Here is a 45,584-nt window from a genome sequence, read left to right as displayed (position 1 = left end):
ACATCGTCCGCGGCTACTTCAGCGGCCCACACGTCCGCTACGTCCTGGACGAGAACCCCATGAGTTTCTGATCAATACGGTCCTGGCCGTGATCACCTTCGCGTTTCTTTCCGGTGTGGTTCCGGCATGGATTCGACTCCGGGTGCGCCGATCTCGCGAGCACCGCCCTCGTCTCCGTGAGCAGCGGCCACCAGCCGATGGGCACGCCGCCGCAGCGTCTGATTGGCAACAGCGATCCCCGACCGGACCGCAGCGACGTCGGGCGATTGACTCGGCCTCTGATGGTCGCCCGTCCACCGCTCCCCTTCGATCCGCGGAGAGCGCGCATACACCCGCGGAGCCTCCCAGCCCGGCGACGGTGCCATTGCGCTGGGCCGGCATGGATGCCGACGGGTTCGAGCGGTTGTTGTTCGACCCGCTTCGCAGCTCCCCCGAGTACCGGAACGTGCAGTGGCTCATGCACACACAGGCTGCTGACCGCGGACGTGACCTTTCGATGGATCGAGTACTCCATGACAGCGCTGGCGGCACTCACAGTGAACGGGTCATCGTCCAAGCGAAGCACTGGCTGAAGAAGCCTGTGGACATGCCAACCATCGCGGCGACAGTGGCAGCCGTGAAGTTGTGGGGACCGCCGGTGATCAGGACCCTGATCATTGCAACGAGCGGCCACTTCTCTGCAGATGCCGTCCGGTGGGCGGAGCAGCACAATGACAGCGGCACCGCACCGTTCGTCGAACTCTGGCCAGCGAGCAAGCTCGAAGCACTCCTGGCCGCAAAGCCGGGCCTCGCCGCAGCCCACGGCCTCCGCCCTCGCTGAGGAGGAGCACACGGCCGCGTTCACCAACTCGACATCGTGATCACGACCGCGCTCTGGTCTCAGTTCTGGTCTCATTCGCCTGCGTACAACCCCGTCCGGACAGGTCCACCCTGAACGCTCCATCGCAGGTCAGGACGCCTACGACCCCCTCCGGACTCCCATACGAACATTTGGAAAGCGTGTTGGGGGCAACCCCTAACGAGTTCGAATCTCGTATCCTCCGCAGCCGCCCGAGAGGGCGAGACGAGGGCCCCACCGGTGACCGGTGGGGCCCTCGTCGTTGTTCTCGCCGTCTCCAGTCGCCCCGTCCTCTATGACTTGAGCCACTCCAGGATGTCGCGGTTGAGGACGTCGGGGTGGGTCGAGAGCATGCCGTGCGGGTAGCCCTCGTAGGTCTTCAGCGTCCCGTTCTTCAGGAGCTTCACGGACAGGGGGGCCGAGTCCTCGTAGGGCACGATCTGGTCGTCCGTGCCGTGCATCACCAGCACCGGCACCTCGATCTGCTTCAGGTCCTCGGTGAAGTCGGTCTCCGAGAAGGCCTTGATGCACTCGTAGTGGGCGTTGGCGGCGCCCATCATTCCCTGCCGCCACCAGTTGTCGACCAGCCCCTGGGAGACCTCCGCGCCGGGCCGGTTGAAACCGTAGAACGGCCCGGAGGCCACCTCCTTGTAGAGCTGGGAGCGGTTGGCGGCGAGGGAGGCGCGGAAGCCGTCGAAGACCTCGATCGGCGTGCCCTGGGGGTTGCTCTCCGACTTGACCATGATGGGCGGCACCGCGCCCACCAGCACGGCCTTCGCGACGCGCCCCGGCTTGGCCCGCGCCACATACCGGGCCACCTCTCCGCCGCCGGTGGAGTGCCCGATGTGCACGGCGTCGCGCAGGTCCAGGGCGTCGGTCAGCGCCGCGACGTCGGCGGCGTAGGTGTCCATCTCGTGACCGCCGGCGGTCTGTTCGGAGCGCCCGTGACCGCGCCGGTCATGGGCGATCACCCGGTAGCCCTGCTGTAGGAAGAACAGCATCTGGGCGTCCCAGTCGTCGGCACTGAGCGGCCAGCCGTGATGGAACACCACGGGCTGCGCATCCCGCGGCCCCCAGTCCTTGTAGAAGATGGCCGCCCCGTCGGACGTCGTGACCGTGCCCATGAGTACTCCTCCGTGTGATGGCTCGAGATGGCAGCACCGGTCCGCCCCGGGCGCACGGCAGCGCGTGCGGCGATTTCGGGCGCCCGAAGGCAGTGCGCTCAGGACGCAGGACTCATAACCCGACGCACGTGACTGAACGCACGGCAAACACCCTACGCCTGGGTGATGAATCACTCATTTCGGAATGCTTCGCACCTGTGAACGGCCGGTCAATCGAGCACCTCTGCGTCGGGGCACAGGCGAGCGCGATTTCCATCTGAAGGTTCCATTCCTCAGCCACCTGGGATCGAAAGGTTATGAAGGCGCAATCACCGCAGAAATGGCGGAAAAATCCAGGCGGAACAGTGGCCTCCACCACAGCCCCGGGCATCGGCGTCTGTTTCAGTGATCTTGACCACGCGGACGCTCCACGCCTCTCGGTGTCTTCTTCTCCACGACACGGCGGGGATCGCGACCGCAACCAGCAGGCACGTTCACGGGGAACAGATGTCTTTCGGGACGACCGACCGAACTCTCTTCACGCGCGGTACCGCTGTGCTCGTCTCGGCACTCACCGCGGGCGCCGTCCTCGCCACCACCACCGGTGCGCACGCGGCCGAGGCCGCACACCGCACCACCGCTCCGGTCTCCGCTCCGGTCTCCGCCCCGGCCGAGGACACCGCCGATGACGCCCAGTGGGAAGCTCTGATCAACACCATGATGTCCATACCTGAGGACGTCCTGGAACAGGGGGATGAAGCGACCATCGCCTACCTGAAGCAGAAGGAGCGGAACGCAAACCTCTCGGGACAGGCTCAGCTCCGCTTCGGCTGGCCCAGCTTCGGCTGCATGGGCGCGGTGGCGGTGGCCATCGGCACCAATCTGCTGCCCGCCGCCAAGATGGTGAAGATCGTCAAGGTCGCGAAGCGCGTCGGCGTGAAGCGGATCGTGAGCGCGAGCAGCGAACATAGTCCTCGCCTGCGAAACCCTGCTGGTCGTGGCAGGCATCATCTGGATGCTCGCCGTCGTCCGTACCAGGGCGCGGGTTGCCGGGGCAGACCGGCCTCGCCTGGGGCTCATCCAGCCGACGGGAGAAATGATCACCGCCGCGGCCCTCAGCCTGGGGGCTGGGTGGGCCATCACCCGCCACTCCGTGCCGAATCTGCTGGTCCTCGCGATCCTCGGCATCGTCCTTCCCGCCATGGCGGGAATGGCCCTGGCGCTGATGGTCCGGCAGGAGGAATCGCCCATGCGGAGCGTGCGGGGGTGGCTGGTGCTGCTCGTTCCGGTCATCGGGGGCGGAACGGCCGGACTGGCACCGCACATGCTCTGACCGGCGGACGAACCAGGCGAGGGGGCCGGGGATTCCCTCGGCCCCCTGCCGGTGATCGGGAATCCGCATGAGCAGCCGTCGGCGCAGGCACTGGCCGGGGCCATGTCCTGCCGACGGCTGCACGCTCAGCGGGCCGCGAGGAGTTCCAGGGTGTCGATGACGCGGTGGGAGAAGCCCCACTCGTTGTCGTACCAGGCGACGACCTTGATGTGGCGGCCGTCGACGCGGGTGAGGGCCGAGTCGAAGATCGAGGAAGCGGGGTTGCCCGTGATGTCGGAGGAGACCAGCGGGTCCTCCGAGTACTCGAGGATGCCGGCGAGCGGGCCCTCGGCGGCCGTGCGGTAGGCGGCGAGGGTGAAGGCGCCGGTGGAGATGGCCGCGAGCCGGGTGCCCCGCTCGTGGGCGGCGAGCAGCGCCTCGACGACGGCGGGCCGCGGGTCGTCGCGGTCGGGGTTGCGGTGGCCGGGGATGAAGACGATGTCGGCCCAGGCGAGCGCGTCCAGGCCCTCGGCGACCGAGTACGACAGCCCGTCGGCGCCGGCCACGAGCCCGGGCGCCGCCCCGCACACCCGCACCTCGTAGGGCATGCTCGCGCGGGTCGTGAACACCTGCGCGGGGATCCCGACGTCGAGCGGCTTGGCACCCTCGAGCACGAGCACGGCGACCCGGCGCAGACGGCCGGAGGGGGGCGAGACGGGCACCGGGCCAGGGTACGAGGCCCCGGGCGGTGCAGCCCGCGCGGTGAGGCCAGGGCGCCGCGAGCGGGAGAACCCGGGTGCCGGGAGCGGAAGGCATGGGCGCCGCCGGCGGGGACGGGCGCCGTGAGCGGGAGCGTGGGTGTCTCGTGCGGAGAAGTGGCCGGAGGCCGGCGGCGTCGGCGTCAGCGGCCGTCACTGGGGCTGTAGGGCTCCAGGAGCTGGTCGACGGGGGCGTGGTCGTCGGTGAGGGGGCGGGCGCCGGCGATCCAGGAGGTGAGGGCCTTGCCGGTGGTGATCCGCCAGCCGGTTCCGCGGGCGTCGAGCGCTTCCTGCAGCGCGCGCGGGTCGAAGGGGCGGTCGGAGGCGAGGAGCAGCATGTTGCCGCCCTCGGGGCGGGTGCCGCCGACGGGTCCCGCGAGGGCGGTGTGCGCGAAGGTCCGGGCGAGAGTGGCAGCCTCGGCGCGGGCGAAGGCCAGGGCGCCGTGGTCGATGATGTTGGCGGCATAGAGGCCGTCCTCGTCGAGCACCCGCCGTACGTCGCTCATCGCCTCGGCGGTGGTGAGATGCCAGGGCACGCTGAAGCCCCCGAAGGCGTCGCCGACGACCAGGTCGCGGCTGCCGGTGTCCAGCCGGCGCAGTCCGAGCCGGCCGTCCTCGGTCCGTACCTCGACGCCGGGCACCGAGCCGAGGCCGAGCCGCTCGCGGTCGATCCGTACGACCCCGCTGTCGATCTCGGAGACGACGCTGCGCGTGCCGGGCCGGGTGGCGGCGAGGTAGCGGGGGAAGGTGAGCCCGCCGCCGCCCAGGTGGTAGGCGGCCAGCGGCTCGCCCTCGGGGCGGGTGGCGTCGACCACGGCGGCGAGGGCGCGTACGTAGGTGAACTCGAGGTGGGTGGGGTCGTCGAGGTCGACGTAGGAGTGGCAGACGCCGTCCAGGAGGAGGGTGCGGCCGCCGGGGCGGCCGGGGTCGGTGACGATCTGGGCGCAGTGGTACCGGGTCTCCAGGTCGCAGGCCCCGGGCGCGACCGTGGTGGCCAGGCCGCCGGCCACCACGGCCAGGGTGAGGGCGGGGGCGCCGCTCCAGCCGCGCGCCCGCCACTGCACCAGCGCCGAACCGGCCACCAGCAGCAGGCCGAGGCCGATCAGGATGCCGCTGACCGGTAACCGCGACACCAGGACGAAGCCGGTGAGGACGGTGCCGGCGATGGAGCCCGCGGTGCCCACGCCGGACAGCCGCCCGACCACCGTGCCGGTCTCGGCGAGGCTGGTCAGCCGCAGCTTGGTCACCATCGGTGTCACGGCGGACAGCAGGGCCCCCGGGACCAGGATGGTCAGCGCCGCAGTCAGCAGGAGCAGCGCGGGTGCCCGCTCGGCGGCGGTGCGCAGCACGGCGGGGGTGAGGGCGACGACGCGGCTCCGGACACCCCGAGGGCCGGGCCCAGGAGCCGGCGCGGGTCGATCTGGTCGGCGATGCGGCCGCCCGTCCAGGAGCCGACGGCGATCGCGGTGAGGGCGACGCCGATCACCATGGTGCTGGTCTCGAGGGTGAGTCCGAGGTAGGGGGCGAGCAGCCGCAGGGCGACGATCTCGACCACCAGCACCGCGGCCGAGGACGTGAACACCAGGGCGACGGCGGCGCGGGGGCCCAGGCCCCGGGGCGGACCGGCCGGCGGGCTCCCGGTGACGGGTGAGGAGGACCGAGGGGTCGTCACCTCGCCATCGTGGCACGGGCCCTGGGCGTGGACGGGGAGTTGACCGAAGTGCGCGTCAACACCGGTCGCGCCCTTCACCGGTCCGGTACGGGCGCTCCGGTGCCGGCAAGGGCGGCCCAGGTCCGGTACGGGGACGGGCCAGGACCTGGCAAGCGTCCGCTCCGGGCTTCACCGACGCCGCGTCAGCGCGGGGCGCGCCCCTCGGGTTCACCCTGGCTCGTCGCCTGCAGGTCCGCCAGGAGTTCCGCCTGGCCGGCCAGGACGCCGGAGAGGATGGTCCGGGCGACCCGCAGCAGCTCGGCGACATGGGGGCTGGTGAGGGAGTAGTGGACGGTGGAGCCCTCCTTGCGGGTCACCACCAGGTTGGCCCGGCGCAGCACGGCCAGCTGCTGGGAGAGGTGGGCCGGCTCGATGCCCACCTCGGGGAGCATCTCGGCGACCGCGTGCTCGCGTTCGCTGAGCAGTTCCAGGACCCGGATGCGGGCCGGGTGGCCGAGGGTTTTGAAGAACTCGGCCTTCAGCTGGTAGAGCGGCGTGCTCATCGTGCCGTCGCCTCCCCAGCGGTCCGGCCGCACGGTCCCGCCGGCCGCGCCCCGGCGCATCGCGTCCACACACTCGTCACCCACATGCGGCCCATCCTCGCCTGCGGCACGGGCCGCACCCAAGCGAGGCGGTGTGAAGTACGTCGCGTAAGGGCCCGGGGTCTACGTCGCGCAAGGGCCCGGGGTCCACTCCGCGTTGGCCGCGGGCTCAGCGCAGGGCGCCGTCCTCGGCGGTGCTCGGGGTGCTGGCGGGCGGGACGGTGAGGACGCCGGTGGTCTCCAGGTGGTCCCGGGCGGCGCGGATGGCCTCGGGGGTCGTCGCGAACTCCCGGCCCGTGGGCCGCAGCAGCTCCAGCGCGCCGACCGAGTCGAGGACCTGGCGCTGGCCGGGGCGTATGCCGGAGGCGAGGACGAGGATGCCGCGCCGGTTGAGCTTCTCCACCGCGTCCTTCAGGACCAGGGCGCCGGTGGCGTCCATCGTGGTCACCCGGGACATGCGCAGGATGACCACGCGGACGTCGGCCACCTCGGACAGCTCCAGCAGGAAGCGGTGGGCGGCGGCGAAGAACAGCGGGCCGTCGATGCGGTAGGCGACGATGTGCTCGGCGAGCAGCGCGTGCTCCTCGGCGCTGTGGTCGCCGCGGTCGAGGGGGACCTGGTCGAGGCGGGCCTGCTTGGCCACGGCCCGCAGGGCGAGGGCCCCGGCGACGAGCAGGCCGGTGATCACGGCGTAGACGAGGTCGAAGGCGAGGGTGGCGACCGCGGTCAGGACGAGGATCAGCGCGTCGGAGCGGGTGGCCTTCGCCATGGCCCGCAGGGAGCCGACCTCGACCATGCGGATCGCGGTGGCCAGCAGGACGCCGGCCAGCGCGGCGAGCGGGATCCTGGACACCAGGGGTGCCGCCGCGAAGACGATCACGGCGAGGACCGCGGCGTGGGTGAGGGAGGCGAGGCGGGAGCTCGCGCCGGTGCGGACGTTGACCGCGGTGCGCGCGATGGCGCCGGTCGCGGGGACGCCGCCGAAGAGGGGCGAGGCGATGTTGGCCAGGCCCTGGCCGAACAGTTCGCGGTCCGGGTCGTGCTTCTGGCCGACCGTCATGCCGTCGGCGACTGAGGCCGACAGCAGGGACTCCAGCGCGGCCAGGGCGGCGACCGCGACCGCGGGGGCGAGCAGCGTGCCCAGCTCGCCGGGGTCGAGGAAGGACAGCGAGGGCGCGGGGAGTCCGGAGGGGAGATCGCCGATGGGCTGTGCGTCGTCCAGGCCGGCGGCCTGGGCCACGACCGTCGCGGCGATGACCGCCACGATGGAGAAGGGCACGGCCGGGCGCAGCCGGGCGCCGATCAGCATGATCGCGGCCACCGAGACGGCGAGGGCGACGGCGGTCCAGTTCGGGGAGCGGAGGAATTCCTCGACCGCCCGCCAGGTGACGACGAGCACCCGCTCGCCCTCCGGCTTGGGCACGCCGAGGGCGTTGGGCACCTGCTGCAGGGCGATCACACAGGCGATACCGAGGGTGAAGCCCTCCACGACCGGTGCGGGCACGTACTGCATGTACTTGCCGGCCCGCAGCGCGGCGAGGGCGACCAGCATCAGCCCGGCCAGCAGGCCGACGGTGAGCACTCCGCCCGGGCCGTGCTGGGCGACGATCGGGACGAGCACCACCGTCATGGCGCCGGTGGGCCCCGACACCTGGAGGTTGGAGCCGCCGAACAGGGCGGCCAGGGCGCCCGCCACCACGGCGGTGGCCAGGCCCGCCTCCGCGCCGAGCCCGGAGGACACCCCGAAGCCCAGGGCGAGCGGCAGCGCCACGATCGCGACGGTCAGCCCGGCCAGCAGGTCCCGGCGGGGGTCGCGGCCCATCTCCTTCAGGTCGGCGCGGGCAGGCAGCAGCGAGACGATCCGGGCCCCGGCCCGGCGGATCCAGGAGCTCATCGCGCGGCGACCTCGCCGTCCCGCAGCTCGGCCAGCAGCTCGTTGCGGCCGGCCAGCATCTCGGTGAGGATCCGGCGCGCGGCCCGCATCAGGTCGGCCACGTCACCGCCGGCCAGCTCGTAGACGACGGTCGAGCCCTCGCGGGTGGCGGTGACGATCCCGGACCGCCGCAGCACCGCCAGCTGCTGGGAGAGGCTGGAGGGCTCCACCTCGATCTCGGTGAGCAGCTCGCGCACCGGCCGCGGCCCCTCCTGCAGCAGCTCCAGCACCCGGATCCGCACCGGGTGCCCGAGCATCCGGAAGAACTCGGCCTTGGCCTGGTACAGCGGAACGGACACGACTCCTCGGATTCCCCAGCTTGCGGACGGACTCCCGCGGGGCGCCCGGCGCCGGACGGCGGCGGGCAGCATCTGCGGGAATGACCAGCAAAGCATCTAATCAATTGCGAATTTTTGCAATTCGTCAATCCAGGGGGTAACCGGGCGGGCTCAGTGGCCCCGCCCGTCCTCCGGCTGGCACCGGGGGCACCACACCGTGCCCCGGCCCGCCAGCCGGGAGCGGCGCAGCGGGCCGCCGCAGCGGGGGCAGTGCGGGTCGGGGTCGTCGCGGTGCCCGGTGAGCCAGGTGTCGCGGGGCGGTACGCGGCCGGCGGCGACCGCGGAGCGCAGGGTGCGACGCATGACGGTGTACAGCCGCCGCCGTTCGGCCTGGGTGAGGTGGCTCGCGCGTCGGACGGGGGTGACTCCGGCCCGCCAGAGCACCTCGTCCGCCAGCAGGTTGCCCAGCCCGGCCAGGGCAGACTGGTCGGTGAGGACGGCCTTGGCCTGGGCGCGGCGCTCCGACAGCGCGGCCTCGAACTGCTCGCGGTCCACCGTCAGGGCGTCGGGCCCCTGGCCCTCCAGCAGCCGGTCCGCCGCGGCGTCGTCCTCCAGCAGCCACAGGCCCTTCAGCTCGCGCTGGTCGCGGTAGTGGAGCCGGTGCCCGCCGGTCAGGGTGAACAGCACCCGGTCGTGGGCGTGGACCGGGTCGTCGGGGCGGGCGCAGAGCAGGCTGCCGGTCATGCCGAAGTGCAGCGCCAGCACAGGACCGCCGGTGCGGGCCAGCAGCCACTTGCCGTGCCGCCGGGTCCCGGTGAACCGCCGCCCCTCGAGCGCCTCGCGCAGCCGCCGCGCACCCACTCCGTGCAGGACGCCCGGATCGCGTACGTCGACACGGCGGACGGTCCGGCCCAGCGCGCAGGACTCCAGCACCCCGCGGAACCCCTCGACATCCGGCAGCTCGGGCATGGGGAACCTCCTCTCCGCCCGTGTCCCCGGGGCCGGAACCGCGGGCACGTCACGGTTCCGGCCCCGGAGGGTTCCCGGGTGCCCCCGGAGAGCGGGGCTGTCCCGGGTGCCTGGGGGGAAGTGCGCTTCCCGGGTTCCCTGGAGCGAAAGGAAGGGCGCTTCCCGACCGCCCCGGAGGGGGCGGGGCTCGTCCCGGCCTGCCCTCCCGGCGACGGGGGCAGGCCGGAATGCTGCAGGCCAAGTGCCTACTGCTGCAGCCACACCGCCTGGTCCGTCGGCAGCAGGCCGTCCTTCAGAGGCCCGCTGGAGAGCAGCACGGAGGAGTGCGGCGGCAGCTCGCAGGGCTCCGGGGAGAGGTTGATGACGCAGACGAAGCCCGGGGAGCGGGTGAACGCGAGCACGCCCTCCGGGGCGTCCTGCCAGGTGAGGCTGCCGTCACCGAGCGCGGGATGCTCGCGGCGCAGCCTGAGGGCCGTGCGGTAGAGCTCCAGCATGGAGTCCGGGTCACCGGTCTGCGCGGCCACGCTGTAGCGCGCCCAGCCGGCCGGCTGCGGCAGCCAGGGGGACACGGTGGCGTCGTCGGGGCTGAAGCCGTAGGGGGCGCTGTCGCCGGACCACGGGATGGGCACGCGGCAGCCGTCGCGGCCGCGGTCGGTGTGACCGGAGCGCTCCCAGACCGGGTCCTGCAGCACGGACTCGGGGAGGTCCTCGACCTCGGGCAGGCCGAGCTCCTCGCCCTGGTAGATGTAGGCGCCGCCGGGCAGGGCGAGCATCAGCAGGGCCGCGGCGCGGGCCCGGCGGGTGCCCAGCTCCAGGTCGAGGGGGCCGTCGGGGACGTAGCGCTCGTTGGCCAGCCAGCGCCGGACGCGTTCGCGGCCGAAACGGCTGGGGTGGCGCATGACGTCGTGGTTGGACAGCACCCAGGTCGCGGGTGCGCCGACCGCGCCGAGCATGGCGAGGGAGTCGTCGATGACGTGGCGCAGGTCCTTGGCGTCCCAGCCCGACATCAGGAAGTTGAAGTTGAACGCCGTGTGCAGGCCGTCCGGGCGGACGTAGGCGGCGAGCCGCTCGGGGGTGTCGGCCCATGCCTCGGCGACGAAGCAGCGGTCGCCGGGGTACTCGTCGGCGATCTTGCGCCAGACCCGGTAGATGTCGTGGACCTCGTCGCGGTCCCAGTGCGGGTGGTCCTGGTGCGGGCGGGACGGCTCCGCACCGGGGTCGCGGCGGGGCGGCAGGTCGGGCAGGTCGGGGTGTTTGACCAGGCCGTGCGCCACGTCGATGCGGAAGCCGTCCACGCCACGGCTCAGCCAGAAGCGCAGGATCGACTCGAACTCCGCGAGCACGTCCGGGTGCTGCCAGTTGAGGTCGGGCTGTTCGGGGGCGAAGAGGTGCAGGTACCACTCGCCGTCGGGGACGCGGGTCCAGGCGGGGCCGCCGAAGCAGGAGACCCAGTCGTTGGGCGGCTCGGCACCGCCCGGCCCGCGGCCCTTGCGGAAGATGTAGCGCTCACGCTCCGGACTGCCCGGTCCCGCCTCCAGAGCGGCGCGGAACCAGGCGTGCTGGTCGGAGGTGTGGTTGGGCACGATGTCCGGGATGACGCGGATCCCCTGCTCATGCGCCTCCTCGATCAGCCGCTCCGCCTCGGCCGTGGAGCCGAACAGCGGGTCGATCTCCCGGAAGTCGGCCACGTCGTAACCGTGGTCCGCCATGGGCGACTTGTACCAGGGGTTGATCCAGATGGCGTCCACACCCAGCGACTTCAGATACGGCAGACGGGAGCGGATGCCGGCGATGTCACCGACGCCGTCGCCATTACCGTCGGCGAAGCTGCGGATGTAGACCTGGTAGATGACGGCGCTGCGCCACCAGGGTGCTGCGGTGCCGGACATAGGCGTCGAGTACTCCTGAGCAAGAGGGAACGGTCGAACGGACTTCGTTACGGGGTTACTTGGCTGCGCCGGCGGTGAGGCCGGCGACGATCCGGCGCTGGAACAGCAGCACCATGATCACCAGCGGGACCGTGACGACGACGCCGACGGCCATCTGGCTGCCGAAGGGGGGCTCCCACGTCGTGGCCCCGGTGAACTTGGAGATGGCGACCGGGGCGGTCTGCATCTCGGGGCGGTTGGTCATCGACAGGGCGATGAGGAACTCGTTCCAGGCCGCGATGAAGGTGATGATCGCGGTGGTGAAGATGCCCGGCGCGGCCAGCGGAATGATGATCTTGCGGAAGGCCTGGCCGCGGGTGCAGCCGTCCACCATGGCGGCGTGCTCCAGCTCGTCCGGCATCTGCCGGAAGAACGTGGTCAGGTTCCATACCGCCAGCGGCAGCGCGAAGGACATGCTCGGCACGATCATCGACTGGTAGGTGTTGATCCAGCCGATGCCGGTGAACAGCTTCAGCAGCGGCACCACGATCGACACCACCGGGAACATCGAGGTGGCGATGATCAGGGTGAGGATCAGCCGCTTGAAGCGGAACTCCAGCCGGGCCATGGCGTACGCGGTGAACGTCGCCAGCAGCAGCGCCGCCACGGTGGTGACCCCGGCGACGACCAGGCTGTTGAGCAGCGCCCGCCCGGACCCCTGGGCCGGGTCGAACACCCGCGTGTAGTTCTCGAAGGACACCGGCGAGGGCAGCAGCGAGGTCTCGAAGATGTCCGAGCTGCGGCGCAGGCTGGAGACCAGCATCCAGTAGAAGGGGGCGAGGCAGTAGATCACCACCCCCGCGACTCCCGCGTACAGCAGGCCGCCCTGCCAGCGCCGCCTCGCCGGCCGCCGCTTGATCGTGAGCGTGGGCGCGGTCATGCCGTCACCTCCGCGGACTTGCGGCGCCGGCCGAACCTCCGGCTCCGCGCCGGCGCGCCGGTGTCACCGACCAGGTCGGTGCCCAGCAGCCGGACGAATGCCAGCGCGATCAGGAAGACATAGATGAAGAGGATCACCGCGTAGGCGGAGGCCGGTCCGAAGCGGACGTTGGACGCCTCGTTCTGGGCGAGCATCGACAGCGTCTCCACCGAGTTCTTCTGCGCGCCGATCAGGATGTACGGCAGGTCGAACATCCTGAGCGCGTCCATGCAGCGGAAGAGCACCGCCACCAGCAGCGCGGGCTTCACCAGCGGCAGGGTGACGTGCCAGAAGCGGCGGGCCCGGCTGGCGCCGTCGATGCGGGCGGCCTCGTACACCTCCTTGGGGATCACCTGGAGGCCGGCGAGGACGAGCAGGCCGATGAACGGGGCCGTCTTCCACACCTCGGCGACGATCACCGCGATCTTGGCCTGGAATCCCTCGGAGGTCCACAGGATCTGCCGGCCGAGGAGGGTGTTGGCCACACCGTCGCTGTTGAAGATCCACCGCCACAGCAGACCGGAGATGGCCGTGGGCACGGCCCAGGGGATCAGGATGCCCGCCCGCACGAAGCCGCGGCCGCGGAACGCCTTGTGCATGATCAGGGCCATGGCGACCCCGATCACCGTCTCCAGGGTGACTGTGACGACGGTGAAGAACGTGGTGTTCCAGAAGGCGTTCCAGAACCGCTCACCGGCCTCGCCGAAGATGTCGGCGTAGTTCTGCAGGCCCACGAACGGCTCGGTCTCGCTGATGAACCCGGTCTCAGGATCGAGGCCCTTCGGCCCGAACAGCGACTCGTGCAGCGCCATCACCGTCGGGTAGAGCACCACGATGCTCAGCACCAGCAGCGTCGGGGACACCAGCAGGGCGGCCATGCGCGCGGTGCCGCTCGTGGCGCGGACGCTCGTGCGCTTGCGTCCGCGCGGGGCGGGACGTTCCGCGCGGCCCGGCATCGTCCGGGTGCCGGTCACGACGTCCGCGTCCGGGGGCGGCGGCGGGGGAACACGGGTGTGCGACATCGGCCCGCCTCCTCACCGCGTGACGGACTTCTGCAGGTCGGCCTGCAGCGTCTTCAGCGCGTCGGCGCTGCTCTTGGAGCCGGTCAGCGCGGCGTACGCCTCCCGCTGGATCGACGCGGTCACATCGCCGTAGGGCACCACCCGCGGTCGGGGCACGGCGCGCAGGATGGACTCCTTGAGCACCGGCAGGTACGGGTACTGGTCGATCAGCTCCTGGTTGTCGTACAGGGAGGCGTAGGGCGGGGCGAGCGAGGCCTCCCTCAGGAAGGTCTCCGTGCTCTGCTCGCTGGTCATGAACTTGATGAAGTCCAGCGCCGTCGCCTTGTTCTTGGCGAACGACGACACGGCCAGGTTGTGGCCGCCGAGGCTGGAGGAGCCGGGGCCGTTCAGGCCGGGCAGCGGGGCGACCCCGAACTTGCCCTTGATGTCGCTCTTCTGGGCGTGGGAGTAGACGTAGGGCCAGTTGCGCAGGAAGACCAGCTTGCCGTTCTGGAAGGACTGGCGGCCGTCCTCCTCGAGGTAGGTGACGGCCTTCTTGGGGATGGTGCCGTCCTTCAGCGAGTCGACCAGGAAGTCCAGGCCCTTCTTCGCCTCCGGGGTGTCGACGTCGGGCTTGCCGTCGGGGCCGGTGACCACGCCGCCCGCCGAGTGCACGGCCTCGGAGAAGTTCACGGTCAGGCCCTCGTACTTCTGGAACTGACCGGCGTAGCAGGCCACCCCCTTGCCTTCGGGCAGCTTCTGGACCTTGGCGCAGGCGTCCTTCATCTCCGCCCAGGTCTTCGGGGGAGCCTTGACGCCGGCCTTCTTCAGCAGGTCGGTGCGGTAGTAGAGCATGCCGCCGTCGGAGCTGTGCGGGACCATCCACACCCGCGACAAGCGGAGCACCGCCGAGGCGCTGGGCAACCTGCTGAGCCTGCGGGAGCCGCCGACCGCGGTCTTCGCCGAGCAGGACGAGGTCGCCGTGGCCGTGCTGTGCACGCTGCGCCGGACGCGGATCCCGGTGCCGGAGCGGATGTCCGTGCTGGGCTTCGACATCAGCCGCTGGCGGACTGGTTCGAGCTGTCGACGGTGGCCCAGTCGCCGGCTGACATCGGGCGCGAGGCCGGGGAACTGGCCCTGTCGCTGATCAACGAGCCGGATGCCGCGGACCGTTGCCGGCACATCGTGCTGCCCACGTACGTCATCCCGCGCTCCACCACCGCGCCGCCGCCCGCCGAGGAGGGCGAGGCCCGGGTCAGCGGCTGATGCGCACCCGCCGGGACTCGGTCACCTGGTCCACGTCCGAGGTCCTGACCGTCAGCCGCAGCGTCCACTCACCGGCCAGGGGCAGGGTCAGGTCGCTGGTGGCCCAGTAGCCGCCCCGGTCGGTGAGACTGGCGTCGATCGGCCCGACGCCCTCGGACTCCAGCGTGAAGGTCATCCGCACCTCCGGCACGGCGACCAGGCCGTCGTCGGCGCCGAAGACGACCGCCTGGACCCCGTTCTCGCCGACCCGGGCGGGGTCGAGCGTGACCTGCACCCACCCGGTGCCGCCCGGGGCGCCCGTGTCGAAGGGGACCTGGAACGTGGCCGCGCCGGGCAGCCCGGCGACGGGGGCCGCCGCGGTCTCGCCGGACGCCGCCTCCGCCTCGGCGCGGGCGGGGAGGGTGCTGGTCAGGACGGTCGTCACCAGCAGCACGACGGCGGCGACCAGCACCTCGGCGAGCACGGAGCGGCGCAGGGCCCGGCGGTGCGGATCGGCCTCGTCCGGCGCCGGGGACTGCGGCTCGTCCGCGTCCTCGGGCGCCGGGGACGAGCGGCCGGCGACGGCGGCGCCTGCCCGGCCGCGGTCGTGCCGGAGGCGGCGGACACCCCGACCAGCTCCGGCACCCGCTGCGGCACGGGCGGCTCCTCCGTCTGCGCGGCCAGGCGGGCCGTCCAGCGGCGGGACAGGCCCGCAACCAGCAGCAGCGCGGCCACCAGGGCCAGCTTCACCAGCAGGGTCCGCCCGTAGGACGTCCCGGTGAGCGCCGACCAGGAGCCGAGGCCGCGCCAGGACTGGTAGACGCCGGTCACCGCGAGCACGACCACGGAGACGAAGGCCAGTTGGGAGAAGCGGGCGACCGTGGCCGGCGAGACCGGCCGCCGGGCCCGGTGGAGGGTGACGAGCAGCGCGGTCAGGCCGCCCAGCCAGCAGGCCGTCGCCAGCAGATGCACCACCGAGGAGGTCATCGCCACCGGCACCTGGATCCCGGCGGAGGCGTGCTCGGCCGCCGCCCAGGTGAGGGCCAGACCGACGGCGAGTACGGCACCGGCCGCAAACTGGACAGGGTGCCTCCGGCCGGGCGAACGGCGCCGGGCCAGCAGCAGGGCCGCCCCCGTCACCAGGACCAGCGCCAGCCGGACCAGCAGGGCGAGGCCCGGGCGCCCGGTGAGGGCCTTGCCCACGGCGGAGGAGTCGAACGCGGTGGCCGGTGAGGTGCCGTTCTCGTAGGGGGCGCGCAGCACCAGCAGCACCACGGTGCCGGCCAGCAGGGTCCACCAGCCGGTGAGCAGCGGCAGCCGCAGCGGACGGGTGTCGGCCGGACGGCAACGCACCGCGAACACCGCCGCGCCGATCAGCAGAACGGCGCCGATGTACGCGAGATAGCGGGCGGTGTCGTAGAGGCTCGCGGTGACCGGGTGCTCGTCCGGGTCGGCGGGGGCGGCGGGTGCGGTGGGCGAGGGCTTGCCGACGGAGAAGGTGAAGGCGCCGGACACCGGGTGGCTGTCGGCGGAGATGACCCGCCAGGCGACCGTGTAGGTGCCCTCGGCCAGGTCGCGGGGCAGCGCGACGCGGGCGGTGTCGGAGGCGTCCCGGGCGTGCTCCGGCTCGCCGAGGTGAACCCGGCGGTTGTCGGGGCCGTAGATCCGGAACGAGTCCTCCAGCAGCCCGACGGACTCCGTGAAGGAGAGGGTGATGTGCCGGGGGGCGGTCTTGACGACGCTGCCGTCCTGCGGGTCGGAGGAGCGCAGCGCGGCATGGGCGCCCGCCGGGGCGGCGCTGCCCAGGAGCAGCAGCACCAGCAGGGAGCCCAGCAGCATCAGCCGCGGCAGCCGCCGGTGCCCCGGACCGCCGGCGGCCCCGGCCGGCCCGCGCCCTCCCCCGCCGGTCCCGGTCACCTCATCTGGCAGCCCTCGCACGACCCACTCGCCTCCTGGCCTCGCCTCCGGGTTAGTACGGACGGCAGGCACATTGTGCTCACCGCCGCCAGACTTCTGGCGCGGCCCTGCGCGAGGAGCCTCGCGGGAGCAGCCCGGCGGCCGGCCTCGACAGGGCCCTCGCGGCCTCCGCCCTCGGAACCTGCGAACCTTCCGCCCTCGCCGGAGCAGCCCAGTTTCCGGCCTCGCCGGACCCGCCGGCCGTCCGCGCACACGAGAGTCACCGAGCGGCACGACCTCCCGGAGCCACCGAGCTCGGCGTGCCGCCTGAGCCACCGAGTCCGCCCCCGCCGGAGCCACCGCGGCCGCCCTGCCGGGGCCGCCCGGCCGTCCGCTTGCCGGATGCGTGGCCGACGTGCCTGCCCGCCGAACCGATCAGCACGCCCGTGGGCGGCCGAGGGCTGCGCCCCGCCCAGGGCCGCGCGGCTCCGGACTCCCTCACCAGGTCGGGCGGGCCGAGGCTCCTCCGTCGACGACCAGGTCGTGGCCGGTCACCCAGGAGGCGAGGGGGGAGGCCAGCCAGGCGCAGGCGTCGCCGATGTCCTCGGGGCGGCCCAGGCGGCCCGTGGCGGTGGCCCGGCGCCAGCGGGTCACGCCCTCCGGCCAGTCCTCCTCCAGCCCCTCCCGGTCGATCAGTCCGGGCGAGACCGTGTTGACGCGCACGCCCCATGGGCCGTACTCGAGGGCCGCCGAGCGGGCGTGCATCACCACCGCCGCCTTGGAGGCGCAGTAGTGCGCATGGGCCGGGGCGGGCAGGCGGGCCTCGACGGAGGCGATGTGGGTGACGGAGCCGCCGCCGTTCTCCCGCATCAGCTCGGCCGCGGCCTGGGTGCAGGCGAAGACGCTGGTGACGTTGGTGTCCAGCACCGCCCGCCACTCGGCCGCCGTCATGCCGGGCAGCTCCTGGACGGGCTGCACTCCCGCGTTGTTGACCAGCGCGGTCAGCCGGCCGCCGCCCCACTCGGCCGCCTGAGCGACCAGGCCCCGGCAGGCGTCCTCGTCGGTGAGGTCGGCCCCGGCCAGCACGACCGCCTCCCCGCCCGACTCCTTGATCCGGGCGGCGGTCTCCGCCGCGGACGTCACCGCCGTGCGGCAGTGCAGCGCGACCGCGGCGCCCTCCTCGGCGAGGCGCAGCGCGATGCCCCGGCCGAGGCCGCCGCCCGCGCCCGTGACCAGGGCGACCTGTCCCGTCAGCAGTCCATGTCCCGTCATGTGCGGCAGAGTTCCATGATCTGCGCCGCGCGGTGCGGATAGCGGTTGATCAGCTCCGCCGCGTCCCCGTGCTCGTACCCCTCGTAGGTGAACCCCGGTGCCATCGTGCAGCCGAACAGCGTCCACGACCGCCCCGGCGCCACCCGCGCCCCCATCCAGGTCCCGGCGGGCACGGTGAGCTGGACGTGCTGGCCGCCGAGGACGTCGGGGCCGAGCACGGGCGTGCGGGAGGTGCCGTCCGGGGCGAGCAGCAGCATCTGCAGCGGGTTGCCCAGGTAGTAGTGCCAGATCTCGTCGGTGGGCAGGCGGTGCAGCGCGGAGAAGTCGCCGGGCCGGTCGGTGAGCAGGGCGACGATGGCGGTGCCCTCGGGGCGGCCGTCGGGGCGCTGCGGACCGGCCCACATCTGACGGAACCGTCCCCCTTCGCGGGGGATCGGCTCCATTCGGAAGTGGGTGACCAGTTCGTCGGGCGTCACCTGCCGAAGGCTACCTCGTAGGTGAGAAAGGCGAGTTGTGCCTTCTGCTCCGGCAAGTACACATCCGGCAGGTCCACCTCGGGCAGCACCACCACCGGGCCCGCCCTGAAGCCCTCCCGCAGGAAGCGGGCGATCGCCCGGCCGGCGAGCAGCGCGGCGATCCGCTCGGCGCGGTGCGGCGGGGCGAACTCGACGCCGAGGGGCTCCGCCGGGCCGCGCTGGTTCGCCATCACGGCGACGCCGCCGGTCAGTCCGGCCGTGGTGACTCGTGCCATCCCTGCCATGCGTGGCCGGGCTCCCAAGCGGGCACCAGGCGCTGCCGGTTGGCCTCGGCCCGCACCGGCACCCGTCCCGCGACCCGGTGCAGGGTGCCGCCGTCCGTGTCGGCCGATCTGCTGGTAGACGCCGGGGTCCTCGATGTATCGGTGCGGGTCCCCGGCGATGACGGCGTGGCCGGTGATGGTGCGCTCCCCGGCGACCAGCCAGCCGTTGCTGCCGGAGGTGCCGGGTCCGTCGGTGGCGAACAGGCCGATGGCGTCCGGCCCGAGACGGGCGGCGACCTGTTCGCGCCAGAGCTTCGCGGGGAAGCCGGCGAAGAGGATGTGCGTGGCGAGCCAGACCCCGAGCGGGGTCCAGGGTCTCCAGCGCCCCGGCACCAGCCCGGCTCGCCCGAACTCGGGGGCGGACGCCGCGCTCAGCCCCTCGTTGACGCCGTCCGCATACGCCCGGACCCACTGCGCGGTCTCCGGGTCCCGGCTACTGGCGCGCGAGCTGAGCCGCGGCGCGCGATCATCGGGGCATGGATGTCACTCTGCACCTCGCCCAGGACCCCGAGGCCGACGCGCTGCTGGGCCGCAGTCCGCTGGCCGCGCTGATCGGCATGCTGCTGGACCAGCAGATCCCGATGGAGTGGGCGTTCAAGGGCCCGGCGACCATCGCCCGGCGGATGGGCGCCGACGACCTGGACGCGCACGAGATCGCCGCGTACGACCCGGAGGCGTTCGCAGCGCTGCTCGCCGAGAAGCCGGCGGTCCACCGCTACCCCGGCTCGATGGCCGGCCGCATCCAGCAGCTGTGCCGGTACCTCGTCGAGCACTACGACGGCGACGCCGAGGCCGTGTGGCGGGACGTCGGCAGCGGCGCGGAGCTGCTCCGCCGGCTGCAGGACCTGCCCGGCTTCGGCAAGCAGAAGGCCCAGATCTTCCTGGCCCTGCTCGGCAAACAGCTCGGCGTCCGGCCCGAGGGCTGGCGCGAGGCCGCGGGCGCCTACGGCGAACCCGGCTCCTACCGCTCCGTCGCCGACATCACCGGCCCCGAGTCCCTGACCAAGGTGCGCGCCCACAAGCAGGAGATGAAGGCCGCGGCCAAGGCGGCCAAGGCGGCGAAGAAGTCAGACGCGTAGGCACGGACGCCCTGAGAGCGAGGGGACCCTCACCAGGGGCGCGGGGAACCGCGCGACCAGCCCCCACCACCCCGCACCCGTCGAACCCACAGAACCATCCACCCCGGACCGCGCCCGCCCCCCATCCGCGCCTACCCCGAATCCACCTCAATGGCCTCCCCCAGGTGGCCTCCCGAACCGCACGGATCCCAGCATGAAGCATGACCGAGCCCCCCAGCGGCTCTCCCTGGGATCCGGAGCGCGGCCCCCGTGACGGCCACGGTCCCGGACCGCACGAGCCGTCACCGCGTGGACCGCGCAGCCCCGGCTCACCCGCCCCGCCGGACGCGCACGACCCCCACCAGGGCCCCCACCCGGCAGCACCCCGCCGCCCTGCGCCCCGCGCCCTTCCCGCACGCCCTGCCCCGACTCCTGTCCCCCGTCCCCCGGCCGGCCCCGGCGCACCCCCCGCGCCCACCGGACGTCCCGCGCTCCGTGGTCCTGCGCTGCTGACGGAACCGGGCATCGCCCGACAGCCAGTTCACGCACACCGGAACGAACCGGAACAGGAGACACCCCCATGCTCAGAGACCCCTACGCCGTCATGCGTGCCCTGCTGCGCGCCGAGGCCGCCCGCAACGGCACTCCCCTGCCCCCGAGGAAGGACCGCAAGAAGACGCCCCCGAGGAAGACCGCCCCCACGACCGCGGACGCCTCCGAACGCAGCCGCACCGCTCCCGAACGCGGCCGCGACTGACGGACACACGAAGGCGGCGGAGGCGGACCTCACCGCCTCCGCCGCCTCCGCATGACGGGATGCCGATGCCGGATACGGCGTTCCTGCCGGCCTGGCTAACGCCTCCGTCGGCGCCGCGCCGTGCCGAAGACGGAACGGGTGATCTCACGGCCGATCTGCGTGCCCAGCGACCGGGCGAGCGACTTGAACACCCCGCTGCCCGCGACCTGCTCCACCAGCGAGTCGCGGTCCTCCCGCTCCTCACGCGGCGCACCCCGCCGCCCGGCGCCCTTCCCCGCCCCGGCCGCCTCCCCGCGCACCTCGTCGGGGCCCTTCCCCCCGGCCGCACGCACCTCGTCGGGACCCTTCGCCCCGCCCTCGCGCACCTCGTCCGGCCCTTTCCCGCCCGCCCCCGGCTGCCGCGCGGCCAGCCGTTCGTACGCCGACTCGCGGTCCACAGCCTGTGCATAACGTTCGTACGCCGTGGACTCCCGGACCGCCCGCTCCAGTTCCTCCGCCGGCACCGGCCCCATCAGGGACTGAGGTGCCCGCAGCCGGGTCACCGCCACCGGGGTCGGGGCGCCGCGCTCGCTGAGCACGGTCACCGCGGCCTCCCCGATGCCGAGACCGGTGAGCACCTCCTCCAGGTCGTACGGGGAGTCGGGGAAGGTCTTCACCGTGGCCTTCAGCGCCTTCTGGTCGTCCGGGGTGAAGGCGCGCAGCGCATGCTGCACCCGGTTGCCGAGCTGGGAGAGCACCTCGGCCGGCACGTCCTTCGGGGTCTGCGTCACGAAGAACACGCCGACCCCTTTCGAGCGAATGAGCCGCACCGTCTGTGTGATCGAGTCCAGAAACGCCTTGGACGCGTCGTCGAACAGCAGATGTGCCTCGTCGAGGAAGAAGACCAGCTTGGGCCGGTCGATGTCGCCGACCTCGGGCAGATCGTGGAACAGGTCCGCCAGCAGCCACATCAGGAAGGTGGAGAACAGCGTCGGCCGGTCCTGCACGGCGGCCAGCTCCAGCACGGAGACGACACCCCGCCGGTCCTCCGTGGTGCGCAGCAGCTCGGCGGTGTCGAACTCCGGCTCGCCGAAGAAGGAGGCGGCGCCCTCCGCATCGAAGGCGGTGAGGGAACGCAGGATCACCCCGGCGGTCGCCGGGGACAGACCGCCGATGGACTTCAGCTCCTGCTTGCCCTCGTCCGAGGTCAGGAAGGCGACGACGGCCCGCAGGTCCTTGAGGTCGACCAGCTCCAGACCCTTGCTGTCGGCGTAGTGGAAGATCAGCTGGAGGGACTGCTCCTGGGTCTGGTTGAGCCGCAGCACCTTGGACAGCAGCAGCGGCCCGAAGCTGGTGACGGTGGCCCGCACGGGGATGCCCGGGCCGATGCCGCCGAGGGCGTAGAACTCGGCGGGGAAGCCGGTGGCTCTCCACTCCTGGTGCACGTCACGGGCGCGTTCCTCGATCCGCGGCCCCGGCTCGCCCGGCCTGGCGATGCCGGACAGGTCGCCCTTGATGTCCGCGAGGAACACCGGCACGCCCTGCGCGGAGAGCTGTTCGGCGATCAGCTGGAGCGTCTTGGTCTTGCCGGTGCCGGTGGCGCCCGCGACCAGGCCGTGCCGGTTGAGCATCGACAGCGGCACCCTGATCTGCGCGTCCGGCCGGCACTCCCCGTCCCAGACGAGGGCGCCCAGGTCCAGCGCCGGCCCGGCGAAGGCGTAGCCGGCGGCGATCTTCAGGGCCTCTTCGGGAAGGGCGGGGGCGCTGCCGGGCCCTTCGGGAGCGGTGGCCTGCGGAGCGGTGGACTGCGGAATGGTCTTGCGCTCGCTCATCTCGGGCACCTGTTCCCGTTTAGTCCGGCTTTCGGGTGTCTTTTTCAGCGTCGCACTGCGTCGCCATGGCTGCGCCCGGAACGTCTCGACCGGTAGGCTTTCCGTGTGATCTTCAAGCGCATCGGAAACGGCCGGCCGTACCCCGACCACGGCCGGGAGGGCACCCGGCAGTGGGCGGACGTGGCTCCGCGCCCGGTCCGCCTCGATCAGCTGGTGACGACAAAGCAGCAACTCGACCTCGAGACCCTCCTCGCGGAGGACTCGACCTTCTACGGCGACCTCTTCGCGCACGTCGTGAAGTGGCAGGGCGACCTGTACCTGGAGGACGGCCTGCACCGCGCGGTGCGCGCGGCGCTCCAGCAGCGTCAGGTGCTGCACGCCCGCGTGCTCGAACTGGACTGAGCCGCTCCGGCGCCGGGGGGCCGCCGTGCCCCTTTCGGGTCGGAGTGCACCCAGTCGATTGATCATCTAGTAGGCAGAGCCTCCGGAGCGCACTACGCTGCGTTCATGAGCATGCTGACTCCCCCCGGCATGGGCGGCCAGTACCGGATCACGGGTGACAAGTACCCGCGGATGCGCCGGTCCCGGCGGCGGGGCAGGCTCGTCGTCCTCACCATCGCCTGTGCGGCCGTGCTCGGTGGCGCGGGCTGGGGCACGCTCCAGCTCATCGACGTCTTCACCGGTGGCGGCAATCCGGCGCGCGCCGTCGGCGCCAAGCCCGCCTGCGCCGCCAAGGCGAGCCCCTCGCCCCGCGCGACCCCGCTGCCGAAGCCCGGCGTGTTCAAGGTCAACGTCCTCAACGCCACGACCCGCTCCGGGCTGGCCAGGAAGACCGCCGACGAGCTGAAGAAGCGCGGCTTCGCCATCGGCGAGGTCGGCAACGCGACCAAGGAGTACGACAAGAAGGTCAAGGGCACCGCGGTGCTGCTCGGCCCCGCGTCGGCCCTCGACACCTCGCTGCCGGTGCTCGCCACCCAGGTCGACGGCGCCGAGCGCCGCACCGACGCCGCCCGCAAGGGCACCGAGGTCGACCTGATCATCGGCGACAGGTTCCGCGCCCTGACGAAGAAGGCGGACGCCGACAAGGCCCTGGCCGCCCTGGCCAAGCCCTCCCCGACGCCCACCTCGGAGAAGGGCTGCTGAGAGGCCCCAGGACCCCGGGAAGGGTCTCCTGGAAGCGCTCCTGGGAGTGTTCCGGGACTACTCGGCCGCGCCGTACATCCGGTCCCCGGCGTCGCCGAGGCCCGGCACGATGTAGCCGTGCTCGTTGAGCCGCTCGTCGACCGCGGCGGTCACGACCGTCACCGGCGTGCCGGCCAGCTCCCGCTCCATGACCTCGACGCCCTCCGGCGCGGCCAGCAGCACCACGGCGGTCACATCGTCCGCACCGCGCTTGATCAGCTCCTGGATCGCCGCGACCAGCGTGCCGCCCGTGGCCAGCATCGGGTCCAGCACGTACACCTGACGCCCGGAGAGGTCCTCCGGCATCCGGGTGGCGTAGGTGGAGGCCTGCAGCGTCTCCTCGTTGCGGATCATGCCGAGGAAGCCCACCTCGGCGGTCGGCAGCAGCCGGACCATACCGTCCAGCATGCCGAGCCCGGCCCGCAGGATCGGCACCACCAGCGGACGCGGGTGGGACAGCTTCACGCCCGTGGTCCGCTCCACCGGCGTCTGGATGTCGACCTGCTCGGTGCGCACGTCGCGCGTCGCCTCGTAGGCGAGCAGGGTGACCAGCTCGTCGGCGAGACGGCGGAAGGTTGCGGAGTCGGTGCGCTGGTCGCGCAGCGTGGTGAGCTTGTGGGCGACCAGGGGGTGGTCGACGACGTGGAGACGCATGTCCCCCACAGTAGCCGGGCCCGGCCGCCCCGGGGTCCCCGCCTGCCCGCAACCCCGCCGGGCCGCCTGTCACCCGATCGCTGGCGTCAAACCGCCCATCGGGGGGAAGGTGGGAGGGACGGACCGGGGTGGTGAGCCGATGCCTGAACAGGACTTCAGAGACGATCCGCCGTCCGCCGAGACCCGCCGCGGTCCCGGCGAGTCCGAGACGGAGGACGAGCGGCGCAGGCGGCGCGCACTGTTCCTGCGCGAGCTCGCCGAGACGCGCGCCCTGCGCGACCGCGTCCAGCCGCGCCGCGCCAAGGCGGCCCGGCTGCGCCACGCTATGCGGATGCGGACCTTCCGCTGGTAGACCGGCCGGCCGCCGGACCGCGCGCCCGGCAGGCACGGCGACACTCCGGTCCGCCCCGGCGACCGCGCCGGCCGCAAGCCCGAAAAGCCCGGGGGAAGCTTTGGGAAGCCCCGGGAAGTTCCGGGAACACACGGGCGTTGGCGGAAGTAGCCCTGCGGACACGGCACCCGCGTACGATCCGCATGTGGCGACAACGAATGCGCCGCCGGGCCCCGCGCGGACCCGCTCGGCCGCATACGACACACCATGCGACGTGACATCCGACGCGACATGCGATCAAAACCGCCGGACACAGGGAGCCGAAGACGTCCCTCAGGGACCTTGTTTCTGCCACGATTCCGAATGGGTGGGCTCGCAAGAGCACTTGCCGCCCGCAACCTCCGCCGGGAGGATCCCCAACCGGCACGCCTATGACCAGTGGGAGAGTCACGGTGTACTTCGCCGCACTGCTCGCGCGCACCGAAGACGGGTGGGAAGCGAGCGACACGGAGCTCGACGATGTGGAGACCCTGTCCGATCTGGCCGACCTGGCTCGGGAAGCCTCTCCCGACGAGGACACGGTGCTCGTGCTGATCGAGCAGGAGGACGGCTGGTTCGGCGTCGTCCGCGTGGAGGGCGAGGACGAGGATCCTCGAATCTACGTCTCCGATGCCGCAGCCGCGTCCCGCAGCAGCTACGGGGAGATCCTGCTCACCGACGAGCTGCTCGGCCGTGAACCCGGGGACGACGGCACCGACCTGGACGCCCTCGACCTCGACGGCACGGAGGACGGCGAGCCCGCCGGCGACACCGACGCCGACGACACGGGCGCCGGGTCCGTACCGCACGGGCCGGTCGGAGACGCCCAGATCCTGGAGGACCTGGGCGTGAGCGAGAAGGAGCTGGCCTCGCTGACCGAGGACGCCGTCAACACGATCGCCGAGGCGCTCGGTGCCTCGGAGGTCCTGGAGACCGTCCGCTGATCATGCAGAACACCTCAGGGCCGCCGGACCCGGTACGCGACCCCTGGCGGCCCGCGATGCGGCTCGCCCTGGCCGAGGCCGAACGCGCCGTGAGCGGCGGGGACGTGCCCGTGGGCGCCGTGGTGCTGGCCCCGGACGGCAGCACCGTGCTGGCCTCCGCGCACAACGAGCGGGAGGCCGGCAACGACCCCACGGCGCACGCCGAGGTGCTCGCGCTGCGGCGGGCCGCCGCCGCACTCGGCGAGTGGCGGCTGGCCGGCTGCACCCTGGTGGTCACGCTGGAGCCCTGCACCATGTGCGCGGGCGCGGTCCAGCAGGCCCGGGTGGACCGGGTGGTCTACGGCGCCCGGGACGAGAAGGCGGGCGCGGTCGGCTCCCTGTGGGACGTCGTCCGCGACCGGCGGCTCAACCACCGGCCCGAGGTGATCGAGGGCGTGCTCGCCGAGGAGTGCGCCCGGCCGCTCACGGAGTTCTTCCGGAGGCGGTGAGGGTTCTTCCGGGGGCGGTGAGGTGCCGGCCGGCTCCGCGCCGGTCCGCGCATATAGATTTCAAACCACGCCGCACTGTGCTGTAAGGTCTCCCTCGGTAGCGTGTCCGAGCGGCCGAAGGAGCTCGCCTCGAAAGCGAGTGTGGCGCAAGTCACCGAGGGTTCAAATCCCTCCGCTACCGCTTGTGAAGGGCCCCGTCGTCGGACGGGGCCCTTCGTGCGATCATGGGGCCCGTTCGGCGCGTGACACCAGCGCATCAGCGTGACGACCGTGACAGGGGAGGGCCGCGATGGCGGTGAACTCTAAGAAGCTCGCCGTGTACTTCGTCGCGGTCTTCGTGCTGTACGTGATCATCACCGATCCGGAGAAGGCGGCGGACTACGTCCAGATAGGCTTCGAGGGCATCTCGGAAGCCGCGAAGGCCCTCGGCGACTTCATGACCTGGCTGGCCAACGGAGGTAAGTGATGATCCGCCACCTGGTGCTCTTCAAGCTGAACGAGGGCGTCGAGCGGGACGACCCCCGGGTCGTGAAGGGCGTGGAGGCCTTCCGCTCGCTGGAGGGCAAGATCCCCGAGATCCGGTTCTGGGAGTGCGCCTGGAACATCAGCGACCGCCCCATCGCCTACGACTTCGCCATCAACTCCGCGTTCGACGACACGGACGCGCTGCGCCGCTATGTGGAGCACCCGGACCATCAGGCCGGGGTCGCGCTCTGGCGGGAGTTCTCCACCTGGGTGATCGCGGACTACGAGTTCTGACCGGGGCCGGTTCACCCGTTCGCCTCATGCCCTCCGCCGTCACGGCGGAGGGTTTTCGCATGCTGGTATTGCCCTCTTCCTCCCTCAACACGAAATATGCGGTGCTTGCACACGGTTAGCCTGTCTTGTGATGCTATGACCGCTTTTGACGGATGAGTTGACGGATAAGAGGTGGCGTTGACCGTGTCGGCCAGTACTGCGCCGCCCCAGGACGAGGTTCCCGCAGCCGCACCCGTCCCCGCCAAGCGCCGGGGCGCCGACACACGGGCGCTGACCCAGGTCCTCTTCGCCCAGCTCAAGGAGCTCGAACCGGGCACCCCGGAGCACGCCCGCGTACGCACGGCGCTCATCGAGGCCAATCTTCCGCTGGTGCGCTACGCGGCGGCACGGTTCCGCTCCCGCAACGAGCCGATGGAGGACGTGGTCCAGGTCGGCACCATCGGGCTCATCAACGCCATCGACCGCTTCGACCCCGACCGGGGCGTGCAGTTCCCGACCTTCGCGATGCCGACGGTGGTCGGCGAGATCAAGCGGTACTTCCGCGACAACGTGCGCACCGTGCACGTGCCGCGCCGGCTGCACGAGCTGTGGGTGCAGGTCAACAGCGCGACGGAGGACCTGACCACCGCGTTCGGGCGCACCCCGACGACCGCCGAGATCGCCGAGCGGCTGCGCATCAGCGAGGAGGAGGTGCTCTCCTGCATCGAGGCGGGGCGCTCGTACCACGCGACCTCGCTGGAGGCCGCGCAGGACGGCGACGGGCTGCCGGGGCTGCTGGACCGGCTCGGCTACGAGGACCCGGCGCTGGACGGCGTGGAGCACCGGGACCTCGTCAGGCATCTGCTGGTGCAACTGCCCGAGCGGGAGCAGCGGATCCTGCTGCTGCGGTACTACAACAACCTCACGCAGTCGCAGATCAGTGCGGAGCTCGGGGTCTCGCAGATGCATGTGTCGCGCCTGCTGGCGCGTAGTTTTCAGCGGTTGCGGTCGGCGAACCGGATCGATGCGTAGTCCTGTCGGACGGATCGGGGCGGGGGTCGACGGCGGGGGTCGGATTGACGAGCGGGGCCCGGATTGACGGTTGGGGCTCGGGACGGTTGGGGCCCGGACTGACGCTTGGGGCCGGACTGACGGTTGGGGCCCGGATTGGCGATCGGGGCTTGGATCGGTGGGCGGCGCTCGGATCGGTGGTCGCGTAGGGTCGTAGGTCGCGCCTCGTTTGCGGGCGGACAGGTGATCGATCCGTCACCGGGGAGAGCGAATCGCTCACCTGCGTAACTGTGCGCACTTCTCGGCCGAAACACCGTCAGACCGCCTGTTTCCAGGGCGGATTCGTATCTCGGATGTCGACATGTCACTACAGCGCGTTGCCGACATGTGACATTCTGCGGGAGACGCGTTTGCCGGAGCCTCGGCGCCGGTATTCAGGTGAAGGCTGCGTTCCTCGGACGGGAGCGCTCGCCGCGACCGTCCCGCGACCCAAAGGGGGTGGCATGTCCGCAGACCAGGGCAGCTCGAAGGTGCTCACGCTCGCGGAGAGCGAGACAGCTCCCGATGCTCTCGATGCACTCGGCCCCGTCCCGCCCGTCCTCCCGCCCGTCGACGAAGGCACGGCTCTGGACGCCGAGCCTGCCGCGGAGCTGTCGGCCACCGCGGCTCTCGACACCCGCACCCTGTCCCGCTCCCTGTTCCTGCGGCTCGCCGCGCTCGACGAGGACAGCCCGGAGCGGGCCTACGTCCGGGACACCCTGATCGAGCTGAACCTCCCGCTCGTGCGTTACGCGGCGGCGCGGTTCCGCTCCCGCAACGAGCCGATGGAGGACATCGTCCAGGTCGGCACGATCGGGCTGATCAAGGCGATCGACCGGTTCGACTGCGAACGGGGCGTGGAGTTCCCGACGTTCGCGATGCCGACGGTGGTCGGGGAGATCAAGCGGTTCTTCCGGGACACGTCCTGGTCGGTGCGGGTGCCGCGGCGGCTGCAGGAGCTGCGGCTGGCGCTGACCAAGGCGAGTGACGAGCTGTCGCAGAAGCTGGACCGGTCGCCGACGGTGCCGGAGCTGGCGGCCGTGCTCGGGGTGTCGGAGGAGGACGTCGTCGACGGGCTCGCCGTCGGCAACGCGTACACGGCGTCGTCGCTGGACTCGCCGGCCCCGGAGGACGACGGCGGCGAGGGCTCGCTGGCGGACCGGCTGGGCTACGAGGACGCGGCGCTGGAGGGCGTGGAGTACCGGGAATCGCTGAAGCCGCTGCTGGCGAAGCTGCCGCCGCGGGAGCGGCGGATCATCATGCTGCGGTTCTTCGCGAACATGACGCAGTCGCAGATCGGTGAGGAGGTCGGCATCTCGCAGATGCATGTCTCACGGCTGCTGACGCGGACGCTGGCGCGGTTGCGGGAGGGTCTGATCTCCGACTGACGCGGTGGCCGGCCGCCGGGGCGCCCTCGAGCGCAACGGCGGCCGCCGTGTTTCTCGGGACCCGCTTGGTCTGTCTGCTCGGCTTACTTGAACGCGAGCCAGGCGACGGCCGCGAGGACGGCCACGGCGACCACGACGCCGAGGATCAGGCCGGTGCGGGAGCCGCCACCGGAGGCGTTGGACTGGCGGCCCTGGGGGGCCTCGTCGACGAACGCGCGGAACATCTGGGTGCTGCCGGCGGGGTCGTGGTTGCCCTGCGGGTTGTGGGTGTCAGCCATGCCCCGAGACCCTAGCGAATCCCTGGCCGGGGGCCCAAGCGGGGTGCTGTGCAGGTCCGGTGCCCTCGAGTGGGGGTTCGCGTGGCCATGCCTGCGGCGCAACTGCGGCTCCGGTGGGGGTGCGCGTAGCGCCCACGGTGGGTGGGTGAGCCGGGGGCGGCTGCCACACCCGCGCCGGGTGCCTGGACGGCACAGGGAACAGGGGAGACGGACACCCCCTGTTTACGGCCGCCAATACTTGCCTTTGCCAAGTTTTGAGGCCCGGATCCCCGTTTTATTTGCCTGTGGCAACCATCAATCTCTATGGTTGCTCTAAGCAACGAATGGGAGGTGCCGTGCCCGATCAGGCGCCCTACGAAGAGCTGGTCCGGCAGTTCAGCGCCTTCGGAGCCGTGAAGAGAGAGATGCGCCGCATCATGCCGGCCGACTGCCAGACCGGCTCCGCAGCCGTCCTGACCCTGCTCAGCCGCCACGGCGACATGCGCATGAGCAAGCTCGCCGAACTCCTCGCCGTGGACATGTCCGTCACCAGCCGCCACGTCGCCCACGTGACCGAACGCGGCTGGGTCGAACGCTTCACCGACCCCGCGGACAAACGCTCCCGCATCCTGCACCTCACCCCCGCCGGCCAGGCTCAGCTCGACGAGATGTTCCGCCGCACCACCCAGCTGCTCGCCGAACGCCTCGCCGACTGGTCCGACGACGACATCGGCCGGCTCGCCCAGCTGATGGGCCGCCTCAGGGACAGCTTCGGCGACTGCCGCCCCGCACCTCCCGCCCAGACCACCCGTACTCCCGCAAGCACATAAGAGAAGGAAGCCCATGGCAACGACCACACCATCCGGTGTGCGGGCTCATGCCAAGCACGGGGGAGGCTCCTCCGACAGCACTGCTCCGATGACGCACCGGCAGATCATGGAGGCTCTGTCCGGCCTGCTGCTCGGCATGTTCGCCGCGATCCTGTCCTCCACCATCGTCACCAACGCCCTGCCGGAGATCGTCTCCGACCTCGGCGGCGGCCAGAGCGCCTACACCTGGGTGGTCACCTCCTCGCTGCTGGCGATGACGGCGGCCACCCCGCTGTGGGGCAAGATGGCCGACCTGGTCAGCAAGAAGGCGCTGGTCCAGATAGCCCTGGTCATCTTCGTGATCGGCTCCGTCGTGGCCGGCCTGGCGCAGAACCCGGGCATGCTCATCGGCGCCCGCGCCATCCAGGGCCTGGGCGCCGGCGGTCTGGCCGCCCTGGCGCAGATCATCATGGCCGCGATGATCTCCCCGCGGGAGCGCGGCCGTTACTCGGGCTACCTGGGCGCGACCTTCGCCGTCGCCACCGTCGGCGGCCCGCTGCTCGGCGGTGTCATCACCGACACCAGCTGGCTGGGCTGGCGCTGGTGCCTGTACGTCGGTGTGCCCTTCGCCGTGATCGCGCTGCTCGTGCTGCAGAAGACGCTGAAGCTGCCGCTGGTCAGGCGCGAGGTGAAGGTCGACTGGGCCGGTGCCTTCTTCATCACCGCCGCGGTCTGCCTGCTGCTGATCTGGGTGACCTTCGCCGACGACAAGTACGCGTGGATGTCCTGGCAGACCGGGGTCATGGTCGGTGGTTCTGTGCTGCTGACGCTGGTCTTCCTGCTGGTGGAGACCAGGGCGAGCGAGCCGATCATTCCGCTGCGGCTGTTCCGCAACCGCACCATCACGCTGGCCTCGCTGGCCTCGCTGTTCGTCGGCATCGCGATGTTCGCCGGCACCGTCTATTTCAGCCAGTACTTCCAGCTGGCCCGGGGCAAGTCGCCGACCATGTCCGGCGTCATGACCATCCCGATGATCGGCGGCCTGTTCGTCTCGTCCACGGTCTCCGGCCTGATCATCACCAAGACCGGCCGCTGGAAGTCCTGGCTGCTGGCGGGCGGCGCGCTGCTGACGGCGGGCCTGGGCCTGCTGAGCACCATGCGCTACGACACCCCGTACTGGCACATCGCGCTCTTCATGGCGCTGCTGGGTCTCGGCGTCGGCATGATGATGCAGAACCTGGTGCTGTGCACCCAGAACCAGGTGGCCCCGACCGACCTGGGCGCCGCCTCCTCCGTGGTGACCTTCTTCCGGTCGCTCGGCGGTGCGGTGGGCGTCTCGGTGCTGGGCTCCGTGATGGCCACCCGGATCAGCCACTACGCCGAGGACACCATCGGGCAGCTGAGCCCGAAGGAGCAGGCGGCCGCCGCCCAGGTGTCCGGCGGGGGCTCGATCCCGGACATGGACCTGCTGCCGCACGGCATCCGCGAGTGGCTGGAGAGCGCCTACGGGCACGGCATCGCCGACATCTTCCTGTACGTCGCGCCGATCGCCTTCCTCGCCTTCCTGGTGACCCTGTTCATCAAGGAGGTCCCGCTGAAGACCTCGGGCGCGCTGGCGCAGGCCGCCGAGGAGGAGAAGGAGCAGAAGGAGCAGGAGAAGGGCGAGGAGCCGGTTCCGGCTGTGGTGGGGGCTGAGCCCGCGGGGGGCGAGGCTCCGCAGCAGCAGCCCGTCGCCGTTGCCTCGGCGGGCGGGGAGGCGGGAGCCTCCATCTCCGGTGTCCCGGTGCGCGGTGTGGTGCGCGGGGGCGGGGGTGCGGCCGTGCCGGGGGCCGCGGTCACGCTGATCTCGCCGGCGGGCCGGCAGCTGGGGCGGTCGGTCGCGCAGGCCGACGGGGCCTACGCGCTGGACGCGCCGGGCGCGGGCTCGTACGTGCTGATCGCCTCCGCCGACGGCTACCAGCCGCAGGCCTCCACTCTCGTGGTGAACGACGAGCCGGTCTCCTGCGACGTGCTGCTCAGCGGCACCAGCGGGCTGACCGGGGTGGTGCGCACCGCGGACGGCGGGCTGCCGGTGAAGGACGCGATGGTCGTGGTGACCGATGTGCGCGGGGATCTGCTGGCCACCGCCACCACCGGTGAGCAGGGCGAGTTCGCGCTCGCCGAACTGGTGCCGGGCACGGTGACGGTGGCGGTCAACGCCGAAGGGTTCCGGCCGCGCGCCCTGCCCGTGGAGGTGGGCGGCACCGGGATCACCCGGATCGAGGTCGGCCTGGAGGCGGGGGCCCGCGTCCAGGGGGTCGTGCGGGCGCCGCACGGTCCGCTGGCCGACGCCCGCGTGACGCTCGTCGACGGGGCGGGCAACGTCGTCGGCACGGCGACCACCGGCTCGGACGGGGCGTACGCCTTCACCGACCTGGACGCCGGCGAGTACACCGTGATCGCGACCGGCTACCCGCCCGTGGCGACGGCCCTCACGGTCGCCGGGCAGGGCGTCGACGGCCACGACATCGAGCTCGCCCACCCCGGCGAGTAGCCGGATGAGGTGGGTCACCGGGCGAGCGCTTCCCCGCGGGGTGCGGGCGTGGTGCAATGGATGAAACGGGTGAGGAACGGCCTTGCCGGTATCCGGACGAATGTCTGCCAGGTGAGTACCGTGTCCGTCCCGCCCCGACTCCGTGCTGCGCACGATCCCCCCGGCCGCCTGCTGCTGCCGCTGCCTCCCGAGATCGACTTCGGCAACGCCTCCGAGGTGCTCGCCCTCGTGCTGTGCGCGGTCCGCTGGGCGCCGGCCGCCCCCGGGTGCTGGTCCTCGACTTCACCGGCACCGGCTTCATGGACTCCCAGGGCGTCCGGCTCATCGGCGACCTCAGCAAGCAGTTGCACCCGGACACCCGCGTCCATGTGGTGGCCCGCCCGGACAGCACCGCGGGCCGGGTCCTGGAACTGACCCGCCTGCGCCGGGACGTGCCCGTGTACGACAACGCGCGGGACGCGCTGCGGGCCTGGGTGCCGGGGACGGGGAGGGGGTAGTGCCGGTTCAGGGCCGGTCGGGGCCGGCGGCCGGTGGACCGCTAAGAGCCGTCGCCGGATCAGGGGTTTTCCCGGGCAACCATCGTCTCGATGCCGGCGATCATCAGGTCCAGGGCGAAGGCGAAGTCGCGCTCCAGCATCTCCTCGACAGTGTCGCCGCCCCGCGCCTTCATGATCTTCGTGGACTCCTCCATGACCTCAGCGGCGTCCGGCGCCCGGGTCGCCGCGCTCAGCGCGTGCTCGTGATACTCGTCCGGGGTCATCCCCGTCTCGGCGACCCGGGCGAGGAAGTGGCCCTCGATGGTGCCGTAGCCGTACACGAACTGGAAGACGGCGGCGATCGCCCCGGTGCGGCGGTTTACGGGCAGCCCGGTCTTGCCGATCACCTGCTGGACCACCCGGGAGAAGGACAGCGAGTTGGGCCCGATGTTGAGGAAGCTCCCGGCCAGCGGCGACACCCAGGGGTGGCGCACCAGCATCGAGCGGTACTCCCGCGCCAGTGCACGCAACTGGTCGCGCCAGTCCTCACCGGCCTCCGGGTCGGGGAGGGCGAGCTCGCCGAACACCTGGTCCAGGGCGAGCTCCAGCAGGTCGTCCTTGGTGTCGACGTACCAGTAGAGGGACATCGCGGTCACGTTCAGCTCGGCCGCGAGCCGGCGCATGGAGAACTTGGCCAGCCCCTCGGCGTCCAGCAGCCGTACGCCGGCGGCGGTGATCCGGTCCCGGTCCAGCCCGGACGGCTGCCCGTCCCCCCGCCGGCCCCGCCGGGGCTTGCCCTCCAGCCAGACGCTGGTCCGTGAACTCCCCCGGCCTGCTCTGGCCATGCGCACCCTTCCTGCACTTCTCGACACCGGCCAGCCTAAGCGCCCTCGCCGACGCACCGGGAGCCGCGTCGCGCCCGGTCGGCCCGTGGCTCACGGTAAGCGGAACCTCTGGGGCCGCTAGCGCCTGTCGTTTGGATCAGCACGCAGACGCGGAGTTGACCAGGCGCCGTCGGCTCCCTGCGACCTGATCCAAACAACAGGCCCTTGGCGTCTCAGGCACCTTCTCCCCGCTCGGCGCGCCTGAGCAACAGCGCGGCGACCAGTCCTCCGAGCAGCACGGCCGCCGCCCCCACCAGCTGGCTGCTCTCCAGGCCGGAGGCGAACGCCTCGGTCACCCGTGCCCGCTCCTGCGCCGAGTCCGCGGCGGCCAGCGCCGCCGGCAGCGAGCTCGCCGCCACCGGGATCAGGGCCGCGAAGCGGGCGTTGAGCACCGCCCCCAGCACGGCCACGCCCAGACCGTTGCCGAACTCCGCCAGCGTGCCGTTGATCCCGGCCCCGACGCCGGCCTTCTCCGGCGGGATGGAGCTCATGATGGCGTGCGCCATCACCGGGGTGCCGACCGCGGTGCCCGCCCCGATCAGCACCAGGCCCAGCAGCGTCCCGGCGTAGCCGTGCTCGGTGAGGGTGGCGATCGACACCAGTCCCGCGGCCATCACCGCCATGCCGAGCGCGATGGCCGGCGGCGCCCCGAGCCGTGCGGCCGCCTTCGCCGCCAGGCCGGAGAAGTTGAGCGCCACCACGGTCAGCGCCAGCGGCGCGGTCCGCAGGCCCGCCTCCAGCGGCCCGTAGCCCAGCACGAACTGCAGATGCTGGGTGAGCAGGAAGAGCGCCCCGCCCATGCCGAAGGTGATCAGCACGGCGCCGGCGACCGCACCGGTGAACCGGCGGTTGGTGAAGAAGTGCAGGTCGAGCATCGGGTACGGGATCCGGCTCTCCCAGTACGCGAAGACGCCGAGCACCACCACCGCTACGGCCGCCGTACCCAGGACGCGGGTCGACGTCCAGCCGTGCTCGGGGCCGGAGATGATCGCGTAGACCAGGGCGGCCATGCCGATCGTCGACAGCAGCGCGCCCAGCAGGTCGGGGCGGTCGCCGCGGGGTGCCTTGGACTCGGGGACCAGTGCGACGACGGCGATCAGGCCCAGGGCTGCGACCGGCAGGTTGATCAGGAAGATCGCGCCCCACCAGAAGTGGTTGAGCATGAAGCCGCCGACCAGCGGGCCGGTGGCGAAGCCGAGTGCGTTGACCGCGCTCCAGATGCCGATGGCCCTGGGCTGCTCCTCGGGCGTGAAGATCTGCATCACCACGGCGAGGGTGGTAGTCAGCAGCAGCGCGCCGCCGACGCCCATGCCCGCACGGGCCGCGATCAACTGCCCGGAGGAATCGGCGAGTCCGGCCACCAGGGAGCCGGCCCCGAACAGGGCCAGGCCGGCGATCAGCATCTTCTTGCGGCCGTAGCGGTCGGCGGCGCTGCCCGCGGTGAGCAGCAGGCCCGACTGCACCAGTGAGTAGGCGTTGATCATCCACTGGATGTCGGAGGTGGCCGCGTTCATCTCGCGGGTGAGCGAGGGGATGGCCACGTTCAGGACGGTGTTGTCGAGCAGCACGGTGAGCTGCGCGAGACAGATGACTCCGAGGATCAGCCAGCGCTTCGAGTGGCCCGGCGCCTTCGGGGTCGCCTGGGGCGGGGCCGCCTGCTCGTTGGGGGACGTCGTCATGCTGTACACCGTATAAGAATTCCCTTACGGTGTACAGCTGACGAGGTCGCGGTGGCCGGGGGCGGGTCATTCGGCCGCCTTCCGGGTGAGGTCGTAGAAGGTGACCGAGCCCGCCGTCACCTCCTCGAAGTTCTGCTGCACCCAGGCGGAGATCTGCGCGGACGTGGAGGACTCGGTGCCCATGGCAGGGCCGCCGCCCATGGCGCCGCCGGCGATGGAGTAGTGGATCCTGCCGTCCTCGACGTACTGCTGGAACCGGGCGAGGGCCGGGGAGGGGTCGGTGCCGTTGAAGCCGCCCACGGCCATCACGGGTTCGCCGGTGGCGAGTTGGTAACTCGCGGCGTTCTGGGCGCCGATGGCGGCCGCCGCCCAGGTGTAGTCGTCCGCGTCGGTCTCCAGCAGCTTCCTGGCCTCGGAGCCGACGTCGGTGCCGCCGAGGAGGCCGCCCATGGCGCCGCCGCGGCCACCGGGTCGGGTGCCTCCGCCCTGTCCTCCGGGTCCGTAGCTTCCGTTCCGTCCTCCGGGTCCGTTGCCGGGTGGGGTGCCGTCGGGCATTCCGCCGTCGGGGGGCGTGGTGCCGTCGTTCTGCTGGGGTCCGCCGTTCCGGCCCGTCGGGCCGCCGGGGAAGCCGCCGGGCGGGGTCTGGCCCTGCGGGCCCAGCTGACCTTGCTGGTTCTGTGCGCCGCCGGGGAAGCCCCGCCAGCCAGGGTTGCCACCGCCCGGGCCGCCGCCGGGCCCCGCACCGCCGCCAGGGCCGCCGCCCGTACGGAACCCCGCAGCGCCTGCCGTGACGATCGAACCCGAGTGGCCCTGCTGGAGCGTGCTCAGCGTGTACGCGGTCGGGCCCGCCAGCGATGCCGCCAGGCCGAGGCCGGCCGCCGCGAGGGCCACGGGCCGCCGGACCCGGCCCGCGAAGATCAGGCCGAGGGCTGCGAGCAGCCCGCCGACCAGCACCAGCCACCTCAGCCACGGCTGGTAGCCGGGCGTGCGGTTCAGCAGGACGTATCCCCAGGCGGCCGTGGCCGTGACGGCGGCCGCGAGGGTGAGCGAGGGCCAGAGGGCGCGCCGCCTCTCCCACAGCAGGGTCGCGCCCGGCCCGGCGACGGCGGCCAGGTACGGGGCGAGGGCCACCGTGTAGTACTCGTGGAAGATGCCCGCCATGTAGCTGGCGCGGGCTTGATCATGTAACCGGCGCCCCGCCGGGTGTGGATCATCGGCTCCCGCCCGGCGTCGATCTTCCGGCGCAGATACGAGATGTACAGCTCGACGACGTTGGCCTGCCCGCCGAAGTCGTAGGACCACACCCGGTCGAGGATCTGCGCCTTGCTGAGCACGCGCCGCGGATTGCGCATCAGGTAGCGCAGCAGCTCGAACTCGGTGGCGGTCAGATGGATGCTGTCCCCGCCCCGGGTGACCTCGTGACTGTCCTCGTCGAGGGTGAGGTCGCCGACCACCAGCACGGACTCCGGCCGCCGGTCGGCCGCTCCGGAACGCCGGATCAGCCCGCGCACCCGCGCGACGACCTCCTCCAGGCTGAACGGCTTGGTGACGTAGTCGTCCCCGCCCGCGGTGAGTCCGGCGATACGGTCCTCGACGGCGTCCTTGGCGGTCAGGAACAGCACGGGCACATCCGGCAGCTCACGGCGCAGCCGGCTGAGCACGGCGAGGCCGTCCAGGTCCGGCAGCATCATGTCCAGGACGACGGCATCGGGCCGGAACTCGCGTGCGGCCCGTACGGCGTCCTGGCCGTTCTCCGCGCTGCGAATCTGCCAGCCCTCGTAGCGCAGGGCCATGGACAGCAGCTCGGTGATCGCCTGCTCGTCGTCCACCACCAGCACCCGGACGGGGCTCCCGTCCGGCCTCAGCAGTTCGGTGCGCCCCTGGGGCGAAAGCGTGGTCATGACGGTCACCCTGGCGAGGCGCTCTGAGAAGACGCTTGCGGCAATCTGTGAATTCGCTGAGAAATGCCGGGTCCCTGCGCCCGCGCCCCTCGGCGTGCCGCACGTTTCACGTGAAACATGCGCGATCCGGACCTCTCGGCCGGACTCCCTCTCGGCCTGTCGTCCGGCGGCAGTCGTCCGGCCCCTTGGCTGGCCCCAGTCGTCCGGCCTCGCGTCCGGCCGCAGTCGTCCGGTCTCTCGACCGACCGCAGTCGTCCGGCCTCTCGGCCGGCCTCAGTCGTCGATGCCGAAGAGCCGGGCGGCGTTGTCGTGGCACACCGCCCGCAGCCAGGCCTCCCCGAGGCCCAGCCGCTCCAGGGCGTGCAGCTGGTGGAGGTAGGGGTAGGGGATGTTGGGGAAGTCGGAGCCGAGCAGGATCCTCTCGCGCAGTCCGGCCAGCCGGGGCAGGGCCCGCCCGGGGAACGGCGCCAGACGCTCGGTGAAGTCGGTGAAGGCCATGGTGGTGTCCAGCCGCACCTCCTCGTAGCGCTCGGCGAGGTCCAGGAAGTCCTCGTACTCGGGCATGCCGAGGTGCGCCACGATCAGCCGCAGCCGGGGGTGCCGTGCCAGCACGCGGGCGACAGGCTCCGGACCGGTGTGCTTGCCGGGCGCGGGACCGGAACCGCAGTGGATCACCACGGGCAGGCCGGCCTCGGCGAGCAGACCCCAGGCGCCGTCCAGCGCCGGGTCGGCCGGATCGTAGGCGCCCACCTGCACATGCGCCTTGAAGACCCGCGCCCCCGCCTCCACGGCCTCCCGCACATACGCCTCCACGCCGTCCTCGGGGAAGAGGGTGGCGGTGTGCAGGCAGTCGGGCGTGCGGGCGGCGAAGCCGGCCGCCCAGTCGTTGAGCCAGCGGGCCATCCCGGGCTTGTGCGGGTAGAGCATGGCGGTGAAGGCCCGGACGCCGAACGCCCTGAGCAGCTCGGCCCGTTCCCGCTCCTCGGCGCGATAGGCGATCGGCCACTCGATGCCGCCGGTCAGCGGGCCGAGACCGTCGAAGTAGGCCCACACCTTGTGCAGCACCCGCTCCGGCATGAAGTGCGTGTGCACATCGACCAGGCCGGTCAGGCCCAGCCCCTCCCAGAAGCGCCGCACATCACGGGCCTCCGCCCGGGCGGAGTCGGACAGCCCTGGACCATGGATTCCGGCTCGGTCGTCGCTCGCGGTCGCCGCCGCCGTGAGGTGATCACACATGCCGTCCACGATCACCTCTGGGCCCGCCCCGCGTCCACACCCTGTCGCCGTCAGAACAAGCCCTCCTGCACCACCGCGTCCTCGACCGCCCCGTACTCCCTGACCGGCACCGACAGTTCCCGCCCCTGCGCCGGGAGCAGAGGCCACCCGGTCAGCAACCGTGTGTCCAGCACCACGACGCCCGCCCCGGTCGCCAGGTGCAGGTCGGGCCCGGCGGCGGCCACCAGCTCCCCGATCACCGCGCCCCCGGCGACCAGCTCGCTCACCGCCCCCACGGCGGGCGGCAGGCTCTCGAGCCCGAAGGCGCGGACATGGTCGACGGGCCGGAACGGCTCGCGCTCCAGCGACTCGGGCCAACCGTCCAGGGCGACCGCCCGTGCGTGCAGCCGGGCCAGTTCCGCCGCCCGTTCCTCCTCGCCCCGCGGCAGCAGGGCCCGTACGGCGCGCTTGCGGACGTAGGGGATGCGGTCCGGCACTCCCAGCGCGGCCCGCAGCAGCTCCTCGGTGCGCCGCGCCGCCATCAGCGGCCCGGTGCCCAGCCAGCTGAAGCACACGGCGCCCTGCTCCAGCAGCCGCGCCGGGCCGCGCTCCACCGCCGTGATCCCGGCCTTGGTCATCCCGGGGCCGAACCACGCCAGATAGACGCGGTACGGCCGGGGATCATCGGCGAGCGTGTCGGCTGCCACGGAGTGCGCCCGGTCAAGGCGCGCGCACTCCTCGCACCGGGCCCCCGTACTGCGGCCCGGCACCACCGCCGCCGACGGACAGACGTGCCCCCGCGCCCCGGCGCACCGGCGCACACCCCCCTCGGCGGCCGGAGCGACCCCGAAGGCCACCCGCTTCCCCCAGGTCAGCGCACTGCGCCGCCCGCCGTCCCACACCAGCGCGGGACCGCCGTCCGCCGACCACCTGAGCCCCGAGCAACGCCATGCCTGTGCCATCACCGACGAGCCTAGGCGCCCCCACCGACAGCCTCCGGCGCCCGCAAACACCCCGTCGCGGGCGTCATGTCGCCGACATGCCGAGTGCCGCCGGGAGTGGAAGTCTGGTCATCGGAACGCCATTACTCGGGGAGAGCTGAGAGGGCGAGCACATGGCCAGCAGCAACGTCACCGGTACCGGACATCGTCGCGGCGGCTTCGCCGCGGAGAGCGCCTGGGCCACGGGATGGACCGGAGCCGCGGCCGTCCTGATGACCTTCGGCGGCATCATGGCGATCTTCCAGGGCATCGCCGCCATCGCCGAGGACGACGTCTTCGTCGTCACCCAGAACTGGACCTACGAGTTCAGCGTGACCGGTTGGGGCTGGATCCACCTGATCCTCGGAGCCCTCGTGTTCCTGGCCGGCCTGGCCCTGTTCCAGGGGGGAGCCTGGGCCCGCGCCGTGGGTGTGGCTCTCGCCGGACTGAGCATGATCGCCAACTTCCTGTGGCTGCCCCACGCCCCGGTCTGGTCGATCGTTCTCATCGTCATCGACGGATTCATCATCTGGGCCCTTTGCGCCCCACGCCGCGAGTCCCGCGCCTAGGGTCCCGCGGCCTTCCCCTTCTGCTCCCGCATGGAAGGCAGACGACCACCACCTTCGACGGTGTGGACTGCGCTGTGGCCGTGGCTGCTGGAGGCAGCGGGCATGACGGCCATGGTCACCGCGTACTTCCTGCTTCCGCTGGACCGTCTGGGGCCGCGCCGCCCGGTCCTCAGCTGGGTCCTCTTCGGGCTCGCCCTGGCTCTGGTGGCCGCGCTGCTGCTGCGGCAGATCGTCCACGTCCTGCTGCACCGGCCGAACGCCCGCCCGGGCCTGGTCATCCCCCTGCTGATGTGCCTGTCCGTGCTGACCTTCGCGACCACCTACCAGCGCCTGGCCGAGCAACCCGGTGAGATGGCGGGCGGTCTCGCGACCCGCCTGGACGGCATCTACTTCACCCTGGTCACCCTCGCGACCATCGGCTACGGCGACATCACCCCGCGCGGCCAGTCCGCCCGACTGGTCACGATCCTGCAGATCCTCTACACGTTCATCTTCCTCACGGCGGCGGCGACGGCCCTGTCCCGCCATCTCAGCGAGGCCGTGCGGCGCCACACCCCCCGCCACCCGTCCGAGACCGCCCGCCGGCACGCCCCGCCACCCCGGCCCGGCGACACTCCCGGCGACACCTGAGTGCCCCGGCGGCCCCCACCGGGCAGACTCCCGGGCAGATTCAGTGCGCGACCGGCCGCCCGAGAGACGCACACAGGACGAGCGAGGGAGAGATCAGCATGGCGATCCAGCGGATGGACAACGTCGGCATCGTCGTCGAGGACCTGGACGCCGCCATCGCGTTCTTCGAGGAACTCGGCATGGAGCTGGAGGGTAGAACAGAGATCCAGGGCACCTTCGCCGACCAGTGCACCGGACTCGACGGCGTCCACTGCGATATCGCGATGCTCCGCACCCCGGACGGCCACGGCCGCATCGAGCTGTCCAAGTACCGCAACCCCGCGCTGATCACCGGCCCGCGCGACCAGCCGCACAACGTGCTGGGCACGCACCGCATCATGTTCGCCGTCGACGACATCGAGGACACCGTCGCCCGGCTGCGCCCGCACGGCGCCGAGCTCCTCGGCGAGATCGCCCGCTACGAGGACCTCTACCTGCTCTGCTACCTCCGCGGCCCGGACGGCATCATCGTCGCCCTCGCCGAGCAGCTCCGCTGAGCCGTCTCCGGCTCCGGCGACGGCGTTCAGCCGACGAGCCCCACCGACACCAGTCCACCGCCGGCGGCGACGGCCCGGGCGGCACCGCGCTGCCAAGCGGTGACCTCCTCGACGGGGCCGCGCGTCGCCATGATCATGAGCGCGTTGGCGGCGAAGGCGGGCAGCAGAATGCCGAACAGGGCGAACGTGCCGACCGCGGACAGGGACCACTCGACGCGCGCGGTCAGCGCACCGGCCACCATCGCCGCGGCGGCCAGCGTGTACAGCACCCCGGACACCAGAGTGATGTCGTCCCTCTTGGCCGGTGCGGGACCCCGCCCCTTGTGGTGCTGCCATAGCCCTTTGAGCAAGATCAGAGCTTGGGGGCCTGGGAGGCCGGAGGGGGACTGCGGCGGCCGTCCGGCGCAGCCACCCGCACCCCGCACAACGCGAGAGGCCCCGGATCGCTCCGGGGCCTCTCATCTGTGCGCACTCGGCAGGATTCGAACCTGCAACCTTCTGATCCGTAGGATCGGGGGCGGCGGTTGCGTCCTGGGAAGTGGTGTACGGGTTCCCACCTGATCCGGGTGTTTGGTCCGGCGTCGGGGTGAGGGCCCGGATATGAGCACGGTCACCGGCTGATCTCTCAAGACGACCAAGTCTTCGAAGGAGACCAGCACGATGACCGCACCGGACAGTCTGCCCCTGCACGCCCTCGCCGAGGAGAATCTCGCCGCGGCGAGTCCCGATCTGCTGCGCGCGATGATCAAGACGTTCGCGAAGAGATCGGCCGTCGCGCACGTCGCGCCGGGCCCTCCGCCCCGACTTGGTCAAGAGCCTCTCCAACTGCCCATCACACGGAAGCGGTGGGATCTGAACCCACCGCCCCGAGTTCTCAGTTGATCCCCTTGAAGACTTCAGAGACCGGGAGGAAGCAATGGCCAGTCTCACTGGCATGGCGCTTCTTACGACGCATCAGCTCATCCAGGCGTATGCGCTGGTCGAGCACGGCCATGAAGTCACCCCCGTCCATCGTGACGAACGGTGTGCTGAAGCTGTAGACCGCCAAAGCATCGGAGGTGAAGCCGTTCACGCTGACGTAGAGACCGAGGGTGTTCTTGGCCTTGCGCTCGATGTTGGACTTGAAGACATCCAGCTCGCGGCGACCGATAGCCTCTTTCCACCACTTGGCCTCAAGCACATAGTGGTCGGTGTCGAAGGAGAACGCGCCATCGATCTGCTCGTACTCCAGGCTGTATGACGCCCGCGGCTCCAGGTCGTACAGGCCGAACAGCTCGTTGATGAAGCCCTCGAAGTCCCGGCCTCGCTGATGCTTGTCGGTGGCCGAGTGCATGACGATGAACCGTTGCCTCAGCTCCTCATGGGCCTGGGCGAACGCCCGACCGTCCTGGGCCTGCTTGGCGCTCTCCGCGATGGTGGCTGCGTGCGCCTCGTGCTCCTCGATGACCTCACGCTGCTTGGCTGTCCATCGCTTCAATTCGGCTACGGCAGCCTTCGCGCTAGCCACCTTGTCGGCACCATCAACCTGTCGTTCGAGGTTCGGAAACCGATCCATGGCGGCGATGTCGAGCATTAGGGCAACCGTCACGTCCAGGTACCGGGCCTCATTGGCTCGCAGCAACTTAACTAGGTGGCCTGACACTTCCCGCTTGGTGGCCTGGAAGTTCAGCTGCGCCAGCAGCTCACTGTGCTCCTGCAGCATGCCCCGGACGTACAGCTCAAAAGGGTCCTTGTTCCAGTAAATCAGCCAGAGCGCATCGGCCAGTGCGTTGTACGCGCTCGGGTTGATGGCCTTACTGCGGGCACTGAACTGTGACACCGCCCCCTCCTCCACACGCACCGTTACCGACCCATCACGGTACCGCGCAAACAGTCGTTGATCAGCCCATACGGCAAAGGTTGATGCGGGACGGAGTCAGCAGTACCGGCCTCACCACTGGGATTTTCGTCAATCTGACGTGAATGTTGCTCAAGCCTCTCCCTCATGCCTTGTTGGTCTGAGATCCTGGAGACCGATCGAGAGGGGCCGCAGGTATGGAGTGGAAGACCCACGGTGAGCGACAGGTCTACACCAACAAGTGGGTGAATCTGTGTCTGGTCGACGTCCAGCAGCCTGACGGGCGCAGGTGGGAGTACCACGTCGTTCGCCTGCGGCACCTGGCCGTGGCCGCCGTGGTCAACGATCGCCAAGAGGTGCTGATGATGTGGCGGCACCGCTTCATCACGGATTCCTGGGCCTGGGAGTTGCCCATGGGCCTGGTCGAGGAGGGCGAGTCCCCGGAAGAGGCAGCGGCTCGCGAAGTCCTGGAAGAGACGGGCTGGCGTCCTGGCCCCATCAAGCCCCTGATTTACGCCGAGCCGGCCAACGGGATCACCGACTCGCAGCACCATGTCTTCCGCGCGAACGGCGCGACCTACGTCGGGCCGCCCACGGAGAAGAACGAGTCTGACCGCATCGAGTGGATACCCCTCAGTGAGGTGCGGGGCATGATCGACCGTCGGGAGATTGTCAGCAGCGGATCCCTCGTCGGCCTCCTCTACCTGCTCATGGATGAAGCGATCCGCTGACCGGTGGGAGGACCGCCCGTAGCCGTGCCTCGAAGGCCAGGGCTACGGGCTCTTGCCCGTATGGGGCCAACTGGTCGTAGAACTCCCTGAGGTGGCCTGACACTCGCTCGGAGGCCACTGCCGAAGCGGACTCCAGAGCCTGCGTGGCCGTGCTGCACGCCTGGTCGAGCTTCCCTTGGTCCAGTTGAGTGCGAGCCAACCAGAACGCGTGAAAGGCCCGGCCACGCTGATTGGTGCGGTCTTCCCGACGCAGCGCATCCGCGATCAAGGGCTCGGCCGTCGCTGCCTCCCCCAGTCGGCCGTGAGCGATGCCCGTATCCACGATCAGCTTCGGCTCATCGAAGTAGGTCACCCATGCCGGGTCCGGGTCGGTGGCCTGGATCTGCTCGAACTGGCGGTGGGCTTCGGCGATCGCCCGGTGAGTTGACGTCTGGTTGCCGAGCGTGGCATGGGCGAAGGCTTCGCGCATGGACAGCATCGATAGGACGCGTGGGGTGGTGCCGAGGGCTGAGCGGGCTTGGTCCTGGGCGGCGGTCACGAGGGCAAGGGAGTCCGCGGGCTTGTCCTGGTAGGTGGCCTGCAAGCTCATGCAGGCAAGGACGTTGGCCATGAACTGGCGGTCGTCGATTTCCTTGGCCAGTTGCAGGGCCTCAGTGAAGTACGAGCGGGCCTGGTTGTACTGGCGGGCGTCGAAGTAGGTCCAGCCGGTGAGGCGCGCCAGCTCGGCCGCGATTCCGTACAGGCCATTCTGGATGGACGGCGGTCGGCTCTCCTTCAAGAGTCCGACCACATATCGCAGCTGGCCGACGATGGCTGGCCTCAGAGCCTCGCCGCCGTGCTGGTCGTCGCGTCGCCAGTAATCTTCGATAGACGACCGGAAGGCTTCGAGTGTTGCTGCGCTCAGGCTCGTTCGGGTGGCCAGCGTCAGGATGCTGTCCACGTCGGGACCCGGCAAGGAGCCGGGGGTCTGTTTCTCCGGCTCCGGCTGCTGAGGCGTCTCTCGCTCGGTGACGACGAGAGCCTGGGGAGTTTCCCAAGGCCGCCGGGCAAGCCCAAGCATGTCCCCTGGGATGCGCAAGCCGTCCGCGATGCGCTCAATGACGTCCATGTGGAGTAACTGGCGTCGGCCTGCCATGACTTCACCAACTCGGCTGGGCGTCAACTCGCACCGCCTGGCGATCATCGACGGGTAGATGCCCGCCCTGGTCTTCACCAGCCGGAAGACTCGGGCGAAGTCCCGTGCCCGGCACGCGTTGATCATCTCGGGATCCGTGAGCAACCTGGCAGGCAGTTCCTGCGGCCGGTCGGCGTCGGGCATTGGGCAAGCTCCCACACTGCGAGGGCTACGCAACGTTGCTGGTTCTCTACTTGCCGCGATGTTACCCAAGTTGGGTAATCAGCCTGACCTTTCGATGGCGGTCTCCGGATCGCGATGCTCCTTGCATGGCGAGCAAACAGCAGACCAGACCAGGCATCGGTGAACTGGCGAAGGACAGCGCCAGGGGACGTATCGGCGTCGTCATGGGTGAGAAGCTGTTGTCTTTCCGGACGTGAGGACTGCGTTTTCGCTGGTGGGGCATAGGGTCGGCGGTCTGGTGGGAGT

The 45,584-nt window shown here is 71.4% G+C and carries 43 protein-coding genes, 1 tRNA gene and 6 pseudogenes; 23 read left to right on the top strand and 27 right to left on the bottom strand.

The window, feature by feature from the left end:
* Positions 1–379: 379 nt before the first annotated feature.
* Positions 380–820 carry a restriction endonuclease gene (locus tag ABD198_RS23990; RefSeq protein ID WP_344005541.1) on the top strand — a complete coding sequence of 147 codons (441 nt, stop codon included), beginning with the start codon at positions 380–382 and terminating at the stop codon, positions 818–820.
* A 311-nt stretch (positions 821–1,131) separates the two neighbouring features.
* Here ABD198_RS23990 and ABD198_RS23985 read toward each other — a convergent pair whose 3' ends face one another.
* Positions 1,132–1,962 (bottom strand): alpha/beta fold hydrolase, encoded by an 831-nt coding sequence (locus tag ABD198_RS23985; protein WP_167996790.1) that lies wholly within the window; start codon positions 1,960–1,962, stop codon positions 1,132–1,134.
* A gap of 976 nt (positions 1,963–2,938) precedes the next feature.
* Here ABD198_RS23985 and ABD198_RS23980 point away from each other — a divergent pair.
* A complete protein-coding gene (locus ABD198_RS23980) occupies positions 2,939–3,274 on the top strand; it encodes a hypothetical protein (protein ID WP_344005538.1) in 336 nt (111 codons plus the stop codon).
* A 125-nt stretch (positions 3,275–3,399) separates the two neighbouring features.
* On the opposite strand, the pseudogene ABD198_RS23975 reads toward ABD198_RS23980, so the two are convergent.
* From ABD198_RS23975 to ABD198_RS23930, 10 genes and pseudogenes are all read right to left on the bottom strand, one after another.
* A pseudogene (locus ABD198_RS23975) lies at positions 3,400–3,963 on the bottom strand (DJ-1/PfpI family protein); the annotation flags it as partial.
* A gap of 191 nt (positions 3,964–4,154) precedes the next feature.
* Positions 4,155–5,683: pseudogene (locus ABD198_RS23970) on the bottom strand (fused MFS/spermidine synthase).
* A 182-nt stretch (positions 5,684–5,865) separates the two neighbouring features.
* Positions 5,866–6,225, bottom strand: coding sequence for an ArsR/SmtB family transcription factor (locus tag ABD198_RS23965; RefSeq protein WP_167996785.1), 360 nt, complete (start codon positions 6,223–6,225; stop codon positions 5,866–5,868).
* A gap of 208 nt (positions 6,226–6,433) precedes the next feature.
* On the bottom strand, positions 6,434–8,158 hold the full coding sequence (locus ABD198_RS23960) for a SulP family inorganic anion transporter (protein WP_344005536.1): 1,725 nt from the start codon (positions 8,156–8,158) through the stop codon (positions 6,434–6,436).
* The gene (locus tag ABD198_RS23955) at positions 8,155–8,496 is read right to left on the bottom strand and encodes an ArsR/SmtB family transcription factor (RefSeq protein WP_344005534.1); all 342 of its coding nucleotides are present in this window, start codon (positions 8,494–8,496) and stop codon (positions 8,155–8,157) included. Before ABD198_RS23955 ends, ABD198_RS23960 begins: the two co-directional genes overlap by 4 nt.
* 150 nt (positions 8,497–8,646) lie before the next feature.
* Positions 8,647–9,444, bottom strand: coding sequence for an Fpg/Nei family DNA glycosylase (locus tag ABD198_RS23950; RefSeq protein WP_344005532.1), 798 nt, complete (start codon positions 9,442–9,444; stop codon positions 8,647–8,649).
* A 245-nt stretch (positions 9,445–9,689) separates the two neighbouring features.
* Positions 9,690–11,333: a glycoside hydrolase family 13 protein gene (locus ABD198_RS23945; RefSeq protein ID WP_344005530.1), complete on the bottom strand. Its 1,644-nt coding sequence runs from the start codon at positions 11,331–11,333 to the stop codon at positions 9,690–9,692.
* A 55-nt stretch (positions 11,334–11,388) separates the two neighbouring features.
* Positions 11,389–12,252 (bottom strand): carbohydrate ABC transporter permease, encoded by an 864-nt coding sequence (locus tag ABD198_RS23940; protein ID WP_344005528.1) that lies wholly within the window; start codon positions 12,250–12,252, stop codon positions 11,389–11,391.
* Positions 12,249–13,313, bottom strand: coding sequence for a carbohydrate ABC transporter permease (locus tag ABD198_RS23935; protein ID WP_344005526.1), 1,065 nt, complete (start codon positions 13,311–13,313; stop codon positions 12,249–12,251). Before ABD198_RS23935 ends, ABD198_RS23940 begins: the two co-directional genes overlap by 4 nt.
* 12 nt (positions 13,314–13,325) lie before the next feature.
* Positions 13,326–14,348, bottom strand: a complete 1,023-nt coding sequence (locus tag ABD198_RS23930) for an ABC transporter substrate-binding protein (RefSeq protein ID WP_486388897.1) — start codon at positions 14,346–14,348, stop codon at positions 13,326–13,328.
* On the opposite strand from ABD198_RS23930, the gene ABD198_RS30915 reads away from it, so the two are divergent.
* Positions 14,275–14,439, top strand: coding sequence for a hypothetical protein (locus tag ABD198_RS30915; protein WP_486388896.1), 165 nt, complete (start codon positions 14,275–14,277; stop codon positions 14,437–14,439). The genes ABD198_RS23930 and ABD198_RS30915 overlap by 74 nt on opposite strands.
* Positions 14,382–14,558, top strand: coding sequence for a hypothetical protein (locus ABD198_RS23920; RefSeq protein ID WP_344005556.1), 177 nt, complete (start codon positions 14,382–14,384; stop codon positions 14,556–14,558). Before ABD198_RS30915 ends, ABD198_RS23920 begins: the two co-directional genes overlap by 58 nt.
* Here the strand turns inward: ABD198_RS23920 and ABD198_RS23915 are convergent.
* The 4 genes and pseudogenes from ABD198_RS23915 to ABD198_RS23900 all read right to left on the bottom strand — a co-directional run.
* Positions 14,548–16,376, bottom strand: a pseudogene (locus ABD198_RS23915) (copper resistance CopC/CopD family protein). The gene ABD198_RS23920 and the pseudogene ABD198_RS23915 overlap by 11 nt on opposite strands.
* Before the next feature lie 555 nt (positions 16,377–16,931).
* On the bottom strand, positions 16,932–17,705 hold the full coding sequence (locus ABD198_RS23910; RefSeq protein WP_344005522.1) for an SDR family NAD(P)-dependent oxidoreductase: 774 nt from the start codon (positions 17,703–17,705) through the stop codon (positions 16,932–16,934).
* On the bottom strand, positions 17,702–18,181 hold the full coding sequence (locus tag ABD198_RS23905; protein WP_344005520.1) for a cupin domain-containing protein: 480 nt from the start codon (positions 18,179–18,181) through the stop codon (positions 17,702–17,704). Before ABD198_RS23905 ends, ABD198_RS23910 begins: the two co-directional genes overlap by 4 nt.
* 137 nt (positions 18,182–18,318) lie before the next feature.
* Positions 18,319–18,972, bottom strand: a pseudogene (locus ABD198_RS23900) (penicillin acylase family protein); the annotation flags it as partial.
* 8 nt (positions 18,973–18,980) lie between these two features.
* Here ABD198_RS23900 and ABD198_RS23895 point away from each other — a divergent pair.
* Both ABD198_RS23895 and ABD198_RS23890 read left to right on the top strand, forming a co-directional pair.
* Positions 18,981–19,583 carry an HhH-GPD-type base excision DNA repair protein gene (locus tag ABD198_RS23895; RefSeq protein WP_344005518.1) on the top strand — a complete coding sequence of 201 codons (603 nt, stop codon included), beginning with the start codon at positions 18,981–18,983 and terminating at the stop codon, positions 19,581–19,583.
* A gap of 559 nt (positions 19,584–20,142) precedes the next feature.
* Entirely contained in the window at positions 20,143–20,319 is a 177-nt protein-coding gene (locus ABD198_RS23890) for a hypothetical protein (RefSeq protein WP_344005516.1), read from the top strand.
* 95 nt (positions 20,320–20,414) lie between these two features.
* Here ABD198_RS23890 and ABD198_RS23885 read toward each other — a convergent pair whose 3' ends face one another.
* Positions 20,415–22,130: a helicase HerA-like domain-containing protein gene (locus ABD198_RS23885; RefSeq protein ID WP_344005514.1), complete on the bottom strand. Its 1,716-nt coding sequence runs from the start codon at positions 22,128–22,130 to the stop codon at positions 20,415–20,417.
* Between the two features lie 105 nt (positions 22,131–22,235).
* On the opposite strand from ABD198_RS23885, the gene ABD198_RS23880 reads away from it, so the two are divergent.
* Both ABD198_RS23880 and ABD198_RS23875 read left to right on the top strand, forming a co-directional pair.
* Positions 22,236–22,532 carry a type II toxin-antitoxin system VapB family antitoxin gene (locus tag ABD198_RS23880; protein ID WP_167996769.1) on the top strand — a complete coding sequence of 99 codons (297 nt, stop codon included), beginning with the start codon at positions 22,236–22,238 and terminating at the stop codon, positions 22,530–22,532.
* A gap of 129 nt (positions 22,533–22,661) precedes the next feature.
* Complete coding sequence (locus ABD198_RS23875; protein WP_344005549.1) at positions 22,662–23,273, top strand: LytR C-terminal domain-containing protein; 612 nt, start codon at positions 22,662–22,664, stop codon at positions 23,271–23,273.
* A gap of 57 nt (positions 23,274–23,330) precedes the next feature.
* Here the strand turns inward: ABD198_RS23875 and upp are convergent, their stop codons facing one another.
* Positions 23,331–23,966 (bottom strand): uracil phosphoribosyltransferase, encoded by a 636-nt coding sequence (gene upp, locus ABD198_RS23870; RefSeq protein ID WP_344005512.1) that lies wholly within the window; start codon positions 23,964–23,966, stop codon positions 23,331–23,333.
* Positions 23,967–24,105: 139 nt separating this feature from the next.
* Between upp and ABD198_RS23865 the strand changes: the two genes are divergently transcribed.
* The 8 genes from ABD198_RS23865 (at position 24,106) to ABD198_RS23830 (ending at position 28,944) form a co-directional block, all read left to right on the top strand.
* The gene (locus ABD198_RS23865; RefSeq protein WP_344005510.1) at positions 24,106–24,318 is read left to right on the top strand and encodes a hypothetical protein; all 213 of its coding nucleotides are present in this window, start codon (positions 24,106–24,108) and stop codon (positions 24,316–24,318) included.
* Positions 24,319–24,749: 431 nt separating this feature from the next.
* The gene (locus tag ABD198_RS23860; RefSeq protein WP_344005547.1) at positions 24,750–25,280 is read left to right on the top strand and encodes a tRNA adenosine deaminase-associated protein; all 531 of its coding nucleotides are present in this window, start codon (positions 24,750–24,752) and stop codon (positions 25,278–25,280) included.
* A 2-nt stretch (positions 25,281–25,282) separates the two neighbouring features.
* On the top strand, positions 25,283–25,768 hold the full coding sequence (gene tadA / locus ABD198_RS23855) for a tRNA adenosine(34) deaminase TadA (protein WP_344005508.1): 486 nt from the start codon (positions 25,283–25,285) through the stop codon (positions 25,766–25,768).
* Between the two features lie 96 nt (positions 25,769–25,864).
* Positions 25,865–25,949: transfer RNA gene (locus tag ABD198_RS23850), tRNA-Ser, on the top strand.
* A gap of 108 nt (positions 25,950–26,057) precedes the next feature.
* Complete coding sequence (locus tag ABD198_RS23845; protein WP_344005506.1) at positions 26,058–26,234, top strand: hypothetical protein; 177 nt, start codon at positions 26,058–26,060, stop codon at positions 26,232–26,234.
* A complete protein-coding gene (locus ABD198_RS23840; protein ID WP_344005504.1) occupies positions 26,234–26,527 on the top strand; it encodes a Dabb family protein in 294 nt (97 codons plus the stop codon). Before ABD198_RS23845 ends, ABD198_RS23840 begins: the two co-directional genes overlap by 1 nt.
* Before the next feature lie 177 nt (positions 26,528–26,704).
* Complete coding sequence (locus ABD198_RS23835; RefSeq protein WP_344005545.1) at positions 26,705–27,538, top strand: RNA polymerase sigma factor SigF; 834 nt, start codon at positions 26,705–26,707, stop codon at positions 27,536–27,538.
* Between the two features lie 482 nt (positions 27,539–28,020).
* Complete coding sequence (locus ABD198_RS23830) at positions 28,021–28,944, top strand: RNA polymerase sigma factor SigF (RefSeq protein ID WP_344005502.1); 924 nt, start codon at positions 28,021–28,023, stop codon at positions 28,942–28,944.
* 83 nt (positions 28,945–29,027) lie between these two features.
* Here ABD198_RS23830 and ABD198_RS23825 read toward each other — a convergent pair whose 3' ends face one another.
* Positions 29,028–29,222: a hypothetical protein gene (locus tag ABD198_RS23825; protein ID WP_344005500.1), complete on the bottom strand. Its 195-nt coding sequence runs from the start codon at positions 29,220–29,222 to the stop codon at positions 29,028–29,030.
* Positions 29,223–29,545: 323 nt separating this feature from the next.
* Here ABD198_RS23825 and ABD198_RS23820 point away from each other — a divergent pair, with 323 nt between their 5' ends.
* From ABD198_RS23820 to ABD198_RS23810, 3 genes are all read left to right on the top strand, one after another.
* Positions 29,546–30,031, top strand: coding sequence for a MarR family winged helix-turn-helix transcriptional regulator (locus tag ABD198_RS23820; protein ID WP_425580536.1), 486 nt, complete (start codon positions 29,546–29,548; stop codon positions 30,029–30,031).
* A gap of 88 nt (positions 30,032–30,119) precedes the next feature.
* The gene (locus tag ABD198_RS23815; RefSeq protein ID WP_486388895.1) at positions 30,120–32,543 is read left to right on the top strand and encodes an MFS transporter; all 2,424 of its coding nucleotides are present in this window, start codon (positions 30,120–30,122) and stop codon (positions 32,541–32,543) included.
* Between the two features lie 233 nt (positions 32,544–32,776).
* A complete protein-coding gene (locus ABD198_RS23810; protein WP_344005494.1) occupies positions 32,777–33,040 on the top strand; it encodes an STAS domain-containing protein in 264 nt (87 codons plus the stop codon).
* A 59-nt stretch (positions 33,041–33,099) separates the two neighbouring features.
* Here ABD198_RS23810 and ABD198_RS23805 read toward each other — a convergent pair whose 3' ends face one another.
* The 6 genes and pseudogenes from ABD198_RS23805 to ABD198_RS23780 all read right to left on the bottom strand — a co-directional run bounded on the left by ABD198_RS23805 (position 33,100) and on the right by ABD198_RS23780 (position 39,660).
* Positions 33,100–33,864, bottom strand: coding sequence for a TetR/AcrR family transcriptional regulator (locus tag ABD198_RS23805; protein ID WP_344005492.1), 765 nt, complete (start codon positions 33,862–33,864; stop codon positions 33,100–33,102).
* Positions 33,865–34,076: 212 nt separating this feature from the next.
* Positions 34,077–35,582: an MFS transporter gene (locus ABD198_RS23800; RefSeq protein WP_344005491.1), complete on the bottom strand. Its 1,506-nt coding sequence runs from the start codon at positions 35,580–35,582 to the stop codon at positions 34,077–34,079.
* 66 nt (positions 35,583–35,648) lie between these two features.
* Positions 35,649–36,749 (bottom strand): annotated as a pseudogene (locus ABD198_RS23795) (mannosyltransferase YkcB-related protein); the annotation flags it as partial.
* A 2-nt stretch (positions 36,750–36,751) separates the two neighbouring features.
* Positions 36,752–37,483, bottom strand: a pseudogene (locus ABD198_RS23790) (response regulator transcription factor); the annotation flags it as partial.
* Positions 37,484–37,756: 273 nt separating this feature from the next.
* Positions 37,757–38,719: an amidohydrolase family protein gene (locus ABD198_RS23785; protein ID WP_344005489.1), complete on the bottom strand. Its 963-nt coding sequence runs from the start codon at positions 38,717–38,719 to the stop codon at positions 37,757–37,759.
* A gap of 50 nt (positions 38,720–38,769) precedes the next feature.
* Positions 38,770–39,660 carry a DUF2797 domain-containing protein gene (locus tag ABD198_RS23780; RefSeq protein WP_344005487.1) on the bottom strand — a complete coding sequence of 297 codons (891 nt, stop codon included), beginning with the start codon at positions 39,658–39,660 and terminating at the stop codon, positions 38,770–38,772.
* 152 nt (positions 39,661–39,812) lie between these two features.
* Here ABD198_RS23780 and ABD198_RS23775 point away from each other — a divergent pair, with 152 nt between their 5' ends.
* The 3 genes from ABD198_RS23775 (at position 39,813) to ABD198_RS23765 (ending at position 41,413) form a co-directional block, all read left to right on the top strand.
* Positions 39,813–40,247, top strand: a complete 435-nt coding sequence (locus ABD198_RS23775; protein ID WP_344005485.1) for a DUF7144 family membrane protein — start codon at positions 39,813–39,815, stop codon at positions 40,245–40,247.
* A gap of 30 nt (positions 40,248–40,277) precedes the next feature.
* Positions 40,278–40,877 (top strand): potassium channel family protein, encoded by a 600-nt coding sequence (locus ABD198_RS23770; protein WP_425580535.1) that lies wholly within the window; start codon positions 40,278–40,280, stop codon positions 40,875–40,877.
* A 98-nt stretch (positions 40,878–40,975) separates the two neighbouring features.
* The gene (locus tag ABD198_RS23765) at positions 40,976–41,413 is read left to right on the top strand and encodes a VOC family protein (protein ID WP_344005483.1); all 438 of its coding nucleotides are present in this window, start codon (positions 40,976–40,978) and stop codon (positions 41,411–41,413) included.
* Between the two features lie 26 nt (positions 41,414–41,439).
* Here ABD198_RS23765 and ABD198_RS23760 read toward each other — a convergent pair whose 3' ends face one another.
* Positions 41,440–41,763, bottom strand: coding sequence for a hypothetical protein (locus tag ABD198_RS23760; protein WP_344005481.1), 324 nt, complete (start codon positions 41,761–41,763; stop codon positions 41,440–41,442).
* A 524-nt stretch (positions 41,764–42,287) separates the two neighbouring features.
* The gene (locus ABD198_RS23755; protein WP_344005479.1) at positions 42,288–43,232 is read right to left on the bottom strand and encodes a restriction endonuclease; all 945 of its coding nucleotides are present in this window, start codon (positions 43,230–43,232) and stop codon (positions 42,288–42,290) included.
* A gap of 215 nt (positions 43,233–43,447) precedes the next feature.
* Between ABD198_RS23755 and ABD198_RS23750 the strand changes: the two genes are divergently transcribed.
* Complete coding sequence (locus ABD198_RS23750) at positions 43,448–43,981, top strand: NUDIX hydrolase (RefSeq protein WP_344005477.1); 534 nt, start codon at positions 43,448–43,450, stop codon at positions 43,979–43,981.
* Here ABD198_RS23750 and ABD198_RS23745 read toward each other — a convergent pair.
* Positions 43,959–45,299: an NsdA family TPR-like regulatory protein gene (locus ABD198_RS23745; protein ID WP_344005475.1), complete on the bottom strand. Its 1,341-nt coding sequence runs from the start codon at positions 45,297–45,299 to the stop codon at positions 43,959–43,961. The genes ABD198_RS23750 and ABD198_RS23745 overlap by 23 nt on opposite strands.
* Positions 45,300–45,584: the final 285 nt, after the last annotated feature.

The sequence above is a fragment of the Streptomyces thermocarboxydovorans genome, assembly GCF_039524635.1.
Lineage (GTDB): Bacteria > Actinomycetota > Actinomycetes > Streptomycetales > Streptomycetaceae > Streptomyces > Streptomyces thermocarboxydovorans.
Note: the sequence above shows the minus strand (reverse complement) of the source record. Positions and strands in the feature narration are given on the sequence as shown.

Excerpts from the sequence above, each read along its gene's own strand:
- ABD198_RS23895 (WP_344005518.1), top strand. The coding sequence starts at position 18,981 with ATGGATGTCACTCTGCACCTCGCCCAGGACCCCGAGGCCGACGCGCTG.
- ABD198_RS23985 (WP_167996790.1), bottom strand. The coding sequence starts at position 1,962 with ATGGGCACGGTCACGACGTCCGACGGGGCGGCCATCTTCTACAAGGAC.
- ABD198_RS23910 (WP_344005522.1), bottom strand. The coding sequence starts at position 17,705 with ATGACGGGACATGGACTGCTGACGGGACAGGTCGCCCTGGTCACGGGC.
- ABD198_RS23830 (WP_344005502.1), top strand. The coding sequence starts at position 28,021 with ATGTCCGCAGACCAGGGCAGCTCGAAGGTGCTCACGCTCGCGGAGAGC.
- ABD198_RS23800 (WP_344005491.1), bottom strand. The coding sequence starts at position 35,582 with ATGACGACGTCCCCCAACGAGCAGGCGGCCCCGCCCCAGGCGACCCCG.
- ABD198_RS23815 (WP_486388895.1), top strand. The coding sequence starts at position 30,120 with ATGACGCACCGGCAGATCATGGAGGCTCTGTCCGGCCTGCTGCTCGGC.
- ABD198_RS23990 (WP_344005541.1), top strand. The coding sequence starts at position 380 with ATGGATGCCGACGGGTTCGAGCGGTTGTTGTTCGACCCGCTTCGCAGC.
- ABD198_RS23960 (WP_344005536.1), bottom strand. The coding sequence starts at position 8,158 with ATGAGCTCCTGGATCCGCCGGGCCGGGGCCCGGATCGTCTCGCTGCTG.
- tadA (WP_344005508.1), top strand. The coding sequence starts at position 25,283 with ATGCAGAACACCTCAGGGCCGCCGGACCCGGTACGCGACCCCTGGCGG.
- ABD198_RS23750 (WP_344005477.1), top strand. The coding sequence starts at position 43,448 with ATGGAGTGGAAGACCCACGGTGAGCGACAGGTCTACACCAACAAGTGG.
- ABD198_RS23950 (WP_344005532.1), bottom strand. The coding sequence starts at position 9,444 with ATGCCCGAGCTGCCGGATGTCGAGGGGTTCCGCGGGGTGCTGGAGTCC.
- ABD198_RS23785 (WP_344005489.1), bottom strand. The coding sequence starts at position 38,719 with ATGTGTGATCACCTCACGGCGGCGGCGACCGCGAGCGACGACCGAGCC.
- ABD198_RS23825 (WP_344005500.1), bottom strand. The coding sequence starts at position 29,222 with ATGGCTGACACCCACAACCCGCAGGGCAACCACGACCCCGCCGGCAGC.
- ABD198_RS23770 (WP_425580535.1), top strand. The coding sequence starts at position 40,278 with ATGGAAGGCAGACGACCACCACCTTCGACGGTGTGGACTGCGCTGTGG.
- ABD198_RS23820 (WP_425580536.1), top strand. The coding sequence starts at position 29,546 with ATGGGAGGTGCCGTGCCCGATCAGGCGCCCTACGAAGAGCTGGTCCGG.
- ABD198_RS23940 (WP_344005528.1), bottom strand. The coding sequence starts at position 12,252 with ATGACCGCGCCCACGCTCACGATCAAGCGGCGGCCGGCGAGGCGGCGC.
- ABD198_RS23840 (WP_344005504.1), top strand. The coding sequence starts at position 26,234 with ATGATCCGCCACCTGGTGCTCTTCAAGCTGAACGAGGGCGTCGAGCGG.
- ABD198_RS23890 (WP_344005516.1), top strand. The coding sequence starts at position 20,143 with ATGCTCAGAGACCCCTACGCCGTCATGCGTGCCCTGCTGCGCGCCGAG.
- ABD198_RS23775 (WP_344005485.1), top strand. The coding sequence starts at position 39,813 with ATGGCCAGCAGCAACGTCACCGGTACCGGACATCGTCGCGGCGGCTTC.
- ABD198_RS23780 (WP_344005487.1), bottom strand. The coding sequence starts at position 39,660 with ATGGCACAGGCATGGCGTTGCTCGGGGCTCAGGTGGTCGGCGGACGGC.
- ABD198_RS23885 (WP_344005514.1), bottom strand. The coding sequence starts at position 22,130 with ATGAGCGAGCGCAAGACCATTCCGCAGTCCACCGCTCCGCAGGCCACC.
- ABD198_RS23765 (WP_344005483.1), top strand. The coding sequence starts at position 40,976 with ATGGCGATCCAGCGGATGGACAACGTCGGCATCGTCGTCGAGGACCTG.
- ABD198_RS23875 (WP_344005549.1), top strand. The coding sequence starts at position 22,662 with ATGGGCGGCCAGTACCGGATCACGGGTGACAAGTACCCGCGGATGCGC.
- ABD198_RS23745 (WP_344005475.1), bottom strand. The coding sequence starts at position 45,299 with ATGCCCGACGCCGACCGGCCGCAGGAACTGCCTGCCAGGTTGCTCACG.
- upp (WP_344005512.1), bottom strand. The coding sequence starts at position 23,966 with ATGCGTCTCCACGTCGTCGACCACCCCCTGGTCGCCCACAAGCTCACC.
- ABD198_RS23865 (WP_344005510.1), top strand. The coding sequence starts at position 24,106 with ATGCCTGAACAGGACTTCAGAGACGATCCGCCGTCCGCCGAGACCCGC.
- ABD198_RS23945 (WP_344005530.1), bottom strand. The coding sequence starts at position 11,333 with ATGTCCGGCACCGCAGCACCCTGGTGGCGCAGCGCCGTCATCTACCAG.
- ABD198_RS23845 (WP_344005506.1), top strand. The coding sequence starts at position 26,058 with ATGGCGGTGAACTCTAAGAAGCTCGCCGTGTACTTCGTCGCGGTCTTC.
- ABD198_RS23965 (WP_167996785.1), bottom strand. The coding sequence starts at position 6,225 with ATGAGCACGCCGCTCTACCAGCTGAAGGCCGAGTTCTTCAAAACCCTC.
- ABD198_RS23930 (WP_486388897.1), bottom strand. The coding sequence starts at position 14,348 with ATGTCGAAGCCCAGCACGGACATCCGCTCCGGCACCGGGATCCGCGTC.
- ABD198_RS23935 (WP_344005526.1), bottom strand. The coding sequence starts at position 13,313 with ATGTCGCACACCCGTGTTCCCCCGCCGCCGCCCCCGGACGCGGACGTC.
- ABD198_RS23805 (WP_344005492.1), bottom strand. The coding sequence starts at position 33,864 with ATGGCCAGAGCAGGCCGGGGGAGTTCACGGACCAGCGTCTGGCTGGAG.